The 55874-nt window shown below is 60.4% G+C and carries 53 protein-coding genes and 1 tRNA gene (1 of these 54 only partly in view); 26 read left to right on the top strand and 28 right to left on the bottom strand.

Annotation, left to right across the window (positions count from 1 at the left end; genetic code table 11):
* Positions 1 to 377: the 5' portion of a TetR/AcrR family transcriptional regulator gene (locus AB8B33_RS18615; RefSeq protein WP_113323789.1), read on the bottom strand. It extends 244 nt beyond the left edge of the window; only the first 377 of its 621 coding nucleotides appear in the window; it begins with the start codon at positions 375 to 377; its stop codon lies beyond the left edge, outside the window.
* Between the two features lie 93 nt (positions 378 to 470).
* Between AB8B33_RS18615 and AB8B33_RS18610 the strand changes: the two genes are divergently transcribed.
* The 3 genes from AB8B33_RS18610 (at position 471) to serA (ending at position 4081) form a co-directional block, all read left to right on the top strand.
* A complete protein-coding gene (locus tag AB8B33_RS18610; protein ID WP_439016471.1) occupies positions 471 to 1085 on the top strand; it encodes an NAD(P)H-dependent oxidoreductase in 615 nt (204 codons plus the stop codon).
* Between the two features lie 139 nt (positions 1086 to 1224).
* Positions 1225 to 2403 carry a phosphoserine transaminase gene (locus AB8B33_RS18605; protein ID WP_439016470.1) on the top strand — a complete coding sequence of 393 codons (1179 nt, stop codon included), beginning with the start codon at positions 1225 to 1227 and terminating at the stop codon, positions 2401 to 2403.
* An 82-nt stretch (positions 2404 to 2485) separates the two neighbouring features.
* Positions 2486 to 4081, top strand: coding sequence for a phosphoglycerate dehydrogenase (gene serA, locus AB8B33_RS18600; protein ID WP_439016469.1), 1596 nt, complete (start codon positions 2486 to 2488; stop codon positions 4079 to 4081).
* A gap of 90 nt (positions 4082 to 4171) precedes the next feature.
* Here the strand turns inward: serA and AB8B33_RS18595 are convergent, their stop codons facing one another.
* The gene (locus tag AB8B33_RS18595) at positions 4172 to 4390 is read right to left on the bottom strand and encodes a hypothetical protein (RefSeq protein WP_439017275.1); all 219 of its coding nucleotides are present in this window, start codon (positions 4388 to 4390) and stop codon (positions 4172 to 4174) included.
* Between the two features lie 271 nt (positions 4391 to 4661).
* On the opposite strand from AB8B33_RS18595, the gene AB8B33_RS18590 reads away from it, so the two are divergent.
* Positions 4662 to 6743: a putative bifunctional diguanylate cyclase/phosphodiesterase gene (locus AB8B33_RS18590; protein WP_439016468.1), complete on the top strand. Its 2082-nt coding sequence runs from the start codon at positions 4662 to 4664 to the stop codon at positions 6741 to 6743.
* Here AB8B33_RS18590 and AB8B33_RS18585 read toward each other — a convergent pair.
* On the bottom strand, positions 6735 to 7613 hold the full coding sequence (locus AB8B33_RS18585) for a LysR substrate-binding domain-containing protein (RefSeq protein ID WP_439016467.1): 879 nt from the start codon (positions 7611 to 7613) through the stop codon (positions 6735 to 6737). The two genes, AB8B33_RS18590 and AB8B33_RS18585, sit on opposite strands and share 9 nt — an antisense overlap.
* A 107-nt stretch (positions 7614 to 7720) precedes the next feature.
* Between AB8B33_RS18585 and AB8B33_RS18580 the strand changes: the two genes are divergently transcribed.
* A complete protein-coding gene (locus AB8B33_RS18580; RefSeq protein ID WP_113323781.1) occupies positions 7721 to 8845 on the top strand; it encodes a TDT family transporter in 1125 nt (374 codons plus the stop codon).
* A gap of 299 nt (positions 8846 to 9144) precedes the next feature.
* The gene (locus tag AB8B33_RS18575; RefSeq protein WP_439016466.1) at positions 9145 to 10245 is read left to right on the top strand and encodes a mechanosensitive ion channel family protein; all 1101 of its coding nucleotides are present in this window, start codon (positions 9145 to 9147) and stop codon (positions 10243 to 10245) included.
* 2 nt (positions 10246 to 10247) lie between these two features.
* Here the strand turns inward: AB8B33_RS18575 and AB8B33_RS18570 are convergent, their stop codons facing one another.
* Positions 10248 to 11204 (bottom strand): DMT family transporter, encoded by a 957-nt coding sequence (locus AB8B33_RS18570; RefSeq protein ID WP_113323779.1) that lies wholly within the window; start codon positions 11202 to 11204, stop codon positions 10248 to 10250.
* Between the two features lie 255 nt (positions 11205 to 11459).
* On the opposite strand from AB8B33_RS18570, the gene mnmA reads away from it, so the two are divergent.
* The 4 genes from mnmA (at position 11460) to AB8B33_RS18550 (ending at position 13754) form a co-directional block, all read left to right on the top strand.
* Positions 11460 to 12659 carry a tRNA 2-thiouridine(34) synthase MnmA gene (mnmA, locus tag AB8B33_RS18565; protein ID WP_037103912.1) on the top strand — a complete coding sequence of 400 codons (1200 nt, stop codon included), beginning with the start codon at positions 11460 to 11462 and terminating at the stop codon, positions 12657 to 12659.
* 133 nt (positions 12660 to 12792) lie between these two features.
* Positions 12793 to 12869, top strand: a tRNA-Met gene (locus tag AB8B33_RS18560).
* Between the two features lie 89 nt (positions 12870 to 12958).
* Positions 12959 to 13210 carry a hypothetical protein gene (locus AB8B33_RS18555; RefSeq protein ID WP_007827016.1) on the top strand — a complete coding sequence of 84 codons (252 nt, stop codon included), beginning with the start codon at positions 12959 to 12961 and terminating at the stop codon, positions 13208 to 13210.
* 106 nt (positions 13211 to 13316) lie between these two features.
* Positions 13317 to 13754, top strand: coding sequence for a universal stress protein (locus tag AB8B33_RS18550; protein ID WP_113323778.1), 438 nt, complete (start codon positions 13317 to 13319; stop codon positions 13752 to 13754).
* Positions 13755 to 13758: 4 nt separating this feature from the next.
* On the opposite strand, the gene AB8B33_RS18545 is transcribed toward AB8B33_RS18550, so the two are convergent.
* Positions 13759 to 13947 (bottom strand): hypothetical protein, encoded by a 189-nt coding sequence (locus AB8B33_RS18545; RefSeq protein WP_439016465.1) that lies wholly within the window; start codon positions 13945 to 13947, stop codon positions 13759 to 13761.
* A 104-nt stretch (positions 13948 to 14051) separates the two neighbouring features.
* The gene (locus tag AB8B33_RS18540; protein WP_439016464.1) at positions 14052 to 14954 is read right to left on the bottom strand and encodes a LysR family transcriptional regulator; all 903 of its coding nucleotides are present in this window, start codon (positions 14952 to 14954) and stop codon (positions 14052 to 14054) included.
* Positions 14955 to 15112: 158 nt separating this feature from the next.
* On the opposite strand from AB8B33_RS18540, the gene AB8B33_RS18535 reads away from it, so the two are divergent.
* Positions 15113 to 15499 carry a hypothetical protein gene (locus tag AB8B33_RS18535; protein WP_439016463.1) on the top strand — a complete coding sequence of 129 codons (387 nt, stop codon included), beginning with the start codon at positions 15113 to 15115 and terminating at the stop codon, positions 15497 to 15499.
* A 70-nt stretch (positions 15500 to 15569) separates the two neighbouring features.
* Here AB8B33_RS18535 and AB8B33_RS18530 read toward each other — a convergent pair whose 3' ends face one another.
* The gene (locus tag AB8B33_RS18530) at positions 15570 to 17957 is read right to left on the bottom strand and encodes a phosphoketolase family protein (protein WP_439016462.1); all 2388 of its coding nucleotides are present in this window, start codon (positions 17955 to 17957) and stop codon (positions 15570 to 15572) included.
* Positions 17958 to 18029: 72 nt separating this feature from the next.
* Positions 18030 to 19205, bottom strand: a complete 1176-nt coding sequence (locus AB8B33_RS18525) for an acetate/propionate family kinase (RefSeq protein WP_439016460.1) — start codon at positions 19203 to 19205, stop codon at positions 18030 to 18032.
* A 204-nt stretch (positions 19206 to 19409) separates the two neighbouring features.
* Here AB8B33_RS18525 and AB8B33_RS18520 point away from each other — a divergent pair, with 204 nt between their 5' ends.
* On the top strand, positions 19410 to 21005 hold the full coding sequence (locus AB8B33_RS18520; RefSeq protein ID WP_439016459.1) for an inorganic phosphate transporter: 1596 nt from the start codon (positions 19410 to 19412) through the stop codon (positions 21003 to 21005).
* Between the two features lie 107 nt (positions 21006 to 21112).
* On the opposite strand, the gene AB8B33_RS18515 is transcribed toward AB8B33_RS18520, so the two are convergent.
* Entirely contained in the window at positions 21113 to 22684 is a 1572-nt protein-coding gene (locus AB8B33_RS18515; protein ID WP_439016458.1) for a putative bifunctional diguanylate cyclase/phosphodiesterase, read from the bottom strand.
* A 202-nt stretch (positions 22685 to 22886) separates the two neighbouring features.
* Between AB8B33_RS18515 and AB8B33_RS18510 the strand changes: the two genes are divergently transcribed.
* The 3 genes from AB8B33_RS18510 (at position 22887) to AB8B33_RS18500 (ending at position 23838) form a co-directional block, all read left to right on the top strand.
* The gene (locus tag AB8B33_RS18510; RefSeq protein ID WP_113323771.1) at positions 22887 to 23129 is read left to right on the top strand and encodes a DUF6894 family protein; all 243 of its coding nucleotides are present in this window, start codon (positions 22887 to 22889) and stop codon (positions 23127 to 23129) included.
* Between the two features lie 60 nt (positions 23130 to 23189).
* Complete coding sequence (locus tag AB8B33_RS18505) at positions 23190 to 23543, top strand: hypothetical protein (RefSeq protein WP_439016457.1); 354 nt, start codon at positions 23190 to 23192, stop codon at positions 23541 to 23543.
* 82 nt (positions 23544 to 23625) lie between these two features.
* Positions 23626 to 23838: a hypothetical protein gene (locus AB8B33_RS18500; protein WP_439016456.1), complete on the top strand. Its 213-nt coding sequence runs from the start codon at positions 23626 to 23628 to the stop codon at positions 23836 to 23838.
* 278 nt (positions 23839 to 24116) lie between these two features.
* Here the strand turns inward: AB8B33_RS18500 and AB8B33_RS18495 are convergent, their stop codons facing one another.
* Positions 24117 to 24662 (bottom strand): histidine phosphatase family protein, encoded by a 546-nt coding sequence (locus AB8B33_RS18495; protein ID WP_439016455.1) that lies wholly within the window; start codon positions 24660 to 24662, stop codon positions 24117 to 24119.
* Between the two features lie 230 nt (positions 24663 to 24892).
* On the opposite strand from AB8B33_RS18495, the gene AB8B33_RS18490 reads away from it, so the two are divergent.
* From AB8B33_RS18490 to AB8B33_RS18480, 3 genes are all read left to right on the top strand, one after another.
* On the top strand, positions 24893 to 25102 hold the full coding sequence (locus AB8B33_RS18490) for a CbtB domain-containing protein (protein WP_113323767.1): 210 nt from the start codon (positions 24893 to 24895) through the stop codon (positions 25100 to 25102).
* A 13-nt stretch (positions 25103 to 25115) separates the two neighbouring features.
* Positions 25116 to 25850, top strand: a complete 735-nt coding sequence (locus AB8B33_RS18485) for a CbtA family protein (RefSeq protein WP_439016454.1) — start codon at positions 25116 to 25118, stop codon at positions 25848 to 25850.
* An 84-nt stretch (positions 25851 to 25934) separates the two neighbouring features.
* A complete protein-coding gene (locus AB8B33_RS18480) occupies positions 25935 to 26537 on the top strand; it encodes a hypothetical protein (protein WP_439016453.1) in 603 nt (200 codons plus the stop codon).
* Here the strand turns inward: AB8B33_RS18480 and AB8B33_RS18475 are convergent.
* The gene (locus AB8B33_RS18475; protein ID WP_439016452.1) at positions 26522 to 27184 is read right to left on the bottom strand and encodes a sulfite oxidase-like oxidoreductase; all 663 of its coding nucleotides are present in this window, start codon (positions 27182 to 27184) and stop codon (positions 26522 to 26524) included. The genes AB8B33_RS18480 and AB8B33_RS18475 overlap by 16 nt on opposite strands.
* A 65-nt stretch (positions 27185 to 27249) precedes the next feature.
* On the opposite strand from AB8B33_RS18475, the gene AB8B33_RS18470 reads away from it, so the two are divergent.
* From AB8B33_RS18470 to AB8B33_RS18435, 8 genes are all read left to right on the top strand, one after another.
* Complete coding sequence (locus AB8B33_RS18470; protein WP_439016451.1) at positions 27250 to 29169, top strand: sensor histidine kinase; 1920 nt, start codon at positions 27250 to 27252, stop codon at positions 29167 to 29169.
* On the top strand, positions 29166 to 30521 hold the full coding sequence (locus tag AB8B33_RS18465; RefSeq protein WP_439016450.1) for a sigma-54-dependent transcriptional regulator: 1356 nt from the start codon (positions 29166 to 29168) through the stop codon (positions 30519 to 30521). Before AB8B33_RS18470 ends, AB8B33_RS18465 begins: the two co-directional genes overlap by 4 nt.
* A 122-nt stretch (positions 30522 to 30643) precedes the next feature.
* Entirely contained in the window at positions 30644 to 30967 is a 324-nt protein-coding gene (locus tag AB8B33_RS18460; protein ID WP_037072691.1) for an ArsR/SmtB family transcription factor, read from the top strand.
* Positions 30968 to 31023: 56 nt separating this feature from the next.
* Positions 31024 to 31470, top strand: coding sequence for an SRPBCC family protein (locus tag AB8B33_RS18455; RefSeq protein ID WP_113323762.1), 447 nt, complete (start codon positions 31024 to 31026; stop codon positions 31468 to 31470).
* A 204-nt stretch (positions 31471 to 31674) separates the two neighbouring features.
* Positions 31675 to 32658 carry a tripartite tricarboxylate transporter substrate-binding protein gene (locus tag AB8B33_RS18450; protein ID WP_113323761.1) on the top strand — a complete coding sequence of 328 codons (984 nt, stop codon included), beginning with the start codon at positions 31675 to 31677 and terminating at the stop codon, positions 32656 to 32658.
* Positions 32659 to 32759: 101 nt separating this feature from the next.
* The gene (locus tag AB8B33_RS18445) at positions 32760 to 33221 is read left to right on the top strand and encodes a tripartite tricarboxylate transporter TctB family protein (RefSeq protein WP_007826966.1); all 462 of its coding nucleotides are present in this window, start codon (positions 32760 to 32762) and stop codon (positions 33219 to 33221) included.
* A 9-nt stretch (positions 33222 to 33230) separates the two neighbouring features.
* On the top strand, positions 33231 to 34736 hold the full coding sequence (locus AB8B33_RS18440; RefSeq protein ID WP_113323760.1) for a tripartite tricarboxylate transporter permease: 1506 nt from the start codon (positions 33231 to 33233) through the stop codon (positions 34734 to 34736).
* A gap of 92 nt (positions 34737 to 34828) precedes the next feature.
* Complete coding sequence (locus tag AB8B33_RS18435) at positions 34829 to 36004, top strand: M20 aminoacylase family protein (protein ID WP_439016449.1); 1176 nt, start codon at positions 34829 to 34831, stop codon at positions 36002 to 36004.
* Between the two features lie 6 nt (positions 36005 to 36010).
* On the opposite strand, the gene AB8B33_RS18430 is transcribed toward AB8B33_RS18435, so the two are convergent.
* From AB8B33_RS18430 to AB8B33_RS18350, 17 genes are all read right to left on the bottom strand, one after another.
* Positions 36011 to 37798, bottom strand: a complete 1788-nt coding sequence (locus AB8B33_RS18430) for an adenine deaminase (RefSeq protein ID WP_439016448.1) — start codon at positions 37796 to 37798, stop codon at positions 36011 to 36013.
* On the bottom strand, positions 37795 to 38715 hold the full coding sequence (locus tag AB8B33_RS18425) for a nucleoside hydrolase (protein WP_439016447.1): 921 nt from the start codon (positions 38713 to 38715) through the stop codon (positions 37795 to 37797). The genes AB8B33_RS18430 and AB8B33_RS18425 overlap by 4 nt, the downstream gene beginning before the upstream one ends.
* 4 nt (positions 38716 to 38719) lie before the next feature.
* Positions 38720 to 39745 (bottom strand): ABC transporter ATP-binding protein, encoded by a 1026-nt coding sequence (locus tag AB8B33_RS18420; protein WP_439016446.1) that lies wholly within the window; start codon positions 39743 to 39745, stop codon positions 38720 to 38722.
* Positions 39738 to 40517 (bottom strand): ABC transporter permease, encoded by a 780-nt coding sequence (locus tag AB8B33_RS18415; protein WP_113323756.1) that lies wholly within the window; start codon positions 40515 to 40517, stop codon positions 39738 to 39740. Before AB8B33_RS18415 ends, AB8B33_RS18420 begins: the two co-directional genes overlap by 8 nt.
* Positions 40514 to 41341: an ABC transporter permease gene (locus tag AB8B33_RS18410; protein ID WP_113323755.1), complete on the bottom strand. Its 828-nt coding sequence runs from the start codon at positions 41339 to 41341 to the stop codon at positions 40514 to 40516. Before AB8B33_RS18410 ends, AB8B33_RS18415 begins: the two co-directional genes overlap by 4 nt.
* 65 nt (positions 41342 to 41406) lie before the next feature.
* Positions 41407 to 42429: an ABC transporter substrate-binding protein gene (locus tag AB8B33_RS18405; protein WP_113323754.1), complete on the bottom strand. Its 1023-nt coding sequence runs from the start codon at positions 42427 to 42429 to the stop codon at positions 41407 to 41409.
* Between the two features lies 1 nt (position 42430).
* The gene (locus AB8B33_RS18400) at positions 42431 to 43474 is read right to left on the bottom strand and encodes a LacI family DNA-binding transcriptional regulator (RefSeq protein WP_439016445.1); all 1044 of its coding nucleotides are present in this window, start codon (positions 43472 to 43474) and stop codon (positions 42431 to 42433) included.
* A 170-nt stretch (positions 43475 to 43644) separates the two neighbouring features.
* On the bottom strand, positions 43645 to 45078 hold the full coding sequence (locus AB8B33_RS18395; RefSeq protein WP_439016444.1) for an efflux transporter outer membrane subunit: 1434 nt from the start codon (positions 45076 to 45078) through the stop codon (positions 43645 to 43647).
* 154 nt (positions 45079 to 45232) lie between these two features.
* On the bottom strand, positions 45233 to 48343 hold the full coding sequence (locus tag AB8B33_RS18390) for an efflux RND transporter permease subunit (RefSeq protein WP_439016443.1): 3111 nt from the start codon (positions 48341 to 48343) through the stop codon (positions 45233 to 45235).
* Positions 48344 to 48393: 50 nt separating this feature from the next.
* The gene (locus AB8B33_RS18385) at positions 48394 to 49611 is read right to left on the bottom strand and encodes an efflux RND transporter periplasmic adaptor subunit (RefSeq protein ID WP_439016442.1); all 1218 of its coding nucleotides are present in this window, start codon (positions 49609 to 49611) and stop codon (positions 48394 to 48396) included.
* A gap of 150 nt (positions 49612 to 49761) precedes the next feature.
* Positions 49762 to 50364 carry a TetR family transcriptional regulator gene (locus AB8B33_RS18380; protein WP_439016441.1) on the bottom strand — a complete coding sequence of 201 codons (603 nt, stop codon included), beginning with the start codon at positions 50362 to 50364 and terminating at the stop codon, positions 49762 to 49764.
* A 98-nt stretch (positions 50365 to 50462) separates the two neighbouring features.
* Positions 50463 to 51407: a phosphoribosylaminoimidazolesuccinocarboxamide synthase gene (locus tag AB8B33_RS18375; RefSeq protein ID WP_439016440.1), complete on the bottom strand. Its 945-nt coding sequence runs from the start codon at positions 51405 to 51407 to the stop codon at positions 50463 to 50465.
* Between the two features lie 78 nt (positions 51408 to 51485).
* Positions 51486 to 53228, bottom strand: coding sequence for an SLC13 family permease (locus AB8B33_RS18370; RefSeq protein WP_439016438.1), 1743 nt, complete (start codon positions 53226 to 53228; stop codon positions 51486 to 51488).
* 108 nt (positions 53229 to 53336) lie between these two features.
* Positions 53337 to 54020 (bottom strand): phosphoribosyltransferase, encoded by a 684-nt coding sequence (locus tag AB8B33_RS18365; protein ID WP_439017274.1) that lies wholly within the window; start codon positions 54018 to 54020, stop codon positions 53337 to 53339.
* A gap of 11 nt (positions 54021 to 54031) precedes the next feature.
* Complete coding sequence (locus AB8B33_RS18360; protein WP_439016437.1) at positions 54032 to 54838, bottom strand: pseudouridine synthase; 807 nt, start codon at positions 54836 to 54838, stop codon at positions 54032 to 54034.
* Positions 54839 to 55002: 164 nt separating this feature from the next.
* Positions 55003 to 55209 carry a hypothetical protein gene (locus tag AB8B33_RS18355; protein WP_025555529.1) on the bottom strand — a complete coding sequence of 69 codons (207 nt, stop codon included), beginning with the start codon at positions 55207 to 55209 and terminating at the stop codon, positions 55003 to 55005.
* A 134-nt stretch (positions 55210 to 55343) separates the two neighbouring features.
* A complete protein-coding gene (locus AB8B33_RS18350; protein ID WP_007815384.1) occupies positions 55344 to 55682 on the bottom strand; it encodes a hypothetical protein in 339 nt (112 codons plus the stop codon).
* Positions 55683 to 55874 lie beyond the last annotated feature (192 nt).

Below are 55874 nucleotides of genomic sequence, written 5' to 3'. Positions count from 1 at the left end.
AAAGCGGCGATGACGTCAGGAATTTCGCGCCCCTGTGTGAGAACGCAATCGATAAAGGCGACCGCCATGACCTTGGCCTTGTCGCTCAGTGCAGGTCCGCTTTCGCGAAGTGCAGTTTCCATCTGCGCCGTCTGCCGATCGTCGAATTCGCGGTAGAGTTCCGCAAGCAATCCCGGCCGCGTGCCGAAGTGATCATAGACGACAGGCTTTGCCACGCCGGCTTGTTCGGCGAGGCGCCCCAGCGTCAGCGCGTCCGTTCCTTCCTCCCTGATCAATCGCCACGAGACATCCAGGAGCTGGCGATGGCGTTCTTCTCTCGAAAGCCGGCGACGGGGGCGAGGAAGAGCGTCGATGTGGTCTTTGTCGGTGCTTGACATCTTAACCTACGAAAAGTAACTTACTAAAAGTAGCTTACGAAAAGTATATAAGCGATTGGCTTTGCTCGCAATCGCCTATCAGGAGGTTTCGACATGCATGCACTCATCGTTCTCGCTCATCCCGATTTCGGCTCTCTCAGTCATGGCGTCGCCGCGGGAATTGCCGAAGGTATAACGGCTTCCGATGCCGGCAACTCCTTCGAGATCGCAGACCTGACGGAAGAGGCTTTCGATCCCAGATTTAACGAGGCCGATATTGCGGCTCATCGCCGGAAAGCCGCGGCACCTGCCGATGTCGCCGCCGAGCAGGCAAGGATCGATCGCGCCGAGGCGCTCGTATTGGTCTATCCTGTCTATTGGTGGTCCATGCCGGCTTTGATGAAGGGCTGGATCGATCGCGTCTTTGCTAATGGCTGGGCCTATGACGACACGTCCGGCAAGGTTGTGAAAAAGCTTAGGCATCTGCCCGTCCATCTCGTCGGCATAGGCGGTGCGGATGCTCGCACCTATGAGCGGCACGGTTATTTCAGCGCCATCAAGACGCAGATCGACCATGGCATTTTCGACTATTGCGGTGCTCCTGTGGTGACGTCGGAACTGCTTCTCGACTCGGATGCAGGAAATGGTGCCGCGCATATTGAGATGGCGCGCCGCATTGGCAGCGATATCTTCAACGCAGGCCATCGCGCCGCCAGCGGCGCGGTTTAACCCGAGATGTGATCGCCGCTGCGGCAAAATAGCCTCCAGAAACGACATCTCCCGCTTGACTATGACGGGCTTCACCCATAAACACGGCGGCGGGACACTCCTCCCCAACGAGGAGCCATCTATCTGGAAGGGTAGCAATATGGCAAATACCGCAAAGCCGGACGTGCGTCCGCAAAACACTCATTTTTCTTCTGGCCCCTGCGCGAAACGTCCTGGTTGGACGCTCGAAGCTCTTTCCGATGCGGCCCTTGGCCGTTCGCACCGTGCGAAAGTCGGCAAGGCCAAGCTGAAGCAGGCGATCGATCTCACCCGCGAAATTCTGGAAGTGCCCGCGGATTACCGTATCGGCATCGTGCCGGCTTCCGATACCGGCGCCGTCGAGATGGCGCTCTGGTCGCTGCTCGGTGAGCGTGGCGTTGATATGGTCGCCTGGGAAAGCTTCGGCGCCGGCTGGGTTACCGATGTCGTCAAGCAGCTGAAGCTCAAGGACGTTCGCAAGATCGAAGCCGGTTATGGCGAACTTCCCGACCTTTCCACTGTCGATTTCGACCGTGACGTGGTCTTCACGTGGAACGGCACGACCTCGGGCGTTCGTGTTCCGAATGCCGATTTCATCCCTGATGACCGTAAGGGCCTGACGATCTGCGATGCGACCTCGGCCGCCTTCGCGCAGAACCTCGATTTCGCCAAGCTGGATGTCGTCACCTTCTCCTGGCAGAAGGTTCTGGGCGGCGAGGGTGCGCATGGCATCCTCATCCTGTCGCCGCGTGCGGTCGAGCGTCTGGTTTCCTACCAGCCGGCATGGCCGCTGCCGAAGATCTTCCGCCTGACTTCGGGCGGCAAGCTGATCGAAGGCATTTTCCAGGGCGAGACGATCAACACGCCGTCGATGCTCTGCGTCGAGGACTATATCGATGCGCTTCTCTGGGCCAAGCAGCTCGGCGGTCTCAAGGCTTTGATCGGCCGCGCTGACGCCAATGCAAAGGCTATTGCCGATTTCGTCGCCGCAAACGACTGGATCGCCAATCTGGCTGTCAAGCCGGAGACCGAATCCAACACCTCGATCTGCCTGAAGATCGTCGACAAGGATGTGGCTGCTCTCGATGCCGATGGTCAGGCGAATTTCGCCAAGGGTCTCGTCGCTATCCTCGAAAAGGAAGGCGTCGCTTACGACATCGGCGCTTACCGTGACGCTCCGTCCGGCCTGCGCATCTGGGCTGGTGCCACGATCGAGACCGCTGACATGCAGAAGCTGATGCCTTGGCTTTCCTGGGCCTTTGAAACCCAGAAAGCAGCGCTTTCCCAGGCTGCTGCCTGACGTGATCGCATCCGGCTCCGCCTGATAGCGGAGCCCCGCATTCCGAATTCATTCATCGCTGAACTCTTAGAAGGAGGCCCTCATGGCACCTCGCGTTCTCGTATCCGACGAACTGTCGGAAACCGCCGTCCAGATTTTTCGCGATCGCGGCGTCGAAGTCGATTTCCAGCCGCAGCTCGGCAAGGACAAGGACAAGCTGTTCGAAGTCATCGGCAACTATGATGGTCTCGCCATCCGTTCCGCCACGAAGGTGACGGAGAAGATCATCGAAGCGGCCAAGAACCTCAAGGTCGTCGGCCGTGCCGGTATCGGCGTCGACAATGTCGATATCCCGGCCGCATCGCGCCGCGGTATCATCGTCATGAACACGCCCTTCGGCAACTCGATCACGACGGCTGAACATGCGATCGCCCTGATGTTTGCGGTTGCCCGCCAGCTTCCGGCTGCCGATACCTCCACGCAGGCCGGCAAGTGGGAGAAGTCGAAGTTCATGGGTGTCGAAATCACCGGCAAGACGCTCGGTGTCATCGGCGCCGGCAACATCGGCTCCATCGTCTGTGCGCGCGCCATTGGCCTGAAAATGCATGTCATTGCCTATGACCCGTTCCTGTCCAAGGAGCGCGCCGAGGAGATGGGCGTCACCAAGGTCGAGCTCGACGAACTGCTCGCCCAGGCCGATTTCATCACGCTGCATGTGCCCATGACCGACAGGACGCGCGGCATCCTGAACAAGGAAGCGCTTGCCAAGACCAAGCCCGGCGTTCGCATCATCAACTGCGCCCGCGGCGGTCTCGTCGATGAGGCAGCCCTTGCCGATGCCATCAAGTCCGGCCATGTCGCCGGTGCCGCCTTTGACGTCTTCGAAGTCGAACCCGCCAAGGAAAGCCCGCTCTTTGGGCTGCCGAACGTCGTCTGCACGCCGCATCTCGGCGCCTCGACCACCGAAGCGCAGGAAAACGTCGCTCTGCAGGTTGCCGAGCAGATGGCGGACTACCTCGTCAAGGGTGCGGTTTCGAACGCCATCAACATGCCGTCGATTACCGCTGAAGAAGCGCCGATCTTGAAGCCGTTCATCAAGCTTGCCGATGTTCTCGGCGCCTTCGTCGGTCAGGTCACGGAAGAGCCGATCAAGGAAATCGAAATCCTTTATGATGGCGTCACGGTCAACATGAACACCCGCGCACTGACGTCTGCGGTTCTCGCCGGTCTGATCCGTTCGCAGGTGGCCGACGTCAACATGGTTTCGGCACCGATCATGATCAAGGAAAAGGGTGTTATCCTTTCCGAGGTCAAGCGCGACAAGTCGGGCGTCTTCGACGGCTACATCAAGCTGACGGTGACCACTGAATCCATGACGCGCTCGATTGCCGGCACGGTCTTCTCCGACGGCAAGCCGCGCTTCATCCAGATCAAGGGCATCAACCTCGACGCCGATGTCGGCAGCCACATGATCTACATCGCCAATACCGACGTTCCCGGCATGATCGGCTTCATCGGCACGACGCTTGGTGCTGCCGGCGTCAATATCGCCAACTTCCAGCTCGGCCGCGACAAACAGGGGGGCGATGCTATTGCTCTGCTCTATGTTGACGCCGCGGTTGACGACGTCGTTCTAGGCAAACTGACGGCCAATGCTGCGATCCGCCAGGCAAAGCTACTGGCCTTCAACGTCGACTGAGTTTTCCTCCCAAGGAAAGACATGAAAAACCGGCCCGGTCTCTGGGCCGGTTTTTTACATGGTTCAGTGCATGTCGTTAGTAACCTGTGATCAGTGGCGGGTGGCGTTGGTGTCGTGATGCAGGAAAGTGTCTCTGCTCGCGTCGAAAACCCTGAAGAATTCGTCCCAGGAAATGTTCTCGACAGAGCTTTCCTGCCTGCTGAAATCAACGCCGACCAGGCCGCTTTTCATCCGGGCGGGATGGCCGCCGCGTGCTTCGATCCATTTCCGGATCTTATCATGATCTGTTATTGCGGGTGTGCCCATCATCGCCTCCCTGCCGATGGGTTGTATTTTCAATCGAAGATAACTCTTTGGAAATGATTTGGTTCCGCCCGACAATCAGCCACGTGGCCGAGCCCTTGGCTTGGCCGGCCACTGAAATTTTCAACTGGGCCGCGAAATGGCTGGTTCGAGAAACTTTCACTGCTTATTTTAAGGGCGTGCGCTCAAAGTTTAGGCCTCTTATGATTGTGATTTTATTTAGCTTTCTCGGCTATACCACTTTCAATATTGGTTCCAATTTTGCGTGAATTTCTCAATGGCCTCGTTTCAGACGATATCCGGGCAGTCCGAAGCTCTTGTTGATGATTTCCGTTCGCTGTTTACGACGCATCCCTCTCCAATGTGGGTCTACGATCCGGATACGCTCCGCTTCCTGATCGTCAATGATGCGGCGCTCATGCTCTATGGCTACAGCGCAGAGGACTATCAGGGCATGACCGTGCTCGATATCCGCCCAGCTGCCGAGCGCGAGCGGATGCTCAGCGCCGTTCATGACCGCACCGATATGGAGAAGGCCGAGCGCTGGACGCATCTGAAGGCCAATGGCGAGGCCATCGAGGTTCTGACCTACGGCCGGGAAGTGCGCTTCGAAGGAAGGGCTGCGATCCTGGCGATCGTGCAGGACCGTACCGAGGTGAATGCCGCGCAGCGCCAGATCACCGATACACGTTCGCTGCTGGACAGCATCGTCGACAACCTGCCTGTCGGCGTCTTCGTGAAGGATATGGAAGAGGATGGCCGCTACATCCTGCTGAACGAGGCGTGCGGCGAGATCATGGGCTTTCACAACGGCGACGTGGTTGGAAGAGCGGACCGGGATTTCTTCCCCTTTGAGCAGACCGCTATCTTTCGCGAACAGGATCACGAGGCGTTCACCGCCGGTGCGACGATCAGCTTTGAGGAGACGATGGAGCGGGCAGACGGTGGCAAGCGCATTCTTCGCACAGTCAAGCGTGCCCTGCCGGCGCCTGAGGGGAAAAAGCCACGCTATCTGCTGGGCATCTCTCACGACGTGACAGAAGAGCGCGCAGTGGAGGCGAAGCTTGCGCATCTTGCCATGCATGACTCGCTGACGCGCTTGCCGAACCGCGCCGCGTTCTCCAAGCATATCCGTAAGCAGGCCATTACCGCTTCTATCGAAAAGCCGGTAGCGTTGCTCTACATCGACGTCGACCACTTCAAGACGATCAATGACAGCAAGGGCCATGCCGCCGGCGATGCGCTTCTCTGCCAAGTGGCGGAGCGTTTGCTGGCGCTTGCCAATGAGAACGATCTCGTGGCGCGTCTCGGTGGCGATGAATTCGCGGTCGTGCTGCAGCTTGTCGAGCCCGACCGGGCAGAGCGTTTTGCCGATCTGCTACTCAAGTCGCTTGCCAGGGCTTTTGATCTCGACGGCACGCGGGAGCATGTCACCTGCAGCATCGGCATTGCGCTGGCACCTGTCGATGCCGGCGAAGCTGATGTGCTGATGCGCCATGCCGATCTTGCGCTCTATGGCGCCAAGGAAAGCGGCCGCTCGACCTATCGTTTCTATGAGCCTGCGATGCGGCTCGAGGCCGAGCGTCGCCATCATCTGACCGGCGAACTGCGTAGTGCGCTGGAACACGGGCAGTTCGAGCTTTACTATCAGCCCATCGTCCAGCTCGAGGATGATGGAATCGGCGGCTTCGAAGCACTGATCCGCTGGCGGCATCCGGTGCGTGGTCTTGTGCCGCCGATGGATTTCATTCCGCTGGCGGAGGAGACGGGGCTAATTATTCCGATCGGCGACTGGGTGCTGCGGGAGGCCTGCCGTACGGCGGCTTCCTGGCCGGGCCATCTGAAGATCGCGGTCAATCTTTCCGTCAGCCAGTTCCGCCATACAAGCCTGCTTTCCAGCGTTGTTGGCGCGCTTGATGAGGCGGGTCTGCGTCCCGAACGGCTGGAAATCGAAATAACTGAATCCGTCTTCCTGGCCGATGTGGCGCAGAGCCTGCCGCTGCTTCGGGCGTTGAAGGAACTCGGTGTGCGCATCGCGATCGACGATTTCGGCACGGGCTATTCGTCGCTCAGCTATCTGCGCGCCTTCACCTTCGACAAGATCAAGCTCGACCGCAGCTTCGTGTCCGGCATCGAGACCGATCCCGGCAATCTGGCCATCGTGCGGGCCGTGGCCGGCATCGGCTCTGGCTTCAATGCGGTTACGCTCGCCGAAGGTATCGAGACCGAGGAGCAGTTGCAGCAACTGCGGGCCGAAGGGTTTGGCGAGGTGCAGGGCTATCTTCTCGGCAGACCCATGCCGCAGCATGAGGCCGAGGCACTGATCTACGGACGCCAACTCAAGAAGGCATCAGCCTGAGATCATCGCATCGAAAGCGTCGGCCGCCTTGCTGCGATAGCGCTCCTCATGGCGCAGCAAGAAGAAAGGACGGGGCAGGGGCGGCACATTCACTTCGGTGAGAAGACCGTTGCGCAGCTTCATGGAAACCACGCTCCGCGACATCAGCGTCGCGCCAATACCAGCTTCGACGACGCCGACGAGCGGCTCGTTTTCCGGCAGCACCATCGCCACATCAAGCGCATCGATATCGAGGCCCGCCCTTTGCAGAAGGCTTTCGAAGGCGAGGCGGGTGCCGGACCCCTGTTCGCGCAGGACCCATTGCGTCTGAGAAAAATCGGTCGGGGCGCGTGATTTGCCGTCAGCCCATGGGTGGTTGGGAGCAACGACGACGATCATCTCGTCCAAGGCGACCTGCCTTGCCGAAACGCCGCGCCTGTCGCTCGGCCACTCGATGAGGCCCACTTCCACCTCGCCATTGGCAACGGCGTCAGACACTTCAGCAGTGTTGCCGATGCGGATTACCAGTTCGATGCCGGGATAATTTCGGCGGAACGCGGCAAGTCGCGGCGACAGCCAATAGCCGCCGATCGTCTGGCTCGCCATGATCGTGAGCACTCCATGCATGAGGCCGGAGAGGTCCATCAGGGCGGCCTCCGCCGCCTTTGCGCTGGTCAGTACGGCCTGTGCTTCCTTCAGGAATAACTGGCCGGTCCGGTTCAGCACGATCGAACGGCCAACCCGGTCGAAGAGGGTGACGCCGTGTCGTGTCTCCAATGCGGTGATTGCGGCGCTGACGGCCGACTGGGTCATGTTCAGGTGAGCTGCCGCCTTCGTGATGTGCTGACGCGCTGCCACCTCTACGAATATTCTCAGCTGCTCCAGTGTCATGTCGCCTCCATTAATCATTCGATTTTATCGAACGAAATGATAAAGATAAATCGTTGGAAGCGATTATTTGATGCCGGTATGAAAGCGGTCAACGAAAGGAATTCGCCATGACCGCGCTGCATCTATCTCCTTCTGTCCCGACTGTTCGCTTGCGGACGCATGTCCTGCGCCACTTCACGCCGAACTGGTTTGCGACGACAATGGGGACCGGCATCCTTGCCGTCTGCTTCGGTCAGTTTCCGGATTTGCCGACAGTCCACGCAGCAGGCGAGATGCTGTGGCTCGCGAATATCGGCCTGTTTGCAACGTTGACCTGCATCTATGCCGGAAAGTGGCTGCTGTATCCCGGTGCTGCACTCAGGGCATTCGACCATCCCGTCGTTTCGATGTTCTTCGGCTGCATTCCGATGGGCCTTGCGACCATCGTCAACGGTTTCTTGATCTTCGGACCGGGCCTTTTAGGTGAGGCAAGCGTCTCTATCGCGGCGGAGCTGTGGTGGTTGGATGCAGCGCTGGCTGTTCTGGCGGGTCTTGCCATTCCACTGGTCATGTTCACACGGCAGCATCATGCAATCGAGCATATGAGCGCCGTCTGGCTGCTGCCGATCGTTGCCTCTGAGGTCGCAGCTGCAAGCGGCGGATTATTGGTGCCGCATCTTGCCGAAGGCGCGCAGCTTCCGGTGCTTTTTGCGAGCTTCGTGCTCTGGTCCTGCTCAGTGCCGCTGGCGCTCGGCATTCTCGTCATCCTCTTCCTGCGCCTGGCTCTGCACAAGCTGCCGCACGCCAGCATGGCAGCGACGAGCTTCCTTGCCCTCGGTCCCGTTGGCACCGGCGCACTCGGCCTTGCTCTGTTTTCCACCAATAGCGGGCAAGCTCTTGCAGCCGGCGGCCTTGGTGCGTTGGCTCCAGCGATTTCGGGTACGGCTTTGCTTGGTGCTGTCCTGCTGTGGGGCTATGGCCTCTGGTGGCTTGGTCTGGCGGTCGCCATCACCATCAACCACCTGCGGCAGGGCTTGCCCTTCAATCTCGGCTGGTGGGGTTACACCTTCCCGATCGGCGTCTATGCCGTCGCGACGCTGCGGCTTGCCGGTATCTTTCCGTTGCCGGCGCTGACAGGGTTCGGGGAGGTTCTGATCGCAACCCTTGCCGCAATTTGGGTCGTCGTCGCCATCCGCACGAGTTGCGGCGCCTATAATGGTTCGCTCTTTGTCGATCCGAGCCTGGAGAGTTGATCGCTTGGCGCTTACACAACTGCCTCAATCATTCGTTATTTTGAGAATGCCAGTCAGCATTGCATACTCTCGGCGGGGCTGAAAAAGGAGGATGCACATGAAACGCTACACGCTTTCGATGATCGGTCTGGCGCTCGTGACTGCCATCATCGCCAATCCGGGCATCGCACTTGCCTGCAACAAACTGATCGGCACCTGAGCCGATATCACCCATCCTTTTCTTAAAGGCGCAGCTCCGGCTGCGCCTTTTTTGATGCCTTTCCCTTTTCCATGCTGCGTTGCACCCTAACTGTGCCCGCATGACGGAGTTTCTGGACGATATCCGCGCAGAAGGCGTCTGGCTGCCGGCCTGGCTTGCAAGCGCCATCATCTTCGCCGCGGTCACCTCAGTTACGCTTTTTGCGCATCGCATTCTCTTCCGCCTGCTGACGCGGCTGGTTGAAAGCAAGGATCTTTTCTGGCGTTCGCTCGTCTCGCGCCTGAAGCGTGTCGTGCGGCTTGCAATGCTGGTGGCCGGCCTTTCCTTTGGGGCGACGGTCGCGCCGCTGACGGACATGCAGTCGGCAACCGTTCGTCACATCCTGCTCATTTTCTTCATCGTGCTCGTCGCCTGGATGGCCAGGATCGTCAAACATATCTGGATGACGGTCTATCTCAGGCGCTTCAAGCTCGATGCCGAGGATAATCTTCTGGCACGCAAGCACGTGACCCAGACGCGTATCATGGAGCGCGTCGCCGATCTGCTGATCGTCGTCGTGGCGATATCGGCCTGCATGATGACTTTCGATGCGGTCCGGCAATATGGTGTCAGCCTGCTCGCCTCCGCCGGTGTGGCGGGTATCGTCGTCGGTCTCGCGCTCCAGCCTGTGCTGAAAAACCTGTTTGCCGGCATTCAGCTCGCCATCACGCAGCCGATCCGCATCGACGATGCGCTGCTGGTAGAAGGCGAGTGGGGCAGGGTGGAAGAGATCACCTCGACCTACGTTGTCGTGCAATTGTGGGATTGGCGGCGGATGATCCTGCCGCTCAGCTACTTCATCGAGAACCCGTTCCAGAATTGGACGCGCGAAAGCTCGGCGCTGATCGGCACTGTCATGATTTATCTCGATTACAGCGTGCCCGTCGCCGCCATCCGAAAGAAGGTCGAGGAGATCGCGCAGGGCTCGAAGCTCTGGGATCGCCATGTGGTCAATATCGCGGTGACCGATTTCCGCGAAGCGGTGATGGAAATCCGCATTATCGTATCGGCATCGAATTCCGGCCGCACCTTTGATCTGCGCTGCGAGGTTCGCGAGAAGCTGATCGATTTCATCCAGCGCGAATATCCGGCATCCTTGCCGCGCATGCGGGCAGTGATGAGCGAGCCACCCGCTCGAGACCGGCGCGAGGCGGCAGAATAGATCTACCGCATCGGCGCTTCTGCTTCGCCTTCCACCGGCGTCGTAGCGATCTGGGATTGCGCATCACCGGAGGCGACGGCTGCGGGCAGAGGCACCTGGCGCTTGCGTTCGCGGATCAGCGTCAGGAGGCCTGAGCAGATGATGAGCACGATGCCGAGAGCCATAGGCAGGTCGACGCTGTCGTTGAAGAACAAATAACCGAAGGCGATTGCCCAGATCATCTGGCTATATTGCGGTGTCGCGACCAGCGTTGCCGGGGCGAGGCGGGCTGCCGTCATCAGCATGACGTTGCCGGCGGCACCAAGCAGGCCGTAGCTTGCGAGAAACAACCATTGCTGCGGCGTTGGCACGACCACTTGCGACAGCATGAGCAGGCCGCTGACGATGAGCGTGCCGAGCAGCGAGGCGCCATAAAGCGAGAGGCGCTTTTCGGCCGGGCCGAGCTTGCGCAGGATGACGATGGCAATGGCTGCCGCGATCGCTCCAATAGTCGCAGCCAGATGGCCGACGGACAGTTCGCGGAAACCCGGCCTGAGAACCACGAGCACCCCCAGGAAGCCGACGATGACGGCGGCCCAGCGCTGCCAGCGCACGTCTTCCTTCAGGAAGATCACCGAGAGGATGGTGACGAAGGAGGGCAGCAGGAAGAGCAGGCAGAAGGCTTCTGCCATCGGCAGCTTGGTGAAGGTGATGATGGAGGCGATTGCGCCGGTTGCACCGGCGGCAAAGCGCACCAGCCAGAGCGGCCGGTTCGTCGTCCTGAAAATGTCCAGCCATGAATCGCCTGGCCCCTTGATGAAGGGCAGGGCTGCCAGGCTGAGGATCGCACCCGTAAAGGCGACCTGGAAGGAAGGAACCGTGCCGTGCAGGGCCTTGATGGACGCATCGCTGAAGGCAAAGACGGCGTAGGCCGCAAATGCGACAAGGACGCCACGAAGCGTGGTGGAGGCGGCGGTCATTTATCCGAATCTTTTAAGAGGTGGGTCATTTCATCTACGTGATGAAATACGGCCTATCAAAGGTCGATTGCGAATAGCTGCAATGCGTGACCCGCGCATGACGCTGCCGGAAACGGGCCCTTGCGCGGAGACGCAATAGTTTCTATATCCGTCACCCATGCAAGCTGGCGGCCGATCCCGCCGGAACACAGGAAATCCGCCACATTCCGACGTGAGAAAAGGCGGATCGAACAGCACAGAATTTGGCAGTACTCCGTGAACACACTGGATTTTGACAAGAAGCCGGAAGACACCCGTGTCGTCGTCGCCATGTCTGGCGGCGTTGACAGCTCCGTCGTGGCCGGGCTTCTCAAACGCCAGGGATATGATGTGCTTGGCATCACGCTGCAGCTTTACGATCATGGCGCTGCGGTCCACCGCGCCGGCTCCTGCTGCGCGGGCCAGGATATCGACGACGCACGCCGTGTCTGCGAGACGCTCGGTATTCCGCATTACGTGCTCGACTACGAGAAGCGGTTCCGCGAAACCGTCATCAATCCCTTTGCCGAGAGCTATGTAGCCGGCGAGACGCCGATCCCCTGCGTTGCCTGCAACCAGACGGTCAAGTTCGCCGATCTTCTGGCGACAGCCAAGGAACTCGGCGCCGATGCGCTGGCGACCGGCCATTATATTCGCTCGCGTCCGAACCCGTCCTCCTGCAATCCTGGCCGCCGCGCGCTTTATCGCCCTGCTGATGCCGACCGCGACCAGAGTTATTTCCTCTTCGCCACGACGCAGGAGCAGATCGACTATCTGCGCTTCCCGCTCGGCGGTCTGCCAAAGTCGGAAACCCGCCGACTGGCCGAAGAGATGGGCCTTGTTGTCGCCAAGAAGGCCGACAGCCAGGACATCTGTTTTGTGCCGCAGGGCAAGTATTCCGACATCATCACCAAGCTGAAGCCGAATTCGGCTTTGGCCGGTGATATCGTTCATCTCGACGGTCGCATCCTCGGCCAGCACGAGGGTATCCTGCATTACACGATCGGCCAGCGCCGCGGCATCGGCATTGCCACCGGCGAGCCGCTCTATGTCGTCTTTCTCGACGCCCGCTCGCGCCGCGTCATCGTCGGTCCGAAGGAAGCGCTGGAAACGCATCGCGTCTATCTACGCGACGTCAACTGGCTGGGTGACGAGACACTTCAGGTCGCGGCGTCAGGCGAAGGCTTTGCCTGCTACGCCAAGGTGCGCTCCACCCGCGCGCCGGCGCCTGCCGTGCTGCACATCGATGCAAGTGGCGTCTATGTCGACCTGACGGTCGGCGAGGCAGGCATTGCGCCAGGCCAGGCCTGCGCGCTCTATTCGGCACCCGGCGATGACGCCCGCGTCTTCGGCGGCGGCTTCATCGAACGTTCCGAGCGCGAGCCTGACGCAGAAGCCTCGCTGAAGGCGCTGCTTTCCAACTACGCGATGGCCTGAAACAGCGAAAACGTCACTTCGGAAAGCCCACCGTTTTTCTCCATCATATGCTTGACACAAAGCGGAAGCGCACCTTATAAGCCGCACATCCCACGGACCGGAAGCGCTTCGCGAACGGTATCGTTTGACCAGTGGCGGAGTAGCTCAGTAGGTCAGAGCAGAGGAATCATAATCCTTGTGTCGGGGGTTCAAATCCCTCCTCCGCTACCACTTGTCCCCGAAATCAAAACTATCAGTGCGCGCCTGTCGCGCAGGCGATATAATTTTGCCGGAAGACGCTTCGTCATCGGGGGTGCGTGATGAAATATGCTGTTGTCGCAATTCTTCTTCTCGCTGCTGGCTGCAGCACGACGACGGAAGACCAGCCTATCCCAGGCAGCCTGACCTATGGCGGCAAGGTTATCCATTCGCCCTATAAGCCCGGCACGGTGGTGAAGCATACTTTCCTCGGCAAATTTGGCGTTCGGCAGTTCGAACGTTATGTCGTTCAGCCTGACGGCACGCTCAAGCTTGCCTCCCGTATTGAAAGCGAAGATTTCCTCTGGAACTGAAGAGGGGTGTCAGCTTCGCCTGATGTTGACCTGCGTCAAGGCGCGGGATTACGATCACTGGTGAATTCCCTTCTTATTTGAATTCAGCCAGCAGAACGGATCTCCCATGTACAATCGCATATTGCTGCCCACCGACGGTTCGGAACTTGCCGGTCGGGGTGTCGATCATGGTCTTGCGCTTGCCAAGGCGCTCAACCTTCCCGTGACCGTTATCAGCGTCATCGTGCCGCTGACCGGTTTTGCGCTGCAAGGGATCGTGCAGGCTGAGGCGATGGACAGCTATAATGAGGGCCGCCGGAAGGAGATCGAGGATCTGGAAAAGATCATCGGGGAAAAAGCGAAGAGCGCCGGTGTCGTCGCCGACTTCGTCAGCAAGGTGCATCTTTCGCCGGCAGTCGCCATTTTGGAAACGGCAGCAGAGCGGGGCTGCGGCCTGATCGTTATTTCCTCGCATGGCCGCCGCGGGATCTCGCGGCTCATGCTCGGCAGCCAGACGTCCGAGGTCCTTTCCGAGGCAGGTATCCCGGTGCTGGTGGTAAAGTAAGCGCTTAGTTCTCCGTCAGTGCGGCGAGAGGCGCCATGCGCTCGGCAGTGTGATCTGCCGTCTTGGTGGACACTGCTCCGCTTTCCTCACCGCCGTCGTCGGCTTCGTTAGGGCTACCGGCCGTCGGTGTCATATAGAAGGCCAGCATTTCCTCCAGGCGGGAGGCAGTGAGGCTGGTGGCGAAACCCTTCATGGCTTTCCTCGGCGGTGTTTCCAGTTGTGAAATTTCATAGCCTACGTTCAGGCCGGTCTGGAACAAGGGCCGAAAGGTTGTCACCAACTTTCGAAGATCGGCATTTAGTCGCGGATAAGTTCCAGGCAGAACTCGATGAAGGCGTTGACCTTGGCCGGTACATGATGCCGGGAAGGGTGGACAGCGTAGAGGGGGAAAGTTTCGCTCGGCCAGTCCGGATAGAGCTCTACAAGGCGTCCGTCGGCAAGCAGGTCCTTGACGCTAAGGGCAAGCACCTGGGCGATGCCGGCGCCGGCAAGGCAGGCATCGAGCATGGTACCGGGGTCGCTCATCAGAAGCGATCCACGAGCGTCGAGCGGCACGATCTTCTTGCCCCTGTGCAGTTCCCATTCGAAAGTCTGGCCCGTCAGCGGATCGCGGAACTGGATGCAGGAGTGGCTGGCGATCTCGGCAGGTGTCCTCGGCGTGCCATGCTCGGCGAGATAGGCAGGTGTGGCGACCGTGAGGACGCGGGTTTCCATCAGCTTGCGGGCGATGCGCGACGAGTTCGGCTGCTGGCCGAAGCGGATGGCGATATCAATGCCGTCGGCGACGAGATCACTCATCAGGTCGCGGGTTATCAATTCGAGTTCCAGCGCCGGATAGCGGGTCATGAACCGCTTCAGATGCGGCGCCAGCACCATGCGGGAAAAGATCGGATCGACATCGACGCGCAGCCGGCCGCGCACGGTCAGAGACGCACCTGATGCAAGCGTCGCGGCCTCCTCTATCCCATCGAGATGCGGAGCGACCTGTTCGTAGAAACGGGCGCCTTCGTCCGTCAGCCGTACCGAGCGGGTGGTGCGGTCGAGCAGGCGCACGCCGACACGCGCCTCCAGCCTCGCTATGGCGCGGCTGACGCCGGAGGCTGAAAGGCCAAGCGCATCGGCTGCCCTGACGAAGCTGCCGCTTTCGACCACCGCGGCAAGCGTGCTGACACCGGAAAGCAGGCGGCCGTCGAATGCCATGGGTCACTCCTGATTTGATGTCATTGATGATGTTAAGGAAGTGCAGGCCAGTCAAGAACGTCGACACCTTATCGCTGCCCGTATGGATCCAAAAACCGGCTTGATGGAACATCTTCCCTCCAATTTGGTTTCTTCCGCACAGATTGGAGGATCAAGCGATGACCCAATATGGTGACGACAAGAACCGAATCGTGGATGAGAATACCGGCATGCCACTTGGGCAGGCATCCTATGAAGAGGAGAAAGTGCTTGCCGATGAGCGGCGTAGCGTCTCGCTCTGGGGTGTGCTCGCAGCCGGCATTCTGGTCATTCTGATCGCTGCGGTGAGCTTTGCCATCTGGCCTGGTACGACCACAGAACCGGCTTCGACCGCATCCACAACGCCCAATGCGATCACCGGGCAGCCTTCGGGTGCCGGTACTTTAGACAACAATCCGGCGACCGGCTCCATCAAGCCGCTGGAGCCGACAGATCGCAACCCGACGCCTGATGGCAGCGGGCCGACGGGCGCGACTGCACCAAGCGGCACGCAGAACGGCCAGTAACTTCGCATCACGGCTGGGGAAGGGCCGCGCGGTTTCCGCGCGGCCCTTTTCATATCAGGGAGCATCCCTTTCAGGCTGCGGGCCATTTCCAGTTGCGCACGTCCGGCATGTCTTCACCATATTCGCGGACATAGGCATGATGCTCGACGAGCTTGGCCCTCAGGCTTTCCAGCACTTCAGGCACTTTCTCCTTCAGGCCCGGAACGCGCTCGATCGCCTCGATGGCGAGGTGGAAGCGGTCGAGTTCGTTGAGCACTGTCATGTCGAAGGGCGTGGTTGTCGTGCCCTCTTCGATGAAGCCGCGCACATGGATATTGCGGTGGTTGGTGCGCTTATAGGTCAGCCGGTGGATGAGGTAGGGATAGCCGTGATAGGCGAAGATCACCGGCCTGTCCTTCGTGAAGATTGCGTCGAAGGCCTCGTCCGTCAGGCCGTGCGGATGCTGATCCTGCGATTGCAGGGCGAGAAGGTCGACCACGTTGACAGTGCGGATCTTCAGCTCCGGAGTATGCCGATGCAGCAGATCGACGGCAGCGAGCGTCTCCATGGTCGGTACGTCGCCGGCGCAGGCCATGACGACATCGGGCGCGACCGTATCGTCCTCGTGGCTCGCCCAGTTCCAAATGCCGATGCCGGTTTCGCAGTGTTTCACCGCCTCGTCCATGGTCAGCCATTGTGGCTCTGGCTGCTTGCCGGCGACGATGACGTTGATGCGGTCGTAGGTCTTCAGGCAATGATCACCGACCCAGAGCAGGGTGTTGGCGTCCGGCGGCAGGTAAATACGGACGATATCGGCCTTCTTGTTGGCGACGAGATCGACGAAGCCGGGGTCCTGATGCGAGAAGCCGTTATGGTCCTGCCGCCAGACATGCGAGGTCAAGAGATAGTTGAGCGAGGAGATCGGCTTCCTCCACTCCAGTTCGCGGGTGACCTTCAGCCACTTGGCATGCTGGTTGAACATGGAATCGATGATGTGGATGAAGGCCTCGTAGCAGGAAAACAGGCCATGCCGGCCCGTCAACAGGTAGCCCTCCAGCCATCCCTGGCAAAGATGTTCGCTCAGTACTTCCATGACGCGGCCGTCGCTGGCGAGGCTCACGTCATAGGGTTCGATCTTCTCCATCCAGACGCGATCGGTGACTTCAAAGACGCTGCCGAGACGGTTTGATTCCGTTTCGTCGGGGCCGAAGATGCGAAAGTTCGCGTTGGCTTCATTGAGCTTCATCGTGTCGCGCAGGTAATGGCCGAGGATTTCGGTGGATTGCACCATCTCAGCCCCGCGTTTCTCCATCTTTACCTCATAGGTGCGGATATTGGGCGTGATCAGCTCCTTGCGCAGCAGACCACCATTGGCGTGCGGATTGGCACCCATACGGCGTTTGCCTGAGGGGGCCAGGGCCCGTAATTCAGGCTTCAGCGCGCCCGAGGTATCGAAGAGGTCTTCGGGATCGTAACCGCGCATCCAGTCTTCGAGGATTTTCCGGTGTCCGTCGTTCTCTCGGCAATTGGAAACCGGCACCTGATGGGCGCGCCAGAAGCCCTCAACCTTCTTGCCGTCCACTTCCTTCGGGCCGGTCCAGCCCTTGGGGCTGCGCAGCACGATCATCGGCCAGCGCGGGCAGGCCTGCGGAGCCTTGCCGTCGCGTGCCTGTTTCTGAATTGCTCGAATGCGGTCGAAGATCTTGTCGAAGGTGGCGGCCATCTGCTGATGCATCTTTGCCGGCTCGTGGCCTTCGACGAAGAAGGGCTCATAACCATAGCCTTCGAACAAATGCGTCAGATCCTGGTCGCTCGCCCGGCCGAGGATGGTCGGATTGGCGATCTTGTAACCGTTGAGATGCAGGATCGGCAGGACGGCACCGTCGCGGGCGGGGTTCAGGAACTTGTTGGAATGCCAGCTTGCCGCCAGCGGCCCGGTCTCGGCTTCGCCGTCGCCGATGACGCAGGCGACGATCAAATCGGGATTATCGAAGGCTGCGCCGTAGGCATGGACGAGCGCATAGCCGAGTTCGCCGCCCTCATGGATGGAGCCGGGCGTTTCCGGCGCTGCATGGCTCGGGATGCCGCCGGGGAAGGAGAACTGGCGGAAGAGCTTGCGCATGCCGTCCTCGGTCTCGGCGATGTCGGGATAGATCTCGCTGTAGATGCCTTCGAGATAGGTATTGGCGACCATGCCCGGTCCGCCGTGGCCGGGACCGCACATATAGATGACGTCGAGGTCGCGGGCACGGATGACGCGGTTCAGATGCGCATAGATGAAGTTGAGGCCGGGCGTGGTGCCCCAGTGGCCGAGCAGGCGGGGCTTGATGTGTTCCGGCTTCAGGGGCTGGCGCAGGAGAGGATTGGACAGGAGATAGATCTGGCCGACCGAGAGATAGTTGGCGGCACGCCAGTAGCGGTCGATGAGTGTGAGTTCGGCGTCTGACAGAACTGCTGGAGTCGAGACATGCTTTTCCATGGATTTCTCCCGTTTAAACTTGTTCAACGTCAATTCTAGCGGCTGGCGCTGGCGTGCATTTGATCTGGATCATCAGGAGCGAAGAATAGAGAGCGTTTCCTGCGCGATGATCTGTTCCTCGTCGGTGGCAATGACATGCGCCGTTATGCGGCTTGCGGGTGTCGTGATCGTGAAGCCGTTGGCGGCATTCGCCTTTTCATCGACTGCGAGGCCGAGCCAACCCAGACGCTGGAGGACTGCTGCGCGGATCTGCGGCTGATGCTCGCCGATGCCGGCCGTAAAGACGATGGCGTCGAGCCCGCCGAGCGTCACCGACATGCGGCCGATCTCGCCTGCGATGCGCAATGTGAAGAGGTCGAGCGCCTCCTGGGCTTCTGCGCGGTCATCCTCGAGAAGATCGCGGGTATCGGCATTGATGCCGGAGACGCCGAGCAGGCCGGAGCGATGGTAGAGCAGATCTTCCACCTGATCGGCGGACTGCTTCCTCTGCTGCAGCAGATGCAAGATCACGCCGGGATCGAGCCAGCCGGGCCTTGTGGCCATGGGAATGCCGTCCAGCGTGGAAAAGCCCATGCTGCAATCGCGACTGATGCCCTGTTCCAGAGCGCAGAGGCTTGCGCCGCTACCCAGATGGGCGGCGACGATTTTCGCTTTGTTCGACAGCCTGCGGCTTACCTCCCCTGCGATGAATTTGTAGGAGAGGCCATGAAAGCCGTAGCGCTTGATGCCCTCGTCATGAAGCGCGCGGGGGATGGCGAAGCGGCGAACGAGTTCGGTCTGCGTGGCGTGAAAAGCGGTATCGAAGGAGGCCGTCTGGGTCAGATGCGGCTTCAGGTGCTTCAGTGCCCGGATGAAGCGGAGCGCCTGCGGCTGATGAAGGGGAGCGAGCGGCGTCAGCGCATCGACTGCGTCGATTGCGGCGTCATTAAGCGCTGTCACTTCGGTGAAACGGTCGCCGCCATGGACGACGCGGTGGCCGGCAGCGCGGACGGCGCCGATATCGAAATGCTCCGAGAGCAACTGGAACGTTTCGTCGATAACGGCGTGCAAATCGTCGGTAAGCTCGGCCTTGAGCGGCGTATCGAAGGTCTTCGGGCCTTCCATGATGCTGAAGGCGAGGGGCTCGGCTCGGAAGTCGATAACGCCCTTGCCGATGCGGCGCACCTTTGCATCCTCGATTGCGAAGATGCCGATCTTCACCGTCGATGAGCCGGCATTGAAGGTCAGGAGAAGGTCGGTCGACGGCATTTTGCTTGATGCTCCCCTGCGAGCGTGACGGTGACGAACTTAGCGTCATCGTGCCGGGTGGGAAGTCTTTTGCGTCCCGGCAGGCAATTTTTGGTTGCTGATTCGGTTCCGGATCCGGATGGCGGGAACGGTCGCGTCATGAGAGCTTCACGCTAGGGATTTATTAACAAACGGCAATTTGCAAATGGAACAAGGAACTATGCCATGGCCGACATTGCCCCCAGCCATAGCGACGCTTCCCATCCGCTGCATCATTCGAACTCCGCCGGCAAATGGTTCCTGCCGGTGTTCGGGCTCGTTGTGGTCTGCGGTCTCGGATATGTCGGCTATGCCCTCGCCCGTGATCTGACCGCCGCAGTTGCCGTTCCCTGGCTGCTTCTCGGCCTTGCGCTGCTGATCGCGCTCGGCTTCGAGTTCGTCAACGGTTTCCACGATACGGCCAATGCCGTGGCGACCGTTATCTATACGCGCTCCATGCCGGCGGAATTTGCCGTCATCTGGTCGGGCTTCTTCAATTTTCTCGGTGTCTTGACGTCGACGGGCGCCGTCGCCTTCGGCATCCTGGCCTTGTTACCGGTCGAGCTCATCCTGCAGGTCGGCTCCGGCTCGGGTCTGGCCATGGTCTTCGCTCTATTGATAGCAGCGATTGTCTGGAACCTTGGTACCTGGTATCTCGGCCTGCCGTCATCGAGCTCGCATACGCTGGTCGGCTCGATCATCGGTGTCGGCCTCGCCAACCAGTTCCTGGCGCCGGCAGGCTCGGCCACCAGCGGTGTGGACTGGTCGCAGGCGACCAACATTGGCCTGTCACTCCTGATTTCGCCAATCATCGGTTTCGGCCTTTCGGCCATCCTGCTCGTCGTTATGAAGTTCCTGGTGCGCAAACCCGAGCTCTATCAGGAGCCGAAGGGCAATCAGCCGCCGCCGTTATGGATCCGCGCCATCCTGATCTTTACCTGCACGGGCGTCAGCTTCGCCCATGGCTCGAATGACGGCCAGAAGGGCATGGGTCTCATCATGCTCATCCTGATCGGTCTGGTGCCGACCGCCTTTGCGCTGAACCGCACGCCTGACGTCAACTATCTCGAAGCCTACAAGTCGGCTTCGGCGCAGGTGGAAACGGCGCTCGGCAAATATATAAAGCCGGGTGTGACCGTTACCGATTTCAAGGCGGAAGTCAGCAATGCCGTCAAGAACAAGGTCTGGACGGATGCGACCACGCCGGCGCTGCAGCAGTATATCCATCAGACGAGCGCCGAAGTCGCCGCTTTCCCGACGCTGGAAGCCGTTCCGACCAATCTCGTCAGCAACGTCCGCAACGACATTTACCTGATCGGCGAGGCGCTGAAGCTCATCGACAAGCAGAAGCTGCTGCCGATGGATGCCAGCGATCTCAAGGCCGTCACCGGCTATCATGCGGCGGTGGACAATGCGACGAAGTTCATCCCCTTGTGGGTGAAGGTCGCCGTTGCGCTGGCGCTCGGCCTCGGCACGATGGTCGGCTGGAAGCGCATCGTCGTGACGGTTGGTGAGAAGATCGGCAAAACGCACCTGACCTACGGCCAGGGTGCCGCCGCGGAAGTCGTCGCCATGGTGACGATCGCCTCGGCCGACCATCTCGGCCTGCCGGTTTCGACCACGCATGTTCTGTCTTCCGGTGTGGCGGGCACGATGGCTGCGAACGGCTCGGGCCTGCAATGGTCCACCGTGCGCAACATGCTCATGGCCTGGGTGCTGACGCTGCCGGCCTCGATCGCGATCGCCTTCCTGCTGTTCGTGATCCTGCGGCAAGTCTTCTAGTTTAAAGCATTTCCGTTTTTCTTCGAAACACGGAAATGCTTTATCTCTTTGTTTTTACGCAATTCCAGACGCAAAACCGTTTCACACTTTTGCTGGAATTGCTTTATTCAGGCCGTAGAGGCCAGAGTGGTATTCTGACTTTCGATGAAGATGCCCGCCTCCGCGGCCGGCATCGCTTTGCCGAAGAGATAGCCCTGACCGATGTCGCAGCCAAGCTGCAGCAGATAGGCGAGCTGGGCGTGTTCCTCGACGCCTTCAGCCGTCGTCTTGATGTTGAGGCTTCTTCCCAGAGCGAGCATCGCGCGGACGATCTTTTCCTGCTTCTCGTCTTCCCGACAGGTGGCGATGAAGCTCTTGTCGATCTTGATTTTGTCGAAGCGATAACGGGCGAGCTGAGCAAGGCTCGAATAGCCCGTGCCGAAATCATCGAGCGCGATCTGTACGCCCGCTTTATGCAACTCATCGAGAATATGGGCCGCGATCGCCGGATCCTGGACCAGCGCGTTTTCGGTGATTTCAACTTCCAGTCGCCTGGCGGGCAGGCGGCTTGCAGCGAGCACTTTGAAGATGCGCGAGGGAAGGAGTTTATCCTCCATCTGCACGGGTGACACGTTGAAGGAAAGCCTTACATCGTCAGGCCAGGCGAGGGCATCGCTGCAGGCCTGGGTGAGAAGGTTTTCGAACAGTTCGGTGATCATGCCGGTTTCTTCGGCGATGCCGATGAAGACCGGAGGCGGAATATTCATGCCGTCTTCGTCGGTCCATCGGGCCAGTGCCTCGAAGCCGCAGAGCCTGCCGCTCCTGAGATCGATCAGCGGCTGATAATGGGTCTTGATCGCCTTGTTCTGAATAGCGCCGCGCAGCTTGGTCTCGAGCGATGCGCGTTCCGTCACCTTGTCCTGCATGGACGGTTCGAAAATCAGTTGATGATTGGGACCGCGCGATTTCGCCTCGTACATCGCAAGGTCGGCGCGATGGGCAGCATCCTCCAGCGGCTCGGCGCCTTCGCTCCAGCGGTCGTAGCCCACACTGGCGCCGACCTCGACGGCAAAGCCGTCGATCAGGATGGGGCGGGTGACCGCCTGGATAAGTACTTTGGCAAACCATTCCTCCCGCGCCGCTGTCATGCCGAGGGCGATGATGATGAATTCATCCCCGCCGAAACGGTAGACGCAGTCGGCATTGCCCAACGCGCAAATGCGCTTGGCCACTTCCACCAGCAGAACGTCGCCGCCCTTGTGGCCGACGAGGTCGTTGACCTTCTTGAAGCCGTCGAGATCGACGGAGAAGATCGTGACGTTGCTCTTAGCCTCTTCGGGAAGATTGCCGTCCTTATCGGCGGGCTTGGGCAGGATCTTGCGTTCGAAGGCGTAGCGGTTCGGAAGCTTGGTCAGATGATCGTGGGTGGCGGTCCAGTCGGCGCGCGCCTGGGCGGAGTCGCGAAGCTGCATCTCCTTGCGAAGGTCGGCAATGCGCAACACGGAATAGATGAAGCTCATCGCGCCGGCGATACCGAGGGCCAGCACGAACTTATCGGCACCGTAATTCTCGAAGGTGCTCATGAAGGAAACGAGCCAGCTATCGACATCCAGCAGGGTGGCCGAAATCCACAGCACTGCACCGAGCGCCATGATCGTCAGACATTGCCTTCCCGCCCTGCTCCTGAAGAATTCCGGCATGAGCTTCTCCATCTCCACCCGGGGCGGAAATATCATGAAAGTCTGAAATGTTTATTGAAACCTGAAGGCGAATTGTTGGAGGCCATGCCATGCATTCGGTAGCACTTTCATCGGAAGCGAGTGTGCGGAACACCGAATTTTACCGGCGATTTGAAACCTTTGGCCGCTTGCCGCTTTATGCTTTCGCAACGGATGCAGGCAGATGTCCCTCTTCTATTTCAAGACCATAGACAATGACGGCACGGTTCCCGGCGATCTGCCGTTCGAATTTCCCGATCTTTTCGCCGCCGTGGAAGAGGCAAAGCATGTGCTGGCCGAAATGGCGCTCGACGGTTTGCCGCAATGGCCGGGCGGATCGCTGGGCATAGAAGTGCAGAACGGTGATCATTCTCCGATCGTGCGACTGCGGCTGGAACTGAAAGTGGATTACATCCGGCCGGCCTGAGCGGAACCAATATTGCGTCGAAGCCGTTTTCCGGGAACATTCACAAGAGAGGACAATCTCATGCAACTTGTCGGCACCCAGGTCATCCCCGCCTACGGCGGCAAAGGCGGTTTCACGGTCGAGTTCGTGGGCGACGGCGGCGAAGTCGTCTCCGTGCAGATCAAGAACGACCCCGGCCAGCAATTGAACCGGCTGAATGCGGTCGAAAAGGCGAGGGAAGTGATGAGCCGTTTTGCCACGGCGAAGATCCGGGACGACGATGATGGTGGCGCCAGCGTGCTCCGGAGTGCCCGTGCGGCGGGTGACACGGGAACGATGGAAGAGCAGCTTGACGAAGGGCTGGAAGGCACCTTCCCCGCCAGCGATCCAGTCTCGGTCACCAACACCGCAATCCCCAAGGGAAGCAAACACTGATCTACCCTTTTATGGCCCGCTATGCCTGAAAGCACCCCGCGATCATCGGCTTGATCGTGGGGCGCTTTTACCGCCGCTCGGCGTGCTGATCCTGATGGAAATTATCGGAGCGCCGCTTTGGTTGGTGCGGAAAAACAACGTCTATTCCGATGATGTGGCGCGGATACGTCGCGTGCGCAGTGCGGCAGCCGATCTGCTTTCCACCCTGCAGGATGCCGAGACTTGTCCGCGTTGCTTCTTGCTAACCCTCGGTCAACTCGGTCTGTTCGTCGCTGTCATTCAGATTCCGCAATAGATTGGCAAAGAGAAAGGCGAGCAGCCGTAGCACGCTCGCCTTTGACGTGCTCTGACAGTTCAGACGACGTTGATCAGCAATGGCAGGCTGATCATGACGCCGACGAAAACGGCGACAACAGTTGCGACACGCACGATGCGAATACGCCGCGTACGCTCCCCACTCCAGTCATAGGTCATTTTTCGTCTCCTCGGGGAAGGACGTAGAGCCCGGGTTCCGGGTTCAATATGTATGACTGCGTTTGCTTGTGTAAGACTGGACTAATTTACGAGGACTATTCAGAAACGCAGCGACCAGCGGCGGCCGTCATGCGTCATGCGCACTATCCCAAGTGGCTGGACATCGATGGTCCAGAAAGATGCGGGTGGCGCTTTCAGCACGTTCAGGATCGCGGCGCGGATGACGGCTGCGTGGGTGACCGCGATGATATGGCCGCCGAGCGGCATCTCCTCGTTCATCCAGCCGGCGATGCGTTTGCCAAGCTGTTGCAGGCTCTCGCCCTCATGCGGGGTCGCTTCGGGATCGGACATCCAGAGCGCAAGATTTTCAGGCTCCTCGGCGTGGAGACTGACCAACGGTTTGCCGACCCAGCGGCCGTAGTCACAATCCCTGAGCGACGGGGCAACGGTCGCGTCGAAGCCCAGCATTTCGGCGGTCTGTCTGGCGCGTAGGGCCGGGCTTGTGAAAACCCTATCCGCCCGTCCGGGCGCCGGTAGCGTGGTATCGCTCAGCACCTTTTCCTCCAGCGGTTCGTCTGCCGGAAAGGAGGCGGTACGATTGGCTGCTGTCGCGCCGTGGCAGATCCATGTGAGGCGGGTGGTCACGTCTTTCGCGCCTTGCGGAGATGGGGCGGGATGGCCGCCGCCCGCATATGAAGTTTCGTTGACAGTGTCTTTGGCGTGCAGATATAACCGTGACGTTGCGGGTTTGGAAGCCGGTGAGAGTCCGGCGCGGTCGCGCCACTGTGACCAGCGTGTCGAAATTCTTCGCGTTGGAAGTCAGACCTAACTGCACGCAAGATTCTCGACTGAACGCGTCATTCCAGGAGGAATACATGTCTGACACCACTTTCGCGCCCGTCGCGTCACCCGCCCCAATTCCCGTAGGCCAGATTCTGCCATGGGCGATCTTCGGCGGCCTGCTGATGCTGATCGCCATCTATTTCGTTGGCACCGAAGAAGGCGCGATGGCGCTCTTCAACGGCATGTATGTGCACGAATTCGTGCATGACGCCCGTCACCTCCTCGGCTTCCCCTGCCACTAAGGGAGTGCCTCACATGGTTGGAAATCTTCTGCTTCGCGGCATGATCGCGGGCCTGATTGCTGGCATCCTGGTTTTTGCCTTTGCGCGCGTCTTCGGTGAGCCGCTGGTCGATGCGGCGATTGCCTTTGAAGAGGCTACATCGCAGGCGGCCGGTGCGGCAGCCGAACCGGAAATCGTCAGCCGCGCCACCCAGGCGGGGCCTGGGCTCTTTATCGGTGTCATGGCCTATAGCGTTGCCATTGGCGGGCTGTTTGCGCTTGTCTTCGCCTTCGTGCACGGCCGCTTCAGCAGCCTTTCGGCACGCGGCACCTCGGCCGTTATCGCAATCGCAGCTTTCGTCGCCATCGTCATCGTTCCGGCTATCAAATATCCGGCCAATCCGCCGGCTGTCGGCAACTCGGATACGATCGGCGTGCGCACAGAGCTGTTCTTCCTGATGATTGTCGTCTCGGTTGCTTCGCTGATCGCGGCCGTCGCAATTGCCCGCAGCCTGAGAGCGCGCTACGGCTTATGGAACGCGGCGGTCGTTGCGGGTATTCTCTTCGTCGTCTTCATCGGTCTGGTGGAATATCTGCTGCCTCCGATCAATGAAGTGCCGGAGAATTTCTCGGCGATGGTGCTATGGCGCTTCCGCACGACCACGCTCGGCATGCATATGATCCTCTGGTTAGTGCTCGGTCTCGCTTTCGGCGCGCTGGCGGAGAAGCGCCTCGGGGCGAAGAGCGGGTTGCGTCCGGCCTATCGATAAGGGTCGGGAGAGGGGGCTTGCCGCTCCCTCTTTCCTTGCAAAACCTATCGGCTCTTGGCTGCTGCGTCGGGACGTTGGACTATTGTGAAAAACGGATTCAATCTCCTTTGTTTCGGCCTTGCCCTGTTGATCGCTGGTAGCGCATCCGCGCATGGAGGCGGCGAGGGTAGCCGTGCCGGCCTGCCGGTGCCCGAAATATCTCACGGGGAAATGGCTGTGATTGCCGACTATCGCGGCCGTATCATGGATCTCGCCGCAAGCGCGGTCGATACGAACGAACCTTTCCGGCGTGTCCTGAACTATGCCGAAATCCAGTATTCCTACTGTCTCTGGGGTCGGATGCCCGGTAGCGTGACGGATGAGGAAAGTCCGTTCAACGAATGCGCCCATGCCTATCTCGCCGCGACCAAGGCGGTGCTGCTCGCCATGCGCGACATGCCACAGGAGGCGGTAGCGGCCGGTGAAATCGCATCGGCTGTTGATGTCGATATGGTCAGGCGCGGGCTCTCGCTGGTGACCTGCCGCTTCAGTGGTGAGGGTTTCAACACGGCCGATGTTCTGCGCCCGCGCTGGAGCGAAATTCCGCTGCATCCGGCGAGCATGGCCTCGCTGACCGGATTTGCGGCGATCCTCGCCGCAGGGTTCTTTGTTCTCAGGCGGCTTCTTCGGATTCAGTCCTCGGAATAGCGCTGCTCGCGCCACGGATCACCATACATATGGTAGCCGTTCTTTTCCCAGAAGCCGGCCTTGTCGGCCGGCAGCAGATCGATGCGGCGCAGCCATTTGGCGCTTTTCCAGAAATAGAGATGCGGTACGACGAGACGCATAGGTCCGCCGTGATCGCGGGTGAGCGGCAGGCCTTCCCATGAGGTGGCGAGAATGGCGTCTTCGGCGGCGAAATCGGATAGCGGCAGGTTGGTCGTGTAGCCGTCATAGCTTGTCAGCATGACGTAACCGGCTTCGGCTTTCGGCATGGCGAGATCAAGCAGGTCTCGGGTCGAAACACCCTTCCACTTGTTGTCGTAGCGCGACCATGTTGTGACACAATGGATGTCGGTGATCATTGTGCTCTGTTCCAGCGCCTGGAAGGCGGCCCAACTAAGGTCGAGCGGTGTCTCGACCAGACCGTGAACTTCCAGCCGCCAGCTATCAATAGAAATGATCGGCTGCTGGCCGAGGTCGAGCACCGGCCAGTTCTTGACCAGATGCTGGCCCGGCGGCAGGCGCTCGGTTTCCGGACGGCTGATGCGGCCGGTCAGAAATTTTCCCTCCACCGCCCAGCGGCGCTTGGACGTCGTGAGTTTGCTGTCTTCCGGGATCTGGTCATCGCTCATAGCGGTCTCCTTGCGGTGCAGCAATCAGACATCCGCGCCTGATACGTGTCAAGTTTCGGCGCCTCTTGGAAATCTCCACCGCGCTCATTACACTTGAAGCCGTCGGGTTATGCCTCCACGGGGAGCGGAGGCGGAAAGGGAGGAGCGAGACTCTGTCTTCGCGCTATCGTGTCATTGCGGCGCTCTGCGCCGCACCCTTGCTGATTTTCGCTTTCTTCTATTACGGGAGCGCGGTCGCTACGCGCGCCTATATGGGCGAGGCTTCGGCGCAGGCCGGCACGGCACTCCGGCTTGCGGCCTCGGCACTGAGTGGCCATCTCAGCCGCTACGAGGCGTTGCCGGCGCTGATCGCCGATCATGACGATGTCAAGGAGCTGGTGAGTCGGCCGGATGATCGCTCGCTGCGCGACAATGCCAATCTCTACCTCAAGGAAATCAACGGGCTGCTGAAATCATCCGATATTTATGTCGTGCGTCCGGATGGCGAGACGATCGCCGCCAGCAATTATGATGGCCCCGGCAGTTTCATCGGTGAGAACTTCAGCTATCGCCCCTATTTCCAGGAGGCGATCGGCGGGCATCAGGCCCGCTTCTATGCCCTCGGTACGACCTCGCTGAAGCGCGGCTATTATTTCTCTTCGCCGATCTGGGTGGATGGCGAAATCCGCGGCGTCATTGTCTTCAAGGTCGATATCGACGTAATCGAATCCTCCTGGAGCGGCGGCGAGTACCGCATCTTCGTCTCCGATCCCGAGGGTATCATCTTCATGTCCGACAGTCCGGACTGGCTCTATGGGGCGATCCTGCCGCTGAGTTCAGATCGGGTGGCGCGCACCGAGGCATCGCGACGTTATGCCAATGCGAAATTGGTCGAACTGCCGGTCATCCGTCATCGCTTCGAAGATCATGACCTGATGACGCTCGCCAGCGATCGCGGGCAAAGCGAATATCTCGTGCTCTCGCACTACATGCCGGCCGAGGACTGGACGGTGAACGTGCTGATGGACACGAGCTCCATCCGGGCGCAGGCCCGTACCGCGCTGGTCGTCGTCTTCCTCATTCTCTGCATTGCCGCTCTGACATTTGCCATTCTTCGGCAAAGACGCATGCGGCTTGCTGAGCGCCTGCAGTTGCAGGCCGAGGCGCGGAACGAGCTGGAGCGACGGGTTGATGAGCGCACGGCTGATCTTGCCCGCGTCAACAGCCGCATCGAGGAGGAGATTGCCGAGCGACGCCTGACCGAACAGCAGCTGCGCCAGACACAGGCCGATCTCATCCAGGCGGGCAAGCTTGCCGGTCTAGGTCAGATGTCGGCAGCACTTTCGCATGAGTTCAATCAACCGCTTGCCGCCGCCAAGACCTATACGGACAGCGCCTCTGTCCTGCTCGAACGCGGTCGTACGGCCGAAGCGCAGGACAACATCCAGCGCATTGGCGGGTTGATCGATCGCATGGCTTCCATCAGCCGGCACCTGCGCAATTTCGCGCGCAAACCCAATGAGAAGCTGGGCCCCGTCCCGCTCGACGAGGCGATCCGCGATACGCTGGAGATCATCGCCTGGCGGCTCAAGGCTGCGGATGCCGATCTCCGGTTGCATCTCGGGGCGCGGCCGCCGGTGGTCAAGGCTGGCTCGGTGCGACTGCAGCAGGTGCTGGTCAATGTGATCTCGAATGCGGCTGATGCCGTCGAGGGGCTGGAGGACCGGCGGATCGAGGTTTCGGCGTCCAAAGAGGCCGGCAGGGTAATCCTGACCGTGCGTGATCATGGGCCTGGTGTGCCGGCGGCGATTGCCGAGCGCATCTTCGATCCCTTCTTCACCACCAAAGGGGTGGGCAAGGGGCTCGGGCTGGGGCTTTCCATCTCCTACAACATCATCAAGGATTTCGGCGGCAGCCTGACCGTCTCCAACCATCCGGAGGGTGGAGCCGTGTTTCGTATCGAGCTTTCCGCGGCAGCTGGCATGATGCCGGAGGCGGCGGAATGAACGAACAGAAGATATTGCTCGTCGACGACGAAGAGGAACTGCGCCGCTCGACGGCGCAGGCGCTGGAACTGTCCGGCTTCAGCGTCGAGACCTTTTCCAATGCCGACCACGTGCTGGAACTGATCGGCTACAGTTTTCCCGGTGTCGTCGTTACCGATATCCGCATGCCGGGCATGGACGGCATGACGTTGATGCAGAAGATCCGCGAACTCGATACCGAAGTGCCGGTTATTCTCGTCACCGGCCACGGCGATGTACAGCTTGCCGTCAAGGCGATGCGCGAGGGCGCCTATGACTTCATCGAGAAGCCGTTTACGCCGCAGATGCTCGCCGGCGTCATCCGCCGCGCCATGGAGCGGCGCAGCCTCGTGTTGGAAAATCGGCTGCTGAAGGCGGTGGCCGGCAAGCGCGACGATATCGAGGCGCGCCTGCCGGGACGAACGCAGATCATGGTCGACCTGCGCTATCGCATCCGTGCGATCGGGGCGAGCGATGCCGACACGCTTATTGTCGGCGACACTGGTGCGGGCAAGGAAGTGGTGGCGCGGGCGCTGCACGATATCAGCGCGCGGGCAAGCCGGCCCTTCATCGCCATCAATTGCGCAGCACTTCCAGCAAACCTGATCGAGAGCGAGCTTTTCGGGCATGAGGCCGGCGCTTTTCCGGGGGCCGTGCGGCCGCGTTACGGCAAGTTCGAGCATGGGCGGGGCGGCACCATTCTGCTCGACGAGATCGGCTCCATGCCGTTTGATCTGCAGGCGAAGTTCCTGCGGGTGCTGCAGGAGAGAATGATTTCCCGCCTCGGATCGAATGAGACCGTACCGCTCGACGTGCGGTTCATCGCCACGAGCAAGGTCGATCTGGAAGCGGAAGTCGCTGGTGGCCGATTCCGCGCCGACCTCCTCTACCGCCTGAACGTCGCGACCATTCATGTGCCGTCGCTCTCACAACGCCGGGCCGATGTTCCGCTGCTCTTCATGCAGCTTGTCAGGGAGGCGGCCGCGCGTTACGGCAAGGACGACATGGCCGTGCCACCGGATGTGATTTCCGACATCGCGCAGCGCGACTGGCCGGGCAATGTCCGCGAATTGCGCAATGCGGCCGACCGCTTCGTGCTTGGTCTCGATGGCGGCGGCAGGCAGGCAGAGGTCGCGGGGCTTGCCGAGCGTGTCGCGGAATTCGAACGTGGCGTGATTGCAAGTGCGCTGGTCGCCCATGGCGGTAGCCTGAAGCCGGTCTATGAATCGCTCGGCATCTCACGCAAGACACTTTACGAGAAGATGCAGAAGTACGGCCTCGACAAGAAGCTGCTGGCCAACGACATGGCTGGTGAGATGCGCCGCGAGCTCTGATCCAATCCCGAATTTCTTGATGTGATCGTCTGTTTTCAGGCCTCGCTCGATTTATGCCTTGACAGGCAACCATTTGGTTGCCTATAAAATGACAACAGGCAACCAAATGGTTCCGTATTGACATGGATGAAGACGCGGTTTTTCGAGCTCTGGCGGATGGCAGCCGGCGACGTCTGCTGGATCGCCTGCATGCGCGCAATGGCCAGACGCTCGGCGAATTGTGTGAAGGGCTGGAGATGACGCGCCAGGCGGTGACGAAGCATCTCGGCATTCTCGAGGAAGCAAACCTTGTTTCCACGCGCCGGCAGGGGCGCGAGAAGCTGCATTACATCAATCCGGTTCCGATCAACGAGATCGCGGACCGTTGGATCAGCAAATTCGAGCGCCGTGCGTTAGAGGCGCTCTCCGATCTCAAGAAGAGCCTCGAAGGCAGCAAAGACGAATGAATCGTCCCGCCTGCCGGCGAGGGTGTGACCAAGCCTTGGCCAAAAGGAGTACCATCATGGCTGGCAGCGCATTCAATTACGTCACCTATATCCGCACTACACCGGAGCAGCTCTGGTCGGCACTCACGACATCGGAATTCATGAAGAAATTCTGGCTCGGCGTGCAATTCGAGACCGATTGGAAAGTCGGTTCTGCCTGGCAGATGAGCTATTCCGACGGAACCGTTACCGATACAGGCGAAATCCTCGAATTCGATCCGCCCAAGCGGCTTGTCCTGAAGTGGCATAATGAGTTCAGGCCGGAGCTCAAGGCTGAAGGGTTTTCCCGGTGCGTGATGGAGCTCGAGCCGGTCGGCGAGGCGGTCAAGCTGACGCTGACACATTCGATGCCGATAGAAGGTTCCAAATTCATCGGTGCCGTTTCCGGCGGATGGCCACAAATTCTCTCCAACCTCAAATCGCTGCTGGAAACGGGCGAGGTTGTTCTGCCGCCCAACCGGTGAAGGACCAGCGATGGGTGGATTTCCACCCATCGCTTTAGCCATTTGTTTCCAAATCAACCCATGCTGCGGTGCACTGTCGCAAAATCGTCATTCCTCTCCTCGCCTCGCGATTGCGACCATCAGTCCCTGGCCTGCAAATGGGACATCCGAGCCGGTGCGGAGGATGCGCCGGCGGAACGACCATTTTCATCAGGGAGGAAAACGATGAAAATCCTGAAGGCCATGCTCGGCGTGACCGCCGCCGCTGCCGTTTCGCTGCTCGCTTATTCTGCTTCGGCGCAGACCTATCCCGAACGCACCATCACCATGGTCGTGCCTTTCGCAGCCGGTGGCCCGACCGATACCGTCGCGCGCCTCGTTGCTGAATCCATGTCGAAGGATCTCGGTCAGCAGATCGTCGTCGAAAACGTCGGCGGTGCTGGCGGCACGCTTGGCGCCGGCCGCGTCGCCGATGCCGATCCGGATGGTTACACGATCCTGCTGCATCATATCGGCATGGCGACCAGCGCCACGCTTTACCGCAAGCTCGCCTACGACACACTGAACGCCTTCGAATATGTCGGTCTCGTCACCGATGTTCCGATGACGATCGTTGCCCGCAAGGATTTCGAACCGGCCGATCTGAAGGGCCTGATCGACTATGTGAAGGCGAACAAGGACAAGGTCACCGTCGCCAATGCCGGTATTGGCGCCGCATCCCATCTTTGCGGCATGATGTTCATGAGCGCCATCCAGACGCCGCTGACGACCGTTCCCTACAAGGGAACCGGCCCGGCCATGACCGACCTTCTCGGCGGTCAGGTTGATATCATGTGCGACCAGACGACCAATACGACGAAGCAGATCAAGGGTGGCACGATCAAGGCCTATGCCGTGACGTCGCCGGCGCGCCTCGATGTGCTCAAGGACATTCCGACGGCGGTCGAAGCCGGTCTGCCGGGCTTCGAAGTCGGTATCTGGCACGGCATCTACACGCCGAAGGGCACGCCGGCCGAAATCAATGAGCGCTTGTCGAAGTCGCTGCAGGTCGCACTAAAGGACCCGAATGTTGGCGCCCGCTTTGCCGAACTTGGCACCGCTCCCTCGTTGGACGCTGATGCGACGCCGGCGGCGCTGAAGGCGAAGCTCGAGAGCGAAATCACCCGCTGGAGGTCCGTCATCGAAGCAGCCGGCGAATACGCGGACTGAGCCTGGCCGCCGCACGCGCACCTTCCTCCCAGCCGGGGAGGAGGGTGTTTGCGCAGCCTCGTATCCGTCGCGACGCTTCATCTCCAACCCCAGGAGACATCATGAAATCTCTCAGTTTCGACACCACCAATGTCATCTGCGGCGCTTTGCTTGCCGCGACCGGTGCCTTCTTTGCCTATCAGTCGCTGAACCTCGATATCGGCACGGCGCTGCGCATGGGACCCGGATATTTCCCACTCGTCCTGTCCGGCATCCTCGTCCTGCTCGGCCTGATCATTCTCGTGCAGGCGGTGCGGGTTCAGGGCGAGCCGATCGATCCCTTCGCCTGGCGCGGCATGCTCTTCATCCTGCCCGCACCGGTCTTTTTCGGATTGACTGTGCGCGGGCTCGGTTTTGCTCCGGCAATCTTTCTGACGGCCTTCATCGCTTGCTTTGCATCCAGTCGCATGAATGTGCTGTTCGCGCTGGTTCTTTCGCTGCTGCTGACGGTCTTTTCGGTTGGGGTTTTCAGCTACGCACTCGGGCTGCCGTTCGAACGTTTCGGCCCCTGGGTCCGGTTCTAGGAGGCGGGTATGGAACTCTTCAGCAATCTCGCACTCGGTTTCTATACGGCGGCAAGCCCGGAAAACCTGTTCTTCTGCCTGATCGGCGTGCTGCTCGGCACGCTGATCGGCGTGCTGCCCGGCATCGGCGCCACGGCAACGATCGCCATGCTGCTGCCGATCACCTTCCAGCTCGAGCCGGTCTCCTCGCTCATCATGCTCGCCGGCATCTATTACGGCGCGCAATATGGCGGCTCGACGACGGCAATCCTCATCAATATGCCGGGCGAATCTTCCTCGGCCGTGACAGCCATCGACGGCTATCAGATGGCGCGGAAGGGCAGGGCCGGCGCGGCGCTCGCGATCGCGGCGCTCGGCTCCTTCTTCGCCGGCACGGTATCGACCTTCCTCGTGGCTGTCTTTGCTCCGCCACTAACGGCGATTGCGCTGCAATTCGGCTCGGCCGAGTATTTCTCACTGATGATCGTCGGGCTCGTATCCTCGATCGCACTGGCCCATGGCTCGGTCGTCAAGGCACTGGCGATGGTGGCGCTCGGGCTGCTGCTCGGCCTTGTGGGCACGGATATCTATACCGGCACGCCGCGCTTCACGCTCGGCATCCGCGAATATGCTGACGGGCTGAATTTCGTGGCTCTTGCCGTCGGCGTCTTCGGCATTGCGGAAATCCTGCGCAATCTGGAAGGCGAAAAGACGCGCACAGTGTTGATGGCGAAAGTCTCGGGTCTATTGCCGTCGAAGGAAGAGTTTAAGGAGATGATCGCGCCGGTCATTCGCGGGACTGTCATTGGTTCGGCGCTCGGCATCCTGCCGGGCGGCGGAGCGATCCTTGCTTCCTTCGCTTCCTATACGGTGGAAAAGCGTGTCTCGAAGAAGCCGGAAGAGTTCGGCCACGGCGCAGTTGCCGGTGTCGCCGGACCGGAATCGGCCAACAATGCCGGTGCGCAGACCTCCTTCATTCCACTGCTGACGCTCGGCATCCCGGCAAACCCTGTCATGGCGCTGATGGTCGGCGCGATGATCATCCAGGGTATCGTGCCGGGGCCGAACGTGGCGACCGAACAGCCGGCGCTCTTCTGGGGCATCATCGCCTCCATGTGGATCGGCAACCTGATGCTCGTCATCCTCAATCTGCCGCTGATCGGCTTGTGGGTGAAGCTGCTGACGGTGCCTTACTATGTGCTTTTCCCCGTCATCATGGCCTTCTGCTCGATCGGGGTCTACAGCGTCAATTCCAACGTCTACGACCTCTACGCCGTCGCCTTCTTTGGCCTCATCGGCTACGTGCTGGCGAAACTGCGCTGCGAGCCGGCGCCGCTGCTGCTCGGGTTCGTGCTCGGACCGTTGCTGGAGGAAAACCTGCGACGGGCCATGATCCTGTCGCGCGGCGATGCGACCACCTTCGTCACGCGGCCGATCAGCGCCATCCTGCTGACGATTGCCGTGGCGGTTTTGATCATCGTCTTCCTGCCGAGCGTCAAGCGCAAGCGCGAGGAGGTCTTCGTCGAAGAGGCGTAAGGGCTTGCGCTTACGGCCTGTTTGTTGAAAAAAGAACGATCTGATGCGGGCGCCGTCGGGCGCCCGTTTCGCTTTACAGGATATCCAGGCTCATGAGCATTCCCGCCCGGATCAGCAACGATCTGCCTTTTCTCACCAATCTCCGCCGTGATCTGCATGCCCATCCCGAACTCGGCTTCGAGGAGGAGCGTACCAGCGATATCGTCGCGAAACTTCTGGATGAGGCGGGTATTCAGGTGCACCGCGGCCTTGGCGGCACCGGTGTCGTCGGAACGCTGCAGATCGGCAATGGTACGCGCAGGATCGGGCTGAGGGCAGATATGGACGCGCTCGCCATGCCGGAAACGGCGGATCGCCCCTACAAGTCGACCGTGCCGGGCAAGATGCATGCTTGCGGCCATGACGGGCATACGACGATGTTGCTCGGCGCGGCACGGTATCTGGCTGAAACGCGCGGTTTTTCCGGCACCGTGCATTTCATCTTCCAGCCGGCCGAAGAGGGCCGTGGCGGTGCGAAGCGCATGGTGGAGGAAGGGCTGTTCAAGCAGTTTCCCTGCGATGCCGTCTATGGGCTGCACAATATGCCCGGGCTTGCCGTGGATGAGATCGCGGTCGTCGAGGGGCCGCAGCTTGCTTCTTCGGATAGCTGGCGGATCATCTTCCGGGGTGTTGGTACGCACGGCGCAAAGCCGCACCTCGGCCGCGATCCGATCACAGCTGCCGCCACTTTCCTTTCGTCTCTGCAGACGATCGTCGGGCGCGTCATCGATCCCCTTCAGCCGGCAGTCGTCAGCGCCTGTTCACTCCAGGCCGGCAATCCGAAGGCATTGAATGTCATTCCCGATATTGTCGAGATCGGCGGAACGGCGCGGGCCTATTCGCCTGAGGTTCGCGATCAGCTTGAGGCCGAAATCGGCCGTCTGGCACAGGGAACCGCCGCCATGTTCGGCATTTCGGTAGATTATGAATTCGAACGCCGCATTCCGCCCGTCGTCAATGACGCGGATGCGACTGTGCGGGCGCTAGGCGCCGCACAGTCGGTGTTCGGTGAAAAGGCGCGTACGAGCTTTCCGCCGTCGACTGCCGGCGACGATTTCGCCTTCTTCGGGCAAAATGCGCCCGGCTGTTATGTCTGGCTCGGCAACGGCCCGGCCGTCGATGGAGTGCTGCATCATAATACAGCCTACGACTTCAATGATGAGGCGCTCGGATATGGAGCGGCCTATTGGGTGGCGCTGGTGGAGCGGGAGCTCAAGGCTGAGGCGTAAGCCGCCTCAAAACGTTTCCAGTATGGGGCTTTCCAACACCTTGCCGGTAATGACGTCGGCAATGCCGCGGTCGGTCTGATGTGGGCCGATATTGCAGGCAAGTGTCGCGCCGAAGCAGGCTTTGAAGACCAGATAGGGCGGTTTCCAGTCGACGATCTTTTCCATTGCCTTGCGGATGGCAGCAAAGCCATCGGCGGTTTCCTGCAGGGATGCATCCGTCACGAGGCCGGAGAGTGGCAGGGGCAGCAGGGCTTCGATGCGCCCATCCTTTGCCACGGCCATGCCACCGCCGGCGTCGATGACGGCATTGGCTGCAAGCGCCATATCACTGATATTTCCTCCGAACACAGTGAGGTTGTGGCTGTCATGTGAAACCGTGGTGCAGAAGGCGCCGCGCCACTCACCCCAGCCGGTCAGGAAGCCGATGCGCGGCTTGCCATCCGCCAGTCCATGGCGATGTGCAACCGCTATCATGGCGCTGCCAGCCGGCGGTACGACGAAGCCGTCGCGGATATCCGCTTCGGTTGCTCCCCACTGGGTGAAGCGTGGACGGTCGATTGTTGCGAGGTGCACCTTCGTGCCGTTGGCGGGAATGCGGAAATCGTCTTCGGCAAGCGGTGCGAGCTTGACCGATTGCATGAGCGGCCCGGCGTCGAACGACGGAAGGCGATCGCTGACCATGCCATTTTCGGCGATTAGTCGGCCGTTGGCGATGACGGCGCGGGTCTTGAATTCGCTCATGTCCTCGAACAGCACGAGATCGGCGCGGCGTCCGGCGGCGATGAGCCCGAGGTCGGAACGCTTCAGGCGTTGCGCGGCGTTGAAGGTAGCGGCGCGCAATGCCCATTCCGGGCGCATGCCGTAGCGCGCGAGGCGACGCACGACGTCGTCGAGGCCGCCATTCTGATAAAGTTCATCGGGGAAGACATCATCCGTGCAGAGCGTGACGGTCGGCGGAAGGTGGCCGATGCCGTTCAATGCATCGACAAATTCCTTCAGCAGATGATCGTGCGAGCCGCGCAGCTCGATCGTCATTCCGGCCGCCAGCTTCTGCAGCAAATCGGCGCCCGAGGTAAGCTCGTGATCGGAGGTGATGCCAGCGGCCATGAAGGCGTTGAGATCGGTACCCTCCAGTCCGCGGGCATGGCCGCAGACGAGCTTGCCGGAGGTGAGGCCGGCATTGACGATATCGGTCATGCGCGGATCGCCATCGATGACGCCGCGCATGTTCATGACTTCCGCCACGCCACCGATCGCCGGCGAGCGCAGCAGCTCGGCGATGACACTGGCGTCGAAATCCGCACCGGCGAGTTCCAGACCAGGGGCGGAAGGAACGCAGGAGGGGGCAAGCAGGATCGTGCGCAGCGGCAGATTGCGCGAGGCTTCGATTGCCCAGCGTACGCCATCGAGACCATGGACATTGCCGAATTCGTGCGGATCCCAGACGATCGTTGTCACGCCGCGAGGCAACACGGCTTCAGCATATTCAGCCGGCGTCACCATCGAGCTTTCAATATGCATGTGTGTATCGATGAGGCCGGGAGAGACGATGCTACCGGCTGCGTCAACTACCTTGGCAGCGTCCGTGCGGCTCGACGATGCGTGAACACTCGCAATCATCGCGCCAACGAGGCCGATATCGGCCTCGCGGATCAGGCCTGTGACGGCATCGAGAATGCGGCCGCCGGTCACAAGCACATCGAAGGGAGCATCGCCGCGGGCGGCAGCAACAGCGCGGGCCCGTAAGGCGGGCTCGTTGAGATCGGCGGGTTCCTGGCGCGGAGTTGCAGTCATTTGCGGGCCTCGTTGACCAGGGCGGCGAGAATGATGACACGCGCCATGTCGGCATCGATGTCGGCGGCGAACTGTGCATTGAACGTTGCGTGAGTGGCGCGGGTTTCAACGACCGTGCGCCCGCGCGTATGCTGCCCCTGCAATTCCACGTCGATGCGGGCAGGGCGGAAGCTCACCACTTGCGGAGCGACGAAGGCGACGGCAGCCGAAGGATCATAGATTGCCATGGCGGGACGACCGCGGTTCGTGCCAATGCGAATATAACCGGCAAACATATCGGCGATCAGCTCGGCATTGGCGCCACCGGCAGCGCGAACTGGATCGGCATCCTGGGGCTTCGCAAGAACCTTGCGGCAGAGATCGAGATCGACCATGCGCAGTGGCAGCTCGCGGGCGATGATGATTGCGAGCGCCTCTGGATCGGCGAGCGCATTGAATTCTGCGGAGGCCGTATGATTGCCGGAGGTAACACCGCCGCCCATCCAGACGAGTTCGGTGATGCGGGCGGCAAGATCGGGCCGGGCGAGCGCGAGTGCCGCAATATTCGTCAGCGGTCCAAGCGCCAGAATGCGGTGAGGGCCTTCCAGTTCCAGCCAGCGGCAAAGCGCGACGAAGGCATCGCTATCCGGCAGGATCGGGGCCGGCGGCAGATGTCTACCGGTCGTCGGAATGCCGCTTTCGCCGAGGATCGCCTGGGCAGTCTCTAGCTTGCCGAGAACGGGCATGTCGCGGCCGGTGTGGATCGGAAATTTCCAACCGAAGGCCTTGGCTGCGCCCGCCGCATTGGTGCGCACCTGCGGCAGTGGCGCGTTGCCGAAGACCAGCGAGACACCGTCGATGTCGAGCTCGGCATTCGTCACCACCATGATGGCGGCAATGTCGTCGAAGCCCATATCCGTGTCGATCCAGACGCCCATGATGTCACCCGAAACGTTTGAGGCTTGCGGAGGCTGCGACCGGCAGGTCGAAGGAGATCATACTGCCGAGTTCGTATTGCGGCAGGGCGGCATCGACTTCCGCCTTGATCGGGCCGAGCACGCTGTCCAGCAGATATTCGCGGCTATTGCCGGCAAAGGATGTGCCACGCACGGTGCCGTGGAAAGGGCCAGAACCAAGGACCACCGCACGCGGCCGCCAGGCCAGGCCCGCCGCACCGTCAGGTGCTGCGGCGGAAAGCGCGACAGGGCCGTTCGGCGTCGCAAGCTTTCCGTCCTTCAGCGCAAAGATGTTTTCGAAACCGACGAAATCGGCGACGAAGGAGGAAACAGGCTTGTTGTAGATGTCCTCGGGCGTGCCGATCTGCTCGATGCCGCCGTTCAGCATGACAATGATGCGGTCGGCAAGCGCAAGCGCTTCTGCCTGATCGTGGGTGACGAAGATCATCGTTACGCCAGTTTCCTTCTGGACGCGCTGCAGCTCGGCACGCATTTCAAGGCGAAGGCGGGCGTCGAGGTTGGAAAGCGGCTCGTCGAGCAACAGCACTTTCGGCTCCATGACCATGGAGCGGGCGAGCGCCACGCGCTGCTGCTGGCCGCCCGAAAGTTCGCCCGGCTTACGGCCGACAAATTTCGCAAGGCCGACGGATTTGAGGCCGGCATTGACCTTGCCATCCAGAACCTCGCCGCGAAGGCCCTTCAAGCGCAGGCCGAAGGCAACGTTTTCATAGACAGTCAGATGCGGGAACAGCGCGTAGGACTGGAAGACGAGGCCGACGGCGCGCTTGTTGGCGGAGACGCGGGTGATCTCGGCGCCATCGAGATTGATGCGGCCGGAAGCGGGGTTCAGCAGGCCGGCAATGGCGCGCATGGTCGTCGTCTTGCCGCAGCCGGAAGGGCCAAGAAGGGCTACCAACTCGCCCTTGGCAATCGACAGGTCGAGGTCCTTCACCGCGACCGTATCGCCATAAGCGAGCGTCAGCTTGTCGAGTTGAAGGTAGGCATCAGACATAGCGTGAGAATCCCAGGAAGCGTTCGGCGAGGAAGACGATGCCGATCGAAAGGAAGGCGAGCAGCGCCGAAAGCGCGGCAACGGACGGGTCGTAGGTTGTCTCCATATAGCCCAGCATGTCGATCGGCAGCGTGCGCACGCCAGGGCCGGAGAGGAAGAGCGAGACCGGCACCTGATTGAAGCTGGTGACGAAGCCGAGAATGAAGGCCGCGAGAATGCCGCCGCGGATATTCGGCATGACCACGCGGAAGAAGGCGCCGAGCCGCGAGGAGCCGAGCAAGACCGCGGCTTCCTCGATGTCCGAGCGCAGGTTGCCGAGGCTTGCGGACACCACGCGTACTGCATAGGGCAGCACGAGTGCGGTATGGGCGAAGAAGAGAGCCAGCGTGATGTTGAAGCCGAAAGGTACGACCAGGTAACGCAGTAGTGCCAGGCCGACGATGATGCCGGGCACGATGATCGGCAGCGAGACGATGGTTCTCACCGTCTCTGCGCCCGGCAGACGGTAGCGCGACAGGCTATAGGCGGCGGGGATGCCGAGAATGAGGGCCGCCAGCGTGCCGAAGACCGCAAGGAACATCGACATGGCGAAGCTCTCGCGGAAACTATCGATGGTGAAGACCTTGGCGACCCAGCGCAGTGACAGGCCCTGCGGCGGAAAGGCCAGTGTGTCGCCGGCCGAAAGCGAAGCGGCGATGATGATCAGGAAAGGGCCAATCAGGAAAACCAGCAGCAGGAACAGCACGACCGGCGAGAAGAGGCGGATGCTCATCGGCGGTTCCTCGCAGTGGCAAGGCGCTTCAGCAGGATATTGGCGGCAAAGCTCATGACGATCAGGATGAAGGCGATGACGCTCGCCGAGACAAAATTGTTGGCGACGGAGACCTGCTGGTACAGCAGCGTTTCCAGCATCAGCACCTTGGAGCCGCCGAGGATGGCCGGCGTGATATAGGCCGTCAGCGAGCCAGTGAAGACCAGCGTGCCGCCGACGACGAGGCCTTCCTTGGTGAGCGGCAGGATGACTTTCCAGAAGACCTGGAACCAGTTCGCACCGAGCACGCGGGCAGCTGGAATGGCATCCTTCGGCATGTTCTCGAGCGCGCTGATGAGCGACAGGATCATCAGCGGCAAGAAAAGTTGCAGCAGGCCGATGAAGACGGCGGTTTCGGTGAAGAGCAGTCGCAGCGGTTCCGCACTCAGGCCGAGGCCGGTGATGGCTTCATTGACGATGCCGGTGCGGCCGAGAATGACGATCCAGGCATAGGTGCGGGCGACCGGCGAAATCATCAGCGGCAGGGTGATGAGGCCGATCATGCGGCCCTTGCCCTTCGGCGGCAGGTTGACGATCGCAAAGGCGGCGGCATAGCCGATGACGGCCGACACCGCTGTCACCTCGAGGCCAAGCCGGAAGGTGCGGAAGAAGACGGTGCGGTTCAGCGTTTCGGAGAAGAAATCCGTATAGGCGGCAAGTGTCCATGCCCCACCAATGCGAAAACCTTCGGAGAGCAGGATCGCGACAGGCAGCAGAAAGACCACGGCGGCGAAGATCGCTGCCGGCAGGGCAAGCGCCAGGGCTTCTGCGCGGTTCTGAAACATGAGACGCCTTTCGAGCGGAGGAAGGGTCGGTCCCTGTCGGTGCCGGGACCGATTTCAGCAGTGGCTTACTGGCCGACCTTTTCGTTCCATTCCTTCAGCCAGCCATTGCGGCTGTCGAGGGCGGCTGCGGAGGGGATCAGCTTCAGGCTCTTGGCGGTGTCTTCGCCATAGGTGATGTTGTTGGCGACCTTGTCGGAGACCTTGACCTCCTTGTTGGCCGGGCTGTCGATCAGCTTTTCGGCGAGCTTGGTCTGGACTTCGGTCGAGAGCCAGAAATCCATGAACTGCAGGGCGAGATCCTGGTTCTTCGAACCCTTGGTCAGGACCAGCACGTTCATGCCGCCGGTCTGGCCTTCCTTCGGCGTTGCCCAGGCGACGGGGACGTTGAGCTTGGTAAAGCCTGCCCAAGAGAAGCGGCCGATCGGAGCGGCCCAGATTTCTTCCTGCTGCATCAGCTGTACGATCTGGGAAGACTTTTCATAGAAGGTTACGATCTCGTCCTTCTTTTCGCCAAGCGCCTCAATCGGCGCCTTGAGATCAGGGGTGTCCTTGCCGAGCGCGAGGCCGAGCATATAGAGCGCCGGCGGGCCCTGGTTGGTCGTGACGTTCGGGAAGGCGACGTGACCGACATATTCGGGCTTCAAGAGGTCAGCCCAGGACTCGATCTTCATCTTGTCCGCGCGATAGGCGATCGAGGTGGCGTAAAAGGTGTAGCCGACGCTCATGCCGTCGCCGTTCGGATCCTTGGCGATATCATAGAGTTTGGAGAAGTTTTCAAGCTTGGATGTATCGACCTTGTCGATCAGGCCGGCGCGGGAAGCGGCAAGGCCGTCAGCCATGGATACGGCGGCAAGATCGACCACCGGATTGGCCTTGTTGGCTTCCATCTTGGCGATGCGCTCAACGCTGTTGCCGGTTTCGACAACGAGCTTGCAGCCGCACTTGGCTTCGAAGGGATCGTAGACGATCGTCTTGTAGTCATCTTGCGCGAATGCGTAGACGGAAATGGTCAGCGTGCGTTCCTGTGCCGCGGCGCCGAGGGGGTAAAGTGCGGCGAGCGCCGCCGATGCAATAAGAGCCTTTTTCATTCTACAAGTTCTCCATCTCTGAGGTTTTTGGTGCCGGGTTCGCGAGCCCGGATGACTGGCGGATGATGAGTTGCATGGGCACACGTTCGGTCTCCGCCGTAACCAGCACGCCCTCTCGCGTGCCGCTTTCGTTTATTCTGTCGACCAGTGCCGAGACGGCGATTTCGGCGATGGTATCCATGTCCATCCTTACCGTCGTCAGCGACGGTGTGACGACAGGCGACCAGATGAGATCATCGAAGCCGGTGACGCTGACATCGGCGGGCACGCTGATCCCCTCCTGCTGCAGTTCGGTCAGCGCGCGTAGCGCCTGCAGGTCGGAAAGGGCGGCAAAGGCGGTGAAGCCCTGACGTGCCTTTTCCGCAAGGCCCAGCCGGCAACCGGCGCTCGTCTCGTTCTCCAACCGCTCGATCCAGAGTGTTTCGGAGCGCATGCCAGGCTGCAGGCCGGCCCTGATGCCGCCGGCGCGGTCATTCTGGACATTGGATTCGTGATTATTGCCGATGATCAGGATCTGCTTGTGACCGAGGCCGGCGAGATGGGCGGCGATTTCCCTGCCGCCCTGCCAGTGGTCGGCAGCGACCGTATTGCCGGGCGTGGAGGCGGTATCGATGACTGCGACCGGGCAGCTTGCGGCGGAAATGCGGGTGGCACGGCGCGGCACGACCACCATGCCGTCAACGCCACGCTCCACCAGCCGGTTGATCGCCTCGGTCTGCGCCGTGATATCGCCACGGGAGTCGGCGATCAGCACGCCGTAGCCTGCAGCGGATGCAGCATATTCGATGGCCTGGGCGATCTTCGGAAAGAGAGGATTGGCAATGTCAGGCAGGACAAGGCCGAGCACGCCGCTGCGGCCGGTGCGCAGAGCCCGACCGGCCTGGCTCGGCACATAACCGAGTTCAGCAGCATGCGTGCGAATTCTTTCAATCAGAGCGTCAGAAACCCGGCCCTTGCCGGAGAGCGCATTCGAAACCGTGGCAACAGAGACGCCAAGCGACGTCGCTATCCTGCTGAGGTTGGGTCCCGGGCGTTGTGAAGCCATTGTTTCGAAGTGCTGCGCTTAATCGTTTAATCAACTGCATAGCGTAGCGATTGCGGCTTGTCGAATCCAAATTCCTTCCATGCGCATATTATCTATCCCGGCAGATATTCACGCAAAGAAAAAGCCCCGCGGAAAACCGCGGGGCTTCGGAATAATACTATGCGAGGAGCTTAGCTGCCCTTGGTAACCTTGACCGGTCCCGGACCGGTGGTCTTCCCGCCCGGAGCGAAGCCGCCACCGGTTGCGATGTTGAGCGCAGCGTAATCCTTCGCCATCTGCTGAACAGCGGCGGCAAGGCTTGCCTGAGCGAGAGAGACCTGACGCTGGGCGTCGAGAACGTCGAGCAGCGAGGAAGCGCCGTCCTTGTAGGATGCCGTCGAAAGCTCGAGGGTTTCCTGCGTCGTCCGGACCTGGGCGCGCAACGCATCAACCGTCTGGGCATCACGGCGAACGGCCGACAGGGCGTTTTCGACCTGCTCAATTGCCGTCAGGACGGTCTGCTTCCAGGTGAGATAGGATGCGACGGCGTTGGACTTGGAGACGTCGACATTGGCGCGCAGACTGCCGCCGTCGAGGATCGGCAGGTTCAGGGTCGGGCCGAAGGACCATGCCGACAGGCCGCCGTGGATGCCGCGCTGGTTGATGTAGCTGGGCGAGATCGAACCGGACAGCGAGATCGACGGGTAGAGCTGAGCTTCGGCGACACCGATCTGGGCGGTGGCCGCGGCGAGGTTCCGCTCGGCCTGGCGAATATCCGGACGGTTGCGGATCAGGTCGGCCGGAATGCCGGAATTGATGCCGCCGCGGAAGGTCGGCTGGCCAGAGCCACGCAACAGTTCATCGACCATGGAACCGGCCGGCTGGCCGACGAGGGTGGCGATATGATGAGCCGAAACGCGGATGTTGGTTTCGAGGCCGGGAATTTCTGCCAGCGTCGACTGGACAAGACCTTCAGCCTGAACGACGTCGAGGCGGGACGCCGCACCTGCATCAAGCTGGAACTTGGTGAGGTCGTAGGTTTCCTGACGGGACTTCAGGTTGGCTTTCGAAAGCGCCAGGCGCTGCTGGAAGAAGCGTAGGTCAATATAGGTTGAGACAAGGTCCTGGATGTAGGACAGCTTGGCGATGTCGGCACCCGCGTAAGCGGAATCAAGAGAGGCGAGGGCGCTTTCCTTGCTGCGCCTGAAAAGACCGAACATGTCGAGCAGCCAGGACAGGGAAAGCTGTCCGGCGCTGGTATTGCGGGTGTTAAATTGGTCGCGCAGCTCGCCGGTCTGGCCGCTGACGGTGTGCGAAGCGCCAACATCGAGAGCAGGCAAGGCACCGGCGCCGGCGACGGTCACGTTGGCGGACGCGGAATTGATGCGCTCGATCGCTTGTTGAATCGTCAGGTTTTGGCTAAGGCCGGTCTGGACAAGGCTGTCTAGCTTGCGGTCGTTATAGGCGGTCCACCAGGCCGTGGTAGCGACATCGCCGATGTTCTTTTTGCCACCTTCACTGAATTTTCCAGGAAGCGCCATTTCAGGAGGTACGTGATCAGGGCCTACTACACAGCCCGACAGCAATAACAATAGCGCCGGTGTGGCATAACGAAGAGATACCATGCATTTCATCCTGTAACTCGAGCAAGTCAATTCTTGTCCGAAGCGTCATGCTTCACCATCGGCCTGACGCGCCTCGTTCCTTACGCTAAACACATGCCGAAGCAGTCCGTGCGCAATGTAGCAATCCGGAAAGCTTTCTCACAGTGCATTTATATCACACTCCCGCCTCATTTTTTTGCCGTGTGGCAAAGATGCGGCGGATCACGACGAAGAAGGACGGCACGAAGAAAATGCCGAGCGCCGTCGCCGAAAGCATGCCCCCGAGCACGCCGATGCCGATCGCATTCTGGGCAGCGGAACCCGCGCCCGTTGCGATGGCCAAAGGCACGACGCCGAGAATAAAAGCCAAAGAGGTCATGATGATCGGGCGCAGGCGCAGCCTTGCTGCTTCCAGCGTTGCCTCGAAGAGCCCCATGCCCGTCTCCATTCGGTCCTTTGCGAATTCCACGATCAGGATCGCGTTCTTCGCGGCAAGGCCGATGGTCGTGAGCAGGCCGACCTTGAAATAGACGTCGTTCGCCTGCCCGAAGAGCGTTGCTGCCGCAAGCGCGCCGAGCACGCCGACCGGCACGGCCATGATGACCGAGAACGGGATCGACCAGCTCTCGTAAAGAGCAGCCAGGCAGAGGAAGACGACGAGAACCGAAATCGCGTAAAGCATTGGTGCCTGCGAGCCGGAGAGCCGCTCCTGATAGGAGATGCCCTGCCAGGCGACCGTGTAGCCGCCGCCGAGCTGTTCGGTCAGGGCTTCCATCTCGTTCATGGCTTCACCCGAGGAGACGCCAGGAGCTGCCGCTCCGTCGAGCGGGATAGCACTGACGGCGTTGAAGCGAGCGAGCGACGGCGCGCCATCGACCCATTGGGTTGTCGTGAAGGCGGAGAAGGGCACCATCTCGCCCGCGTTGTTGCGGGCATACCAGTGGTTCAGATCGGTCGGCTGCATGCGGAAGGGCGCGTCGCCCTGAACGTAGACCGGCTTGATCTCACCGTTCAGCGTGAAATCGTTGACGTCGCGGCCGGTGAAGATGATCGACAGCATGGAGTTTACCGAGGCGAGGTCGACACCCATGGCGCCGATCTTCTCCTGATCGATCAGGATCTTCATCTGCGGCTCGACTTCCTTGTTATTCGAACGAAGTGCCACGACCTTGCCGGTGGCGCCAGCCATCTGGATCAGCCGCTTGGAAGCGGCCGTCAGGGCTTGATTGCCATGACCGCCGGTATCCACCAGATACATGGAGAAGCCGCTCGACACGCCGAGACCCTGGATCGCGGGCGGCAGCAGCGCAAAGACCTGCGCCTCGCGGATCGTGAAGAAGTTCTTGAGAGCCCGGTTGACCACTGACTGCGCGCTGAGATTGGGATCGGTGCGCAGCGAAAAGTCCTTGAGCTTGGTAAAGACGATGGCGCTGTTCTGGCCCGAGCCGTTGAAGCCGAAGCCGAGCGCGCCGAAGACGGAATCCACCGCATCCTTCTCGTTTTCACGGAAGTATTTTTCGACCTTTTCAACGACGGCCTGCGTCTGCTGCGTGGTGGAACCCGGGGGCGTGGTGACGATGGTCAAGAGCACGCCCTGGTCTTCCTGCGGCAGGAACGAACTCGGCAGGCGCGAGAAGAGATAGGCGCAACCGACGCCGACCAGCAGGAACACCAGCATGACGCGGATCGGCCGCTTCAAGAGGTAGCCGATGGTGCGGACATAGCCGTTGGTCGAGCGGGTGAAGTTGCGGTTGAACCAGTCGCCGATGCGATGCTTCTTATGCTCGTTGACCGGCTTCAGCATCGTGGCGCAGAGCGCCGGCGTCAGCACGATGGCGACGAGTGCAGACAGCAGCATGGCCGAAACGATGGTGATGGAGAACTGGCGATAAATGATGCCGGTAGAGCCGCCGAAGAAGGCCATTGGAATGAAAACGGCGGTCAGCACGAGAGCGATGCCGACGATGGCACCGGTGATTTCACCCATCGACTTCTCGGTCGCTTCGAGCGGCGAGAGCTTTTCCTCCGACATGATGCGTTCGACATTTTCCACGACGACGATGGCGTCGTCGACGAGAAGGCCGATCGCCAGCACCATGGCAAACATCGTCAGCGTATTGATCGAATAGCCTGTTGCCGCAAGGACGCCGAACGTGCCGAGAAGCACGACGGGAACGGCGATAGTCGGGATCAATGTCGCGCGCAGGTTCTGCAGGAAGATAAGCAGGACCACGAAGACGAGCACGATCGCCTCGATCAGCGTATGCACGACCTTCTCGATTGACAGCTCGACGAAGGGGGTCGTGTCGTAGGGATAGGTGATCTCGACGCCTTCCGGCAGGCCACGGCCGATCGTTTCGAGCGCGGTGCGGACACGGGCGGCGGTATCGATGGCGTTCGCGCCAATCGCAAGGTTGATGGCGAAACCCGATGATGGCTGGCCATTATAGCGCGAGCTGCCACCATAGCTTTCCTGACCGATCTCGACGCGGGCGACATCGCTGAGGCGGACTGTCGAACCGTCCTTTTCGACCTTCAGGATGATGTGCTCGAAATCCGCGACGGTGGTGAGCTGGCTCTGTGCGGTGATGGTGACGTTGATCTGCTGGCCCGGGACGGCCGGCTGGGCGCCGAGCGAGCCGACAGAGACCTGGGTATTCTGTGCCTGGATGGCCGAGGTCACGTCGCCAGGGGTAAGCTGGTATTTCTGCAGCTTGAACGGATCCAGCCAGACGCGCATCGCATAGCCGGAGCCAAATACGTTGATGCTGCCCACGCCTTCCAGGCGCTGGATCTGGTCCTCGATCGAGGTCGACATGATGTTGCCGAGGTCGACGGAGGTGCGCTTGCCGTCCGTCGAGACCAGCGAGCCGACGAGAAGAATGCTCGAGGTGGAGCGTGTGACGCTGATGCCGGCATCGATGACGTCGCCGGGGAGCTGCGACTGGACGAGCTGCAACTTGTTCTGCACTTGCACCTGCGCGATGTCAGGATTGATGCTGGTGCCGAAGGTCAGCGAAATGCTGGCTGAGCCTGTCGATGAGGTCGAGGTCATGTAGGTGAGGTCATCGAGACCTGTCATGCCGTCTTCGATGATTGTGGTCACCGATTTTTCGACCGTCTCGGCGCTCGCGCCGCGATAGCTGGTGTTGATGCGGACCGTGGTCGGCGCAATGTCCGGATATTGCGAGATCGACAGCGTGAAGATGGCGAGCAGACCTGCGAGCATGATAGTGATCGCAATGACCCAGGCGAAGATCGGTCGTCGGATGAAAAACTTGGCCATCGGTTATTCCTGTACGGCTGGGACGGTGACGATACGAAAGCGCCTGTGCATTACTTTGCTGCAGGCTTCTGTTCGCCTCCGGCCACGGGCTGATCGGCAGGGACAACCACGCCGTTGTCGTTGATCTTCATTGGAACCGGCTTTACCGGTATGCCTGATACAATCGACTGCAGGCCGCTGACGATCAGCTGATCGCCGTCCTTCACGCCTTGCGTCACCAGCCAGGAATTGTTGGAGGGTGTGGCATTTTCGAAGACACGGGTCTCGACCTTCCCCTCGGCGGAAATGAATTGTGCGGTCAGGCGGCCGTTGGCATCGCGGGTTGTTGCAAGCTGCGGCAGGGAATATCCGGCTTCAGCACCGAGTTCGACCGTGGCGCGGACATACATGCCCGGCAGGACGACGCGGTCCGGATTTGGGAAAACCACGCGAATGATGAAGGTGCCGGTCGTTTCGCTGACGACCTGCTTCGACATGTCGAGCTTGCCCTTCTGATTATATTCACGGCCGTCTTCAAGGATTAGCCGGAACGCGATGTTGTTGTCCTCGCCCTTGACCTCGCCGGCAGCGATCGCATCGCGCAGCTTCAGCAGGTTGGTGCTCGATTCCGTCAGCGAAATGTAGATCGGATCGAGTTGGCGGACGGTGGTCAGTGCGGTCGACTGGTTGGCCGCAACGACGTTGCCGATGTTGTAGGCCGTCTGGTCGATGACGCCGTCGAAGGGGGCGGTGATCTTCGTGTGATCGAGGTCGATCTGCGCCGCGCTCAATGCCGCCTTCGCGGATTCGACCTCTGCATTTGACTGGGCAAGGGCCGTGCGGGCGGTTTCGAATTCGATCTGTGTTGCGCCGCTGCCGACCAGACGCTGGTAGCGGTCGAAATTGCTCTGGGCGCTCGGCACGCCTGCCTGAGCCTTGGAAATCGCAGCCTGGGCCTGCTCGACCGCTGCGCGGTAGGCGGCATCGTCGATCTGGTAGAGCAGGTCGCCCTTCTTGACTTCGCCGCCTTCCTTGAACGCGATTTCACGGATGATGCCGTTCACCTGCGGGCGGATATCGGCCACTTGGAAGGCTTCGGCGCGGCCAGGCAGGATCGTGGTGATCGGATAGGTATCCTTCTTCAGTGTGACCACACCGACCGGGGCAGCCTGCTGGGCAGCGCCGCCTGCGCCTGCATTGCCGGCGGGTTTGCTGCCGCTCTCGTTGCAGGCAGCGAGGCCCATAACGAGCAAAAGGGCCGTGGAGACGATGAGGGCACGCCGAATCATGCTGAATTCCTGTGCGGTTGGCAGTAGCGGTTCAATCGCCGGCGCTATGAGGCGCCGCTCTATATAAGAGTGATGATTGATCCGGAAACAGATGCCGTTATCCGATATTAAGAAAAGCTTTACGAAGTGACGTAATTCAGCAATCGTCACTTAGCAAGGGTTATTTTGCAGTGCGGCATCCACGAAACACACGATTTTTTCCGCACGGTGAACAAGTGTGTTTTTGTCGTCCTTGGCAATGAGAATGGGATGCAGAACACAGGCCAGAACGTCTGCAACGGTGCGGGCTGCCACGTCCGTATTGTCGCAATGGTAATTGCCTTCGGCCACGCCTTCGCGAATGATCTCGCCGAGCTTCTGCTCTATCCGTTCGCGATAGCGATGACCGGCGTCAAGCTTGGCGTCGATCGTCGAGATTACCATTTCGAAGATGTAGGGGTTCTGCTGGATGTCCTGCAGATGACTGTCGAGCAGGCGCAGGACGAAGCTCAGCAGTTGCTCCTTAGGCGGCAGGCTGGTGTCAACGGCGGCGAAGCGCTCCGTGGCATTGCCGAGATGGCGCTCGGCAATCGCATCGACAAGCACCGCCTTTGATTGAAAATGCTTGAAAACATTAGCCGGCGACATGTGCAGCGACGAGGCGATATCGGCGATGGAAACTGCGACGAAGCCGCGCTGGCGAAACAGTGTCTCCGCCATCGAGAGGATATCCTCCCTGGTCTCTTCGGCCTTGCGTCTGGGCCTGCGTGCCATCTGTCCCCCGCCGGGCTCGGCCCGGCACCCCTTTTTTCCGATGCTAGCGCGATTGGTTGAAAGGCTGCAAGCAGGCTCGCAGCTTTGTCTTCAACGGTTCAGGAAAAATAGGGCGCGAGATTTGCCCGGACACGCGCCGCTGGCGTTTCGCCGCGGTCGTCGGGTACGAAGCGTTCACCGGTGATCCATTCATAGGCTTTGATGTAGACGGCCGAGGTCTGCTCGATCAGCTCGACTGGAATTTCCGGAATTTCATCCTTGTAGGGGTCGCAGCGCTCGACCACCCAGGCGCGCACGAAGTCCTTGTCGAAGCTGTCCGGCCGCTTGCCGGCTTCGAAGGCAGCGGGATAGGTTTCCGCCACCCAGTATCGGCTGCTGTCGGGCGTATGGATTTCGTCGGCGAGAATGATGCTGCCATTCTCGTCCGTGCCGAATTCATATTTGGTGTCGACAAGGATCAGGCCGCGTTTTGCCGCCATTTCCTGGCCGCGGGCGAAAAGAGCCAGCGCATATTTCGAAAGCGTTTCCCACTGCTCTTTCGTCAGCAGTCCGCGGCTGACGATTTCGGCCGGCGTCAGCGGCTCGTCGTGGCCGCCATCGAACTCCTTGCTGGTCGGAGTGATGACCGGCTCGGGAAGAATCTGGTTGTCGCGCATGCCGTCGGGCAGGCGCATGCCGTACATCTCGCGCTCACCCTTTTTGTAAAGCGTCAGGATCGAGGTGCCGGTCGTGCCGGCGAGATAACCACGCACAACGATTTCGACCGGAAGAATGTCGAGCCGCTTGCCGATGACGACGTTCGGATCGGGATAGTCGAGAACGTGATTGGGGCAAATGTCCTTCGTTGCCTCGAACCAGTAGCGGGCCGTCTCAGTCAGCACCTGTCCCTTGTAGGGAATGCAGGTCAGGATGCGGTCGAAGGCGCTCAGCCTGTCGGTGCTGATGATGATGCGCCGCCCATCCGGAAGATCGTAATTCTCGCGCACCTTGCCACGGTAGTAGTTCGGCAATTCCGGGAAATGGGCTTCGGAGAGAATACGCACGGTGGCTGGCTGTCCTTCTATCGGCTTAGACTGTCCCTGCTCTAGTTTCATTGCCGGGGAAGTCAAGCAAAGGCTCATTCAAAGCCAGAATAGGGCGATGAGAATGAGCGTGACTATATAGCCGGCGAGCGTCAGCGGCCAGCCGGCGCGCAGGAAATCGCCGAAGCGGTAGCTGCCGATGCTCATCGACAGGGTATTGTTGTGATGGCCGAAGGGGGTCAGGAAATCCTGCGAGGCGCCTGCCGCCACCGCGATTAGATAGGCCTGCGGCGGCTGCTGGCCGGCTCTTGCAAATTCCAGCGCAATCGGCGCAAGCACGATTGCGACCGTCGCGTTGTTGACGAAGGGCGTCAGCGCCATGGCGAGAAACAGAACGAGTGCAATGCCCCAGAGGGGATGGCTGATCGGGAATGCCAGGCTCAGCCATGCCGCGATGGTCTCGGCCGTGCCGGTTGTTGCGACCGCCTGGCCGATCGGGATCATCGCTGCGAGCATGATGATGATTGGCCAGTTGAGATCCGCCATTGCATGGCGAATGTTGAGATAGCCGGGCAGTGCGAGCGCCAGCACCACGAAGGCAAGAGCAATATCGGGGCGTAGGCCGAAGGCGGAAGCGACAACGCCGCAGGCAAAGATTGCAAAAGGCTGCCATGAAGCTGACGATCCGGGGGAGGGCGCTGCGGAGGCAAGCGGCAGGCATTCACACTCCTCCAACGCCTCAGCTATCGCCGCTTTCGGGCCTTCCAGCACCAATATGTCGCCGATCGAAAGCTGCAGATCCGCAAAGCGTCCTTCTATGCGGGGAGAACGCATCGACAGTGCCGAGATCGTGACCCCGCGATTGCGGAAGACCTCGAGTGAGGCGATGCGGGAGCCGACGACCGTGCTTTCCGGCATGACGACGGCTTCGATGCTGACGAAATCCGGCTGCAGTCCGTGCGGATGGGCGTCTGGCACCAGCGCCTGCGAGGCGGCCAGATCCGCGAAGACCGAATCCGCGCCCTGCGCCAGCAGAATATCACCCGGCTGGATGACCGATTGTTTGAGCGGGCCAAAGACGAAAGCCCTGTCGCGGATCAGGGCATGCGCCTGGACGCCGAAACGCTCGGGACATTGGGCAAGTGTTACGCCGACGAGCGGCGAATGCTCGGGAATGCTGCGTTCGACGACGATACGGCGGGCCGGCGGAGTTGGCATTTCTGCGGCCTCGTCGGGCTTCGAAAACAATCGCTGCACGATCAGCGCAATCAGCAGAATGCCTGTTATGGCGACCGGAAGCCCGACATAAGCGAAGTCGAAGAAGCGGAAACCTTTGCCGGTGGTTTTCTCAAGCGCATCGCTGACGAGAAGATTTGCGGGCGTGCCGATCAAAGAGACGAGACCGCCGAGAAGAGCGGCGAAGGAGATCGGCATCACGAGCTGCCGGCGTGGAATGCTCATGAGCGTGCTCAGCCGCAACGCCAGCGGCAAGCTGATCGCAAAGGCACCGATATTGTTCATGAAGATCGAGATGAAGCCGGTCAGAGCGGAGACGCCTGTTATGACCCGGAAATGCGAGAGACCCAATGCCACGAAGCGCTCGGCGAGGCTGTCAAAGAGTTTGGTGCGCGCCAGTACTTGGACGATCAGCAGGATTTCGACCACGGTGACGACGACAGGGCTTGCGAAGCCGGCAAAGGTGCTATCGGCGGGATAAAGACCGAGCATATAGCCCGCAAGCAATCCGCCGATCGAGATAACTTCCATGCGCAGGCGGTCGAGGGAGAACAGGAAGAGCATCGCCACCAGCAGGATCAGGAGGGCTGCTTGCTCAAGCGTCATCGGTGGTTCCTGTCTTCGATCACACGCCGAATGTAGCTCTTCGTCTCGCGCTGTATAGCCCGTTCAGACGAAAGAATGATCGGTCCTCACATGTGATCTTGATGCCGCTCAGGCAGGTCTGCGCCATTTTCCTTCGGCTGTCCGCTCTAGGATGGGCGTGGCAAAAACGCCTTTCGTGCGTGCCTGCCATTGAGGGCCTGCGGCGTCGAGTTTGGCGCGCCAGCGGTCCGATTGCAGCATGGCCGCGCCAATGACGACGGGTTCTGTGCCGCAGCTTGCGAGCAGATCGAGACCTGCGACGATCGAGGTCCCGCTAGATATGACGTCATCGATCAGCGCGACGCGGCGTCCTTCCAGGAGGGGTAGCATGCGCGGATCGACATAGAGCCGTCTTTGTTGTTCCGGCGTGGTGATCGATGAGAGGGCGACCGACAGTTCGTCGCGATACCAGAATTTGCGGGAGGTGCCGAGCGGCACGTAACGGCTGTGGCCGAGCTTCTGGGCGACGGCCGCCGCAAGCGTCAGGCCGAGTGTCGGCAGGCCGGCGACCACATCGATGCCTGATGGTTCTATCTTTGCCGCAAGGTTTTCGGCGAGCACATCCAGCACCGCAAAGCTTGCCTGATTGATGATCAGCGAGGCCATCGCATGCTCACCATCCGAAAGTACCCGGATCGGCAGCCGCAACTGCCTGCCATCTTCCAGTTCCGCTATAAAGAAGGAGGTGAAATCGCCGGCCGTTTGGAAACTGCCCGGAGGATGGATCTCCTGCCAGAAATCATGCGGCTTCATCTCGTTCATTCTCAATCCCGTATTGCCTTGCCGGTACCTACCTTGCGGCGAAGGTCCTTCAGTTCAGATTCAGTCAGCGCCCTGACCGATCCCTTCGGCAGGTCGCCAAGCTCCAGCCCACCGATCGCGACACGCACGAGCCGCAGACAGGCGATATCGAGCGCTTCCAGCATTCGGCGGATCTGCCGGTTGCGGCCCTCCTGCAATTCCACTTCGATCCAGGAATTGCGGTCACCCTCGCGCAGCTTGCGGGCAGCGGTCGCGCGCAGCAGTTCGCCGTCATGCCGAAGACCTGACATCATCGCCGCCAGCATGTCGTCATCGGCGATCCGATCGATCTGCACATGGTAGGATTTCGAGACGTGGGTGATTGGATCGAGCAGCGTCTGGGCGAATTCCGTATCGTTGGTAAAGAGCAGCAGCCCCTCGCTCGCCTTGTCGAGCCGACCGACAGGAGAGAGGTGTGGGGCATCAAAATCGGCCAGACAGTCATAGACGGTCGGGCGGCCCTCCGGATCATGACGAGTAGTCACAAGGCCGCGCGGCTTGTTGAGCATCAGGTAGATCCTGGCCTCTGCGACGATCTCTTTGTCATCGACCTTGATAAGGGCGGTCGAAAGATCGACCCATGCCGAGGGATCTGTGACAATGCGATCACCGACCGCGACGCGGCCCTCAGCGATGAGGCGTTCGGCCTGCGTGCGAGAACAATAGCCAAGCTTGGAGAGCGCACGAGGAAGCGTGACCCGCTTGCCGGCCGGTTCGGCCTGGGGTCTGTTGCGTTCGTGTGTTTTCTGTGGTGATCGCCGGCCTTTCACTTCGCCATCCCTGATGCGATTGCGAAAGCCGTTCTTTGCACGAACGAGGCACGGATGCCAGCAATGGTGCTCGAAATTCTGGGGAGTAGGGGATTTCGGATGCCGAAAGAAATCATCGACGCTTTAGCCAAAGCGCAGTGGGCAAGAAGAGTTTTTCTATCGCCTCAAGTGCAGGCCATAAAACCGGCGAGTTCCTGCCGGCTCATCACAATGCCGGCTGCGGCCTTGGCCGGGTCCGGATGCGTATACGAGAGGCTCGGCATTTCGGGCAGATCGAGCGCCTGGCGCATGTTCATAATGCCGACTGCGCGACGTCCATCGCTGCCGTCGACGCTGACTTCAACGATCAGCTTCTCTCTCTTATTGTCCATAATGTCCTCCCTTCATTTTTATGTTCCTATCAGTCGCATTAAAAATTGGTTTTTCTAAGACATAAGTGTTTACGCATCCTGCAAAAAATGGATCTGCAGGATGCGTAAAAATACGGGATCTGGAGCTTGGCAGTTCAACGCCACCAGTGACGCGGCTCGGGCTGCGAGGCGCCCGACAACATATAACCTGCCAGGAAGCCGATCGCGCCGGCAACCAGAAGCGCGGTTGTGGTCGCTGCCGGGTGTTCGCGGGCCGTGCCGGCGACTGCGGCACCTTCGGCCCGGATCTGGGCGACAGCGCTCTTTGCGCGGGGAAGCGCGTCTTCATAAGCCTTGCCGGCGCGGTCGCGTACTTCATAGTAGGCTTCGGCACCTTGCGCGGAAATCATCTTCTGCAGGCGGGAGACCTCCTGCTGCAGAGCGGCGATATCCTTGCTGACGGAAGTTCTGAGATCATCGGTATTGGCGGCCATGTCTGTCTCCTTTCCTTCAATGGGGAGGGAAACACGAAAAACCGCGTTAGGTTCCGAACCTTTCGCCACAATCCAATATGACGGTTGTTTGACAGTGGCGATGGGGCCGGCGTTTATCCTGCGTTAACCATAAAATTGACCAAGGCACTGTTTTTTCGTGGCCTTTCCGCGTTTTTCGGAGGGGTTCCGGAT

The sequence above is a fragment of the Rhizobium sp. 768_B6_N1_8 genome (assembly GCF_051811225.1).
Taxonomy (GTDB): domain Bacteria; phylum Pseudomonadota; class Alphaproteobacteria; order Rhizobiales; family Rhizobiaceae; genus Rhizobium.
Note: the sequence above shows the minus strand (reverse complement) of the source record. Positions and strands in the feature narration are given on the sequence as shown.

Bases quoted from the DNA above. Each gene is read 5' to 3' on its own strand.
- AB8B33_RS18585 (WP_439016467.1), bottom strand. From the start codon at position 7,613: ATGACACTGGAGCAGCTGAGAATATTCGTAGAGGTGGCAGCGCGTCAG.
- AB8B33_RS18460 (WP_037072691.1), top strand. From the start codon at position 30,644: ATGGATGAAGACGCGGTTTTTCGAGCTCTGGCGGATGGCAGCCGGCGA.
- AB8B33_RS18380 (WP_439016441.1), bottom strand. From the start codon at position 50,364: ATGGCACGCAGGCCCAGACGCAAGGCCGAAGAGACCAGGGAGGATATC.
- AB8B33_RS18510 (WP_113323771.1), top strand. From the start codon at position 22,887: ATGTCCCTCTTCTATTTCAAGACCATAGACAATGACGGCACGGTTCCC.
- AB8B33_RS18445 (WP_007826966.1), top strand. From the start codon at position 32,760: ATGAAATCTCTCAGTTTCGACACCACCAATGTCATCTGCGGCGCTTTG.
- AB8B33_RS18580 (WP_113323781.1), top strand. From the start codon at position 7,721: ATGACCGCGCTGCATCTATCTCCTTCTGTCCCGACTGTTCGCTTGCGG.
- AB8B33_RS18515 (WP_439016458.1), bottom strand. From the start codon at position 22,684: ATGCCGGAATTCTTCAGGAGCAGGGCGGGAAGGCAATGTCTGACGATC.
- AB8B33_RS18525 (WP_439016460.1), bottom strand. From the start codon at position 19,205: ATGCCGTCGACCGACCTTCTCCTGACCTTCAATGCCGGCTCATCGACG.
- AB8B33_RS18550 (WP_113323778.1), top strand. From the start codon at position 13,317: ATGTACAATCGCATATTGCTGCCCACCGACGGTTCGGAACTTGCCGGT.
- AB8B33_RS18540 (WP_439016464.1), bottom strand. From the start codon at position 14,954: ATGGCATTCGACGGCCGCCTGCTTTCCGGTGTCAGCACGCTTGCCGCG.
- AB8B33_RS18400 (WP_439016445.1), bottom strand. From the start codon at position 43,474: ATGGCTTCACAACGCCCGGGACCCAACCTCAGCAGGATAGCGACGTCG.
- AB8B33_RS18425 (WP_439016447.1), bottom strand. From the start codon at position 38,715: ATGGGCGTCTGGATCGACACGGATATGGGCTTCGACGACATTGCCGCC.
- AB8B33_RS18485 (WP_439016454.1), top strand. From the start codon at position 25,116: ATGGTTGGAAATCTTCTGCTTCGCGGCATGATCGCGGGCCTGATTGCT.
- AB8B33_RS18450 (WP_113323761.1), top strand. From the start codon at position 31,675: ATGAAAATCCTGAAGGCCATGCTCGGCGTGACCGCCGCCGCTGCCGTT.
- AB8B33_RS18430 (WP_439016448.1), bottom strand. From the start codon at position 37,798: ATGACTGCAACTCCGCGCCAGGAACCCGCCGATCTCAACGAGCCCGCC.
- AB8B33_RS18490 (WP_113323767.1), top strand. From the start codon at position 24,893: ATGTCTGACACCACTTTCGCGCCCGTCGCGTCACCCGCCCCAATTCCC.
- AB8B33_RS18575 (WP_439016466.1), top strand. From the start codon at position 9,145: ATGACGGAGTTTCTGGACGATATCCGCGCAGAAGGCGTCTGGCTGCCG.
- AB8B33_RS18355 (WP_025555529.1), bottom strand. From the start codon at position 55,209: ATGGACAATAAGAGAGAGAAGCTGATCGTTGAAGTCAGCGTCGACGGC.
- AB8B33_RS18555 (WP_007827016.1), top strand. From the start codon at position 12,959: ATGAAATATGCTGTTGTCGCAATTCTTCTTCTCGCTGCTGGCTGCAGC.
- AB8B33_RS18455 (WP_113323762.1), top strand. From the start codon at position 31,024: ATGGCTGGCAGCGCATTCAATTACGTCACCTATATCCGCACTACACCG.
- AB8B33_RS18570 (WP_113323779.1), bottom strand. From the start codon at position 11,204: ATGACCGCCGCCTCCACCACGCTTCGTGGCGTCCTTGTCGCATTTGCG.
- AB8B33_RS18410 (WP_113323755.1), bottom strand. From the start codon at position 41,341: ATGTTTCAGAACCGCGCAGAAGCCCTGGCGCTTGCCCTGCCGGCAGCG.
- AB8B33_RS18465 (WP_439016450.1), top strand. From the start codon at position 29,166: ATGAACGAACAGAAGATATTGCTCGTCGACGACGAAGAGGAACTGCGC.
- AB8B33_RS18405 (WP_113323754.1), bottom strand. From the start codon at position 42,429: ATGAAAAAGGCTCTTATTGCATCGGCGGCGCTCGCCGCACTTTACCCC.
- AB8B33_RS18440 (WP_113323760.1), top strand. From the start codon at position 33,231: ATGGAACTCTTCAGCAATCTCGCACTCGGTTTCTATACGGCGGCAAGC.
- AB8B33_RS18435 (WP_439016449.1), top strand. From the start codon at position 34,829: ATGAGCATTCCCGCCCGGATCAGCAACGATCTGCCTTTTCTCACCAAT.
- AB8B33_RS18505 (WP_439016457.1), top strand. From the start codon at position 23,190: ATGCAACTTGTCGGCACCCAGGTCATCCCCGCCTACGGCGGCAAAGGC.
- AB8B33_RS18595 (WP_439017275.1), bottom strand. From the start codon at position 4,390: ATGATGGGCACACCCGCAATAACAGATCATGATAAGATCCGGAAATGG.
- AB8B33_RS18520 (WP_439016459.1), top strand. From the start codon at position 19,410: ATGGCCGACATTGCCCCCAGCCATAGCGACGCTTCCCATCCGCTGCAT.
- serA (WP_439016469.1), top strand. From the start codon at position 2,486: ATGGCACCTCGCGTTCTCGTATCCGACGAACTGTCGGAAACCGCCGTC.
- AB8B33_RS18590 (WP_439016468.1), top strand. From the start codon at position 4,662: ATGGCCTCGTTTCAGACGATATCCGGGCAGTCCGAAGCTCTTGTTGAT.
- AB8B33_RS18385 (WP_439016442.1), bottom strand. From the start codon at position 49,611: ATGATTCGGCGTGCCCTCATCGTCTCCACGGCCCTTTTGCTCGTTATG.
- AB8B33_RS18605 (WP_439016470.1), top strand. From the start codon at position 1,225: ATGGCAAATACCGCAAAGCCGGACGTGCGTCCGCAAAACACTCATTTT.
- AB8B33_RS18390 (WP_439016443.1), bottom strand. From the start codon at position 48,343: ATGGCCAAGTTTTTCATCCGACGACCGATCTTCGCCTGGGTCATTGCG.
- AB8B33_RS18365 (WP_439017274.1), bottom strand. From the start codon at position 54,020: ATGAAGCCGCATGATTTCTGGCAGGAGATCCATCCTCCGGGCAGTTTC.
- AB8B33_RS18420 (WP_439016446.1), bottom strand. From the start codon at position 39,745: ATGTCTGATGCCTACCTTCAACTCGACAAGCTGACGCTCGCTTATGGC.
- AB8B33_RS18545 (WP_439016465.1), bottom strand. From the start codon at position 13,947: ATGAAGGGTTTCGCCACCAGCCTCACTGCCTCCCGCCTGGAGGAAATG.
- AB8B33_RS18350 (WP_007815384.1), bottom strand. From the start codon at position 55,682: ATGGCCGCCAATACCGATGATCTCAGAACTTCCGTCAGCAAGGATATC.
- AB8B33_RS18415 (WP_113323756.1), bottom strand. From the start codon at position 40,517: ATGAGCATCCGCCTCTTCTCGCCGGTCGTGCTGTTCCTGCTGCTGGTT.
- AB8B33_RS18475 (WP_439016452.1), bottom strand. From the start codon at position 27,184: ATGAGCGATGACCAGATCCCGGAAGACAGCAAACTCACGACGTCCAAG.
- AB8B33_RS18535 (WP_439016463.1), top strand. From the start codon at position 15,113: ATGACCCAATATGGTGACGACAAGAACCGAATCGTGGATGAGAATACC.
- AB8B33_RS18370 (WP_439016438.1), bottom strand. From the start codon at position 53,228: ATGACGCTTGAGCAAGCAGCCCTCCTGATCCTGCTGGTGGCGATGCTC.
- AB8B33_RS18530 (WP_439016462.1), bottom strand. From the start codon at position 17,957: ATGGAAAAGCATGTCTCGACTCCAGCAGTTCTGTCAGACGCCGAACTC.
- AB8B33_RS18610 (WP_439016471.1), top strand. From the start codon at position 471: ATGCATGCACTCATCGTTCTCGCTCATCCCGATTTCGGCTCTCTCAGT.
- AB8B33_RS18395 (WP_439016444.1), bottom strand. From the start codon at position 45,078: ATGGTATCTCTTCGTTATGCCACACCGGCGCTATTGTTATTGCTGTCG.